49 protein-coding genes are annotated in these 52,791 nt (G+C 49.9%); 39 read left to right on the top strand and 10 right to left on the bottom strand.

Annotated features, from left to right (window positions below; genetic code table 11):
• The 3 genes from ACQY8X_RS09150 to ACQY8X_RS09140 all read right to left on the bottom strand — a co-directional run.
• A partial coding sequence (locus ACQY8X_RS09150) for a carboxyl transferase domain-containing protein (RefSeq protein ID WP_428034840.1) occupies positions 1-636 on the bottom strand: 636 nt, incomplete at its 3' end.
• Positions 637-816: 180 nt separating this feature from the next.
• The gene (locus ACQY8X_RS09145) at positions 817-1,983 is read right to left on the bottom strand and encodes an isovaleryl-CoA dehydrogenase (RefSeq protein ID WP_428034839.1); all 1,167 of its coding nucleotides are present in this window, start codon (positions 1,981-1,983) and stop codon (positions 817-819) included.
• A 137-nt stretch (positions 1,984-2,120) separates the two neighbouring features.
• Positions 2,121-2,516 carry a MerR family transcriptional regulator gene (locus tag ACQY8X_RS09140; protein ID WP_428034838.1) on the bottom strand — a complete coding sequence of 132 codons (396 nt, stop codon included), beginning with the start codon at positions 2,514-2,516 and terminating at the stop codon, positions 2,121-2,123.
• A 286-nt stretch (positions 2,517-2,802) separates the two neighbouring features.
• Between ACQY8X_RS09140 and ACQY8X_RS09135 the strand changes: the two genes are divergently transcribed.
• The 14 genes from ACQY8X_RS09135 to ACQY8X_RS09070 all read left to right on the top strand — a co-directional run bounded on the left by ACQY8X_RS09135 (position 2,803) and on the right by ACQY8X_RS09070 (position 19,131).
• Positions 2,803-3,627, top strand: coding sequence for an ABC transporter ATP-binding protein (locus ACQY8X_RS09135; RefSeq protein ID WP_091353564.1), 825 nt, complete (start codon positions 2,803-2,805; stop codon positions 3,625-3,627).
• Entirely contained in the window at positions 3,624-4,334 is a 711-nt protein-coding gene (locus ACQY8X_RS09130) for an ABC transporter ATP-binding protein (RefSeq protein WP_428034837.1), read from the top strand. The genes ACQY8X_RS09135 and ACQY8X_RS09130 overlap by 4 nt, the downstream gene beginning before the upstream one ends.
• Positions 4,335-4,415: 81 nt before the next feature.
• A complete protein-coding gene (locus tag ACQY8X_RS09125; protein WP_428034836.1) occupies positions 4,416-5,618 on the top strand; it encodes an ABC transporter substrate-binding protein in 1,203 nt (400 codons plus the stop codon).
• A 148-nt stretch (positions 5,619-5,766) separates the two neighbouring features.
• A complete protein-coding gene (locus ACQY8X_RS09120) occupies positions 5,767-6,654 on the top strand; it encodes a branched-chain amino acid ABC transporter permease (protein ID WP_428034835.1) in 888 nt (295 codons plus the stop codon).
• Positions 6,655-6,678: 24 nt separating this feature from the next.
• Positions 6,679-7,608 (top strand): branched-chain amino acid ABC transporter permease, encoded by a 930-nt coding sequence (locus ACQY8X_RS09115; RefSeq protein ID WP_091353576.1) that lies wholly within the window; start codon positions 6,679-6,681, stop codon positions 7,606-7,608.
• A gap of 100 nt (positions 7,609-7,708) precedes the next feature.
• Positions 7,709-8,890, top strand: coding sequence for an acetyl-CoA C-acyltransferase (locus ACQY8X_RS09110; RefSeq protein WP_428034834.1), 1,182 nt, complete (start codon positions 7,709-7,711; stop codon positions 8,888-8,890).
• Positions 8,891-9,399: 509 nt separating this feature from the next.
• Positions 9,400-9,762, top strand: coding sequence for a hypothetical protein (locus ACQY8X_RS09105; protein ID WP_428034833.1), 363 nt, complete (start codon positions 9,400-9,402; stop codon positions 9,760-9,762).
• A gap of 126 nt (positions 9,763-9,888) precedes the next feature.
• On the top strand, positions 9,889-11,019 hold the full coding sequence (locus ACQY8X_RS09100; RefSeq protein ID WP_428034832.1) for a DUF262 domain-containing protein: 1,131 nt from the start codon (positions 9,889-9,891) through the stop codon (positions 11,017-11,019).
• A complete protein-coding gene (locus tag ACQY8X_RS09095) occupies positions 11,012-11,503 on the top strand; it encodes a HEPN domain-containing protein (RefSeq protein WP_428034831.1) in 492 nt (163 codons plus the stop codon). Before ACQY8X_RS09100 ends, ACQY8X_RS09095 begins: the two co-directional genes overlap by 8 nt.
• A 217-nt stretch (positions 11,504-11,720) precedes the next feature.
• Positions 11,721-12,566 (top strand): hypothetical protein, encoded by an 846-nt coding sequence (locus ACQY8X_RS09090; RefSeq protein WP_428034830.1) that lies wholly within the window; start codon positions 11,721-11,723, stop codon positions 12,564-12,566.
• 1,043 nt (positions 12,567-13,609) lie between these two features.
• Entirely contained in the window at positions 13,610-14,647 is a 1,038-nt protein-coding gene (locus ACQY8X_RS09085) for a TauD/TfdA dioxygenase family protein (protein WP_428034829.1), read from the top strand.
• Positions 14,648-14,806: 159 nt separating this feature from the next.
• Positions 14,807-15,829: a radical SAM protein gene (locus tag ACQY8X_RS09080; protein WP_428034828.1), complete on the top strand. Its 1,023-nt coding sequence runs from the start codon at positions 14,807-14,809 to the stop codon at positions 15,827-15,829.
• Positions 15,830-15,961: 132 nt separating this feature from the next.
• Positions 15,962-16,657 carry a hypothetical protein gene (locus ACQY8X_RS09075; RefSeq protein ID WP_428034827.1) on the top strand — a complete coding sequence of 232 codons (696 nt, stop codon included), beginning with the start codon at positions 15,962-15,964 and terminating at the stop codon, positions 16,655-16,657.
• A gap of 212 nt (positions 16,658-16,869) precedes the next feature.
• A complete protein-coding gene (locus tag ACQY8X_RS09070; RefSeq protein ID WP_428034826.1) occupies positions 16,870-19,131 on the top strand; it encodes a glycosyltransferase in 2,262 nt (753 codons plus the stop codon).
• 216 nt (positions 19,132-19,347) lie between these two features.
• On the opposite strand, the gene ACQY8X_RS09065 is transcribed toward ACQY8X_RS09070, so the two are convergent.
• The gene (locus ACQY8X_RS09065) at positions 19,348-19,779 is read right to left on the bottom strand and encodes a hypothetical protein (protein WP_428034825.1); all 432 of its coding nucleotides are present in this window, start codon (positions 19,777-19,779) and stop codon (positions 19,348-19,350) included.
• Positions 19,780-20,041: 262 nt separating this feature from the next.
• On the opposite strand from ACQY8X_RS09065, the gene ACQY8X_RS09060 reads away from it, so the two are divergent.
• Complete coding sequence (locus tag ACQY8X_RS09060; protein ID WP_428034824.1) at positions 20,042-20,440, top strand: hypothetical protein; 399 nt, start codon at positions 20,042-20,044, stop codon at positions 20,438-20,440.
• A 150-nt stretch (positions 20,441-20,590) separates the two neighbouring features.
• On the opposite strand, the gene ACQY8X_RS09055 is transcribed toward ACQY8X_RS09060, so the two are convergent.
• Complete coding sequence (locus ACQY8X_RS09055) at positions 20,591-21,613, bottom strand: alpha/beta hydrolase family protein (protein WP_428034823.1); 1,023 nt, start codon at positions 21,611-21,613, stop codon at positions 20,591-20,593.
• Between the two features lie 368 nt (positions 21,614-21,981).
• Here ACQY8X_RS09055 and ACQY8X_RS09050 point away from each other — a divergent pair, with 368 nt between their 5' ends.
• On the top strand, positions 21,982-22,401 hold the full coding sequence (locus ACQY8X_RS09050; protein ID WP_428034822.1) for a NifB/NifX family molybdenum-iron cluster-binding protein: 420 nt from the start codon (positions 21,982-21,984) through the stop codon (positions 22,399-22,401).
• Positions 22,402-22,559: 158 nt separating this feature from the next.
• On the opposite strand, the gene ACQY8X_RS09045 is transcribed toward ACQY8X_RS09050, so the two are convergent.
• From ACQY8X_RS09045 to ACQY8X_RS09035, 3 genes are read right to left on the bottom strand one after another with little or no spacing between them, the layout of a single operon-like run.
• The gene (locus tag ACQY8X_RS09045; protein ID WP_428034821.1) at positions 22,560-24,290 is read right to left on the bottom strand and encodes a putative bifunctional diguanylate cyclase/phosphodiesterase; all 1,731 of its coding nucleotides are present in this window, start codon (positions 24,288-24,290) and stop codon (positions 22,560-22,562) included.
• Positions 24,287-24,736: a response regulator gene (locus ACQY8X_RS09040; RefSeq protein ID WP_428034820.1), complete on the bottom strand. Its 450-nt coding sequence runs from the start codon at positions 24,734-24,736 to the stop codon at positions 24,287-24,289. The genes ACQY8X_RS09045 and ACQY8X_RS09040 overlap by 4 nt, the downstream gene beginning before the upstream one ends.
• A complete protein-coding gene (locus tag ACQY8X_RS09035; protein WP_428034819.1) occupies positions 24,726-26,201 on the bottom strand; it encodes a PAS domain-containing sensor histidine kinase in 1,476 nt (491 codons plus the stop codon). The genes ACQY8X_RS09040 and ACQY8X_RS09035 overlap by 11 nt, the downstream gene beginning before the upstream one ends.
• Positions 26,202-26,518: 317 nt before the next feature.
• On the opposite strand from ACQY8X_RS09035, the gene ACQY8X_RS09030 reads away from it, so the two are divergent.
• The 4 genes from ACQY8X_RS09030 to ACQY8X_RS09015 all read left to right on the top strand — a co-directional run bounded on the left by ACQY8X_RS09030 (position 26,519) and on the right by ACQY8X_RS09015 (position 28,297).
• Complete coding sequence (locus ACQY8X_RS09030) at positions 26,519-26,869, top strand: putative quinol monooxygenase (RefSeq protein WP_428034818.1); 351 nt, start codon at positions 26,519-26,521, stop codon at positions 26,867-26,869.
• A 5-nt stretch (positions 26,870-26,874) separates the two neighbouring features.
• Complete coding sequence (locus ACQY8X_RS09025; RefSeq protein WP_428034817.1) at positions 26,875-27,459, top strand: hypothetical protein; 585 nt, start codon at positions 26,875-26,877, stop codon at positions 27,457-27,459.
• 10 nt (positions 27,460-27,469) lie between these two features.
• Complete coding sequence (locus ACQY8X_RS09020) at positions 27,470-27,823, top strand: MerR family transcriptional regulator (protein WP_428034816.1); 354 nt, start codon at positions 27,470-27,472, stop codon at positions 27,821-27,823.
• A gap of 75 nt (positions 27,824-27,898) precedes the next feature.
• Positions 27,899-28,297, top strand: a complete 399-nt coding sequence (locus ACQY8X_RS09015) for a carboxymuconolactone decarboxylase family protein (RefSeq protein WP_428034815.1) — start codon at positions 27,899-27,901, stop codon at positions 28,295-28,297.
• A 73-nt stretch (positions 28,298-28,370) separates the two neighbouring features.
• Here the strand turns inward: ACQY8X_RS09015 and ACQY8X_RS09010 are convergent, their stop codons facing one another.
• On the bottom strand, positions 28,371-28,967 hold the full coding sequence (locus ACQY8X_RS09010; protein ID WP_428034814.1) for a helix-turn-helix domain-containing protein: 597 nt from the start codon (positions 28,965-28,967) through the stop codon (positions 28,371-28,373).
• 275 nt (positions 28,968-29,242) lie between these two features.
• Here ACQY8X_RS09010 and glnT point away from each other — a divergent pair, with 275 nt between their 5' ends.
• The 12 genes from glnT to ACQY8X_RS08950 all read left to right on the top strand — a co-directional run bounded on the left by glnT (position 29,243) and on the right by ACQY8X_RS08950 (position 41,919).
• A complete protein-coding gene (gene glnT, locus ACQY8X_RS09005) occupies positions 29,243-30,574 on the top strand; it encodes a type III glutamate--ammonia ligase (protein WP_428034813.1) in 1,332 nt (443 codons plus the stop codon).
• Between the two features lie 40 nt (positions 30,575-30,614).
• The gene (locus tag ACQY8X_RS09000; RefSeq protein WP_428034812.1) at positions 30,615-31,520 is read left to right on the top strand and encodes a class II glutamine amidotransferase; all 906 of its coding nucleotides are present in this window, start codon (positions 30,615-30,617) and stop codon (positions 31,518-31,520) included.
• Between the two features lie 11 nt (positions 31,521-31,531).
• Positions 31,532-32,215 carry a protein glxC gene (locus ACQY8X_RS08995; protein ID WP_428034811.1) on the top strand — a complete coding sequence of 228 codons (684 nt, stop codon included), beginning with the start codon at positions 31,532-31,534 and terminating at the stop codon, positions 32,213-32,215.
• Positions 32,216-32,237: 22 nt separating this feature from the next.
• The gene (locus tag ACQY8X_RS08990; RefSeq protein ID WP_428034810.1) at positions 32,238-33,566 is read left to right on the top strand and encodes an FMN-binding glutamate synthase family protein; all 1,329 of its coding nucleotides are present in this window, start codon (positions 32,238-32,240) and stop codon (positions 33,564-33,566) included.
• A 138-nt stretch (positions 33,567-33,704) separates the two neighbouring features.
• Positions 33,705-34,574, top strand: coding sequence for a formyltetrahydrofolate deformylase (gene purU / locus ACQY8X_RS08985; protein WP_428034809.1), 870 nt, complete (start codon positions 33,705-33,707; stop codon positions 34,572-34,574).
• A gap of 9 nt (positions 34,575-34,583) precedes the next feature.
• A complete protein-coding gene (gene folD, locus ACQY8X_RS08980; RefSeq protein ID WP_428034808.1) occupies positions 34,584-35,474 on the top strand; it encodes a bifunctional methylenetetrahydrofolate dehydrogenase/methenyltetrahydrofolate cyclohydrolase FolD in 891 nt (296 codons plus the stop codon).
• 51 nt (positions 35,475-35,525) lie between these two features.
• Entirely contained in the window at positions 35,526-36,770 is a 1,245-nt protein-coding gene (locus ACQY8X_RS08975) for an FAD-dependent oxidoreductase (protein WP_428034807.1), read from the top strand.
• A gap of 10 nt (positions 36,771-36,780) precedes the next feature.
• On the top strand, positions 36,781-37,098 hold the full coding sequence (locus ACQY8X_RS08970) for a sarcosine oxidase subunit delta (RefSeq protein ID WP_428034806.1): 318 nt from the start codon (positions 36,781-36,783) through the stop codon (positions 37,096-37,098).
• The gene (locus ACQY8X_RS08965) at positions 37,095-39,995 is read left to right on the top strand and encodes a 2Fe-2S iron-sulfur cluster-binding protein (RefSeq protein ID WP_428034805.1); all 2,901 of its coding nucleotides are present in this window, start codon (positions 37,095-37,097) and stop codon (positions 39,993-39,995) included. Before ACQY8X_RS08970 ends, ACQY8X_RS08965 begins: the two co-directional genes overlap by 4 nt.
• Before the next feature lie 2 nt (positions 39,996-39,997).
• The gene (locus ACQY8X_RS08960; protein WP_428034804.1) at positions 39,998-40,672 is read left to right on the top strand and encodes a sarcosine oxidase subunit gamma; all 675 of its coding nucleotides are present in this window, start codon (positions 39,998-40,000) and stop codon (positions 40,670-40,672) included.
• A gap of 166 nt (positions 40,673-40,838) precedes the next feature.
• Positions 40,839-41,633 carry a hypothetical protein gene (locus ACQY8X_RS08955; protein WP_428034803.1) on the top strand — a complete coding sequence of 265 codons (795 nt, stop codon included), beginning with the start codon at positions 40,839-40,841 and terminating at the stop codon, positions 41,631-41,633.
• Between the two features lie 40 nt (positions 41,634-41,673).
• Positions 41,674-41,919, top strand: a complete 246-nt coding sequence (locus ACQY8X_RS08950; RefSeq protein ID WP_428034802.1) for a GlsB/YeaQ/YmgE family stress response membrane protein — start codon at positions 41,674-41,676, stop codon at positions 41,917-41,919.
• A 95-nt stretch (positions 41,920-42,014) separates the two neighbouring features.
• Here the strand turns inward: ACQY8X_RS08950 and ACQY8X_RS08945 are convergent, their stop codons facing one another.
• Positions 42,015-45,533: an ATP-binding protein gene (locus ACQY8X_RS08945; RefSeq protein WP_428034801.1), complete on the bottom strand. Its 3,519-nt coding sequence runs from the start codon at positions 45,531-45,533 to the stop codon at positions 42,015-42,017.
• Positions 45,534-46,005: 472 nt separating this feature from the next.
• Between ACQY8X_RS08945 and ACQY8X_RS08940 the strand changes: the two genes are divergently transcribed.
• The 7 genes from ACQY8X_RS08940 (at position 46,006) to ACQY8X_RS08910 (ending at position 52,666) form a co-directional block, all read left to right on the top strand.
• Positions 46,006-48,480 (top strand): two-component system response regulator, encoded by a 2,475-nt coding sequence (locus ACQY8X_RS08940; RefSeq protein WP_428034800.1) that lies wholly within the window; start codon positions 46,006-46,008, stop codon positions 48,478-48,480.
• A 31-nt stretch (positions 48,481-48,511) separates the two neighbouring features.
• A complete protein-coding gene (locus ACQY8X_RS08935; protein ID WP_428034799.1) occupies positions 48,512-49,456 on the top strand; it encodes a 2-hydroxyacid dehydrogenase in 945 nt (314 codons plus the stop codon).
• A gap of 107 nt (positions 49,457-49,563) precedes the next feature.
• A complete protein-coding gene (locus ACQY8X_RS08930) occupies positions 49,564-50,316 on the top strand; it encodes a DUF1456 family protein (RefSeq protein ID WP_428034798.1) in 753 nt (250 codons plus the stop codon).
• A 5-nt stretch (positions 50,317-50,321) separates the two neighbouring features.
• Positions 50,322-50,951 carry a 3'-5' exonuclease gene (locus ACQY8X_RS08925; RefSeq protein ID WP_428034797.1) on the top strand — a complete coding sequence of 210 codons (630 nt, stop codon included), beginning with the start codon at positions 50,322-50,324 and terminating at the stop codon, positions 50,949-50,951.
• A gap of 39 nt (positions 50,952-50,990) precedes the next feature.
• On the top strand, positions 50,991-51,407 hold the full coding sequence (locus ACQY8X_RS08920) for a hypothetical protein (protein WP_428034796.1): 417 nt from the start codon (positions 50,991-50,993) through the stop codon (positions 51,405-51,407).
• Between the two features lie 314 nt (positions 51,408-51,721).
• Complete coding sequence (locus ACQY8X_RS08915) at positions 51,722-52,237, top strand: hypothetical protein (protein WP_428034795.1); 516 nt, start codon at positions 51,722-51,724, stop codon at positions 52,235-52,237.
• Positions 52,238-52,252: 15 nt separating this feature from the next.
• Positions 52,253-52,666 carry a hypothetical protein gene (locus ACQY8X_RS08910; protein WP_428034794.1) on the top strand — a complete coding sequence of 138 codons (414 nt, stop codon included), beginning with the start codon at positions 52,253-52,255 and terminating at the stop codon, positions 52,664-52,666.
• Positions 52,667-52,791 lie beyond the last annotated feature (125 nt).

Genomic DNA, 52,791 nt, shown 5'->3' with positions numbered 1-52,791 from the left:
GAAGATGGTGCCCTGATTACGCACAATAATGGATTCATCCGCCATCGCCGGGACATAAGCGCCACCCGCAGTACAGAGGCCCATGACGACGGCGATCTGGGGGATCCCTTTGGCAGACATGCGCGCCTGGTTATAGAAGATACGGCCGAAATGATCGCGGTCGGGAAAAACATCATCCTGTTGTGGCAGGTTGGCGCCACCGGAATCCACCAGGTAGATACAGGGCAGGTGATTCTGTTCGGCGATCTCCTGTGCCCGCAGATGTTTTTTCACCGTCAGTGGGAAATAGGTGCCGCCCTTAACGGTGGCATCGTTGGCGATAATCATACACTCAACGCCACTGACACGGCCGATACCGGTAATGATACCCGCAGCGGGTACATCGTCATCGTAGACCTTATAGGCGGCCAGTTGTGATAGCTCTAACAGGGGCGAGCCTTCGTCCAGCAGGGCGTTGATCCGTTCCCTGGGCAGCAGTTTGCCGCGGGAGAGGTGACGTTCCTGATATTTGGCGCCGCCACCCTGGTGAATCTGTGCTGCTTTATCCCGCAGGTCGCCGACAATTGCGTCCATGGCGTCGTAGTTAGCACGAAACTCTTCTGCGCGGGGATTAATTTTTGTTTTTATCGTTGCCATTACATCTCTCCGGCGTCACTGTTAACACTCTCTCAGAGCCGTTGGATAACCTGTTTATCCGTCACGTCTGTCTGATTAATGTTAAAAGACGCCTTGTCCGAATTCGTCATGATTCACAGTGAAAAAAGTGGGGAGGTGCAGAACACCGTTCCCCATAACGTCCACTGATGGAAAATGGGTTTACTTATTCAGGAACAGCTCACGACCGATCAGCATCCGGCGGATCTCCGATGTACCGGCACCGATCTCATAGAGTTTCGCATCGCGCAGCAGGCGACCGGTGGGGAACTCGTTAATATAGCCGTTGCCGCCGAGCAGCTGGATCGCATCCAGGGCAATTTTGGTAGCCATCTCTGCGGTATAGAGGATGACGGCTGCACAGTCCTTACGGGAAGTTTCACCGCGCATCGCGGCATTGGCGACGGTGTAAGCATAGGACTTGGAGGCGTTCATCAGCGTGTACATATCGGCCACTTTGCCCTGTACCATTTCGAACTCGCCAATCGCTTTACCAAACTGAACCCGGTCGCGGGTATAGGGAATGGTGATATCCATGGCTGCCTGCATGATACCCAGTGGGCCACCGGCCAGCACCAGACGCTCATAATCGAGACCGGACATCAGCACCTTAACACCACCGTTCAGTTCGCCAAGAATGTTCTCTTTAGGCACCGGACAATCCTGGAAAACCAGCTCGCAGGTGTTAGAGCCGCGCATCCCCAGTTTGTCCAGTTTCTGATGGCGGGAGAAGCCAGGATAATCACGCTCAACGATAAAGGCGGTGATCCCTTTAGGCCCGGCAGTCAGATCGGTCTTGGCATAGATGACATAGGTGTTGGCATCCGGGCCGTTGGTGATCCACATCTTGTTGCCGTTCAGCAGGTAGTGGTCGCCGTTGTCACGGGCCGTCAGTTTCATGGAAACTACATCGGAACCGGCATTCGGCTCAGACATCGCCAGCGCGCCGATATGTTCGCCGCTGATCAGTTTTGGCAGATACTTGATCTTCTGTTCATGGGTACCGTTACGGTTGATCTGGTTCACACAGAGATTAGAGTGTGCGCCGTAAGAGAGGCCAACAGAGGCTGAAGCCCGGCTGATCTCTTCCATCGCGATCATGTGTGCCAGATACCCCATATCGACGCCGCCGTACTCCTCCTTCACGGTAATGCCCAGCAGACCCATATCGCCGAATTTACGCCACAGATCGTTGGGAAACTCATTGTCATGATCGATCTGCTCGGCGCGTGGAGCGATCTCCGCCGCCGCAAAACTGTTTATATGCTCCCGCAGCATATCCAGAGTTTCGCCGAGTCCGAAATTAAGTGAGCTGTACTGTGCAATCATTTTCTGTCCACCTGGCTTAGTGAGTCGATAGGGCAGGTTTGTTGTCGCTGCCGGTTTCGTCTCCGGTTTATGTTTATTGTTGTTACTTCGTTATTGATAAATCTTTATCCGCTGACCTGTTGAACTGCTTGGACGGTCTAGAGCGTTTTCGCCGTCAGATCAGCCATCGCTTCGCGGCAGCGACTCTCTGCGCTGTCCAGTTCCAGCTGAAGCATGGCGATATCATTTAACTGCTGTTCAAGGGCGGCTTTCTTCTCTTCAATCTTGGCCATCAGCAACTGCAGCTGTTTCATACTGCCGGTTGGGGTTTCATCCCACAGGGCAAACAGCTCCCGGGTTTCTGCCAGCGAAAAGCCCAGCCGCTTGCCTCTGAGAATCAGTTTCAGCCGCACTCTGTCCTGGGCACTGTAGATGCGCGTTTGCCCACGACGGGTGGGAAAGAGCAGCTGCTGGTCTTCATAAAAGCGAATGCTGCGTGTGGTGACATCAAACTCACTTGCCAGCTCACTGATAGAAAAAGTACGTGTATTCATAATCTGCTTCCTGACGCTTATGGGATTTAATGTAGCGGAAGTTTACGTAAACGTAAAGTATGTTTTTTTAACAGGCGTGAATGTTACATTTCGTAGGATTGTTTTTAAGTTATTGAAAGTTATATAAAAATATCTTTATTGTTATGTTTATATGCTGCTTATTATACTAAAGTAGTACTTGTTATCCTGTAGGGGAAATTGCTAACTTGGCTGCAAGGCTGACATGGGCAAGGCGTTATTTTGTCCATCCGATAATAAAAACAAATATATGTGAGGCTGGTTCTGCATGAGTGCCGACTACGTTCTCGAAACCAGGAATCTGGTTAAGGAATTCAAGGGCTTTACCGCCGTTGACGATGTAAATCTTCAGGTTGAGCGGGGAACAATACACGCGCTGATCGGCCCTAATGGTGCCGGTAAGACAACGGTATTTAACCTGCTGACGAAATTTCTGACACCCTCCCGAGGCACTATTCTCTACAACGGTGAAGATATCACCTATATGAAATCCGCGGCGATCGCCCGTAAAGGGATCGTACGTTCATTTCAGATCTCAGCGGTATTCCCGCACCTCTCAGTACTTGAGAATGTGCGCATCGCCCTGCAACGAAAAGAGGGTAACAGCTTTCATTTCTGGAAGTCGGAAAAGGTTTTGCAAAAACTTGATGCCCGGGCTCTTGAACTGCTGGATGAGGTGGGGCTGAAAGGCTATGCCAACACCGTGACTGTTGACCTGCCCTATGGTCGCAAACGCGCGCTGGAGATCGCTACCACTTTAGCGCTGGACCCTGAGATGCTGCTGCTGGATGAACCGACCCAGGGCATGGGCCACGAAGATGTCAGTGTGGTGGCCGATCTGATTAAAAAAGTTTCTGCTAACCGCACCATTCTGATGGTTGAGCATAACCTGCATGTGGTGGCGCAGCTGGCCGACAAGATTACCGTATTACAGCGAGGCGCCATTCTTACCGAGGGTGACTATGCAACCGTGTCTCAGGACCCCCGTGTTCGTGAAGCCTATATGGGGGTTGAAGCAGATGACGAGGTGGCCAATGCCATCGCCGCAGAAACCGCTGCTGCGAATGCTGCGAAGAAGGAGGACGTTGCATGAGCTCAACAGGTGAAAAGCTGCGTATCTGTGATCTGCATGCCTACTACGGTGAATCTCATATTCTCCACGGCATCGATATGACCATCATGCAGGGGGAGCTGGTGACCCTGCTGGGACGTAACGGGGCTGGCCGGTCGACCACTCTGAAAGCGATTATGAACATGGTGGGGCGTCGCACCGGCAAGATCAATATCAATGGTAATGAAACCATCGGTATGGCCGCTCATAAGATCGCCCATCTGGGGGTGGGGTACTGCCCTGAAGAGCGGGGTATCTTCTCCAGTCTGAATGTGGAAGAGAACCTGATGCTGCCGCCCAACGTTCGCTCCGATGGTATGAGCGTTGAAGAGATTTATGACATTTTCCCCAACCTGGCTGAACGTCGTTATAGCCAGGGGACCCGCCTCTCCGGCGGAGAGCAACAGATGCTGGCGATGGCCCGTATTCTGCGAACCGGTGCCAATATTCTGTTACTCGATGAGATTACAGAGGGGTTGGCTCCGGTCATTGTGCAAAAACTGGCTGAGGTTCTGGTGATGCTCAAGGAGCGGGGCCTGACAGTTTTGCTGGTTGAACAGAATTTCCGTTTTGCTGCGCCTATCGCTGATCGTCACTACGTTATGGAACATGGTCATATCGTAGAAGAGGTTCAGAAACATGAGCTGGAAGCAAAAACGGAACTGTTGAATACCTATCTGGGGGTTTAAAACCCGAAAAAGCGTTGTAGTAAAAAAGCTCTAAACATGAAGTTCGATAAAAATAACAAGTTCTCAAGCAGGAGTGACAAAATGAAAGCAATGAAGAAGACCCTACTGGCTGTAGCGATGAGCGTGGCCGCAGCCACCGGTGTTCAGGCCGAAGGCATCTCTAATGATGTGGTTAAAATCGGTGTATTGGCGGATATGGGCGGCGTATATGCTGATATCTGTGGCCAGGGCTGTGTTACCGCCGTCGAGATGGCGGTCGAAGATTTTGGCGGCACTGTGCTCGGTAAACCAATCGAGATTGTCAGCGCTGATGACCAGAACAAGCCGGATGTAGGCTCTGCGAAAGTGCGTCAGTGGATTGAAGATGAGAATGTTGATGTGGTAACCGGCCTGGTGGCCTCATCGGTAACAGGTGCTGTGACTAAAGTGCTGACCGACGCTAAGAAGATCGCACTGATCTCGGCCTCTGCCAGTAATGCTTTCACCACTAAAGCCTGCTCTCCCTACAATGCACACTGGACCTATAACGTCGCGGCGCTGGCAAACGGTACCGTTAAGCCGATGGTTGAATCCGGTAAGAAGAAGTGGTTCTTCATCACAGCAGACTATGCTTTTGGTCACGCGCTGGAAGGGATCGCCACGAAGGTTATCGAATCCAGTGGTGGTGAAGTCGTTGGGGCGGTACGCGCACCGTTGGGCACCACAGACTTCTCCTCGTATGTTCTGCAGGCACAGGCTTCAGGCGCTGATGTGGTTGGTCTGGCAAACGCTGGTACCGACTTCGTTAACTCGCTGAAAACCGCAGCAGAATTTGGTCTGACAGAAACCACAGATGTTGCTGGCTTGCTGGTATTCACCCCTAACGCCCAGGCGCTCGATCCTGCTATCGCTGCCGGTATGAAAGCGACCACTGGTTTCTACTGGGATTTGGATGACCAGACCCGTGAATGGTCTGCCCGGTTTAAAGCACGCCACGGTTCTATCCCGGCCATGCCACACGCCGGTGCTTACTCTATGACCATGCACTACCTCAATGCCGTTAAAGCGGCGGGTACGGATGATTCCGATGCGGTTATGAAGCAGATGAAGGCCACTAAGCCAGATGATTTCTTCGCCCGTAATGCCTACCTGCGTAACGATGGCCGGATGGTTCACGATATGCTGCTGGTGAGCATCAAAGATGCTGCAAGCCGTAAGTCCTCCGATGATATCTACAACATCGAAGCGACTATTCCGGGTGATGTTGCGTTTAATCCGATGCTGCCTGAGTGTGATTTCAAGTAATTCTTAAGCAATAGCCTGAAATCAGGAGGGCGTGCAGCGTCGCTGCATACCCTCTGGTCTTTTCATAAAAGTAAGTCTGAAAGGACTGTATGCAACCGGCTTGAAGGGGACGGTTGCATACACCATCTTTGCTTCTCTGGGTGATGTTATGGCGACGATATTTGGTATAAATCTGTTTGCGCTGTCGGGACAGCTGCTGGTGGGGCTGATCAACGGCTCATTCTATGCGCTGCTGAGTCTCGGTCTGGCGATTATTTTTGGTCTGTTAAAAATTATCAACTTCGCGCAGGGCGCGATGTATATGCTCGGCGCTTTCTTTGCCTGGATGGCTCTCAATTATATGGGCATCAATTACTGGTGGGCGCTGCTGCTGGTGCCGCTGGCGGTTGGTGTTCTGGCGATCCTGATGGAGCGCTTTCTGGTGCGTCCCATCGCCAATGAGGATCACCTCTACAGTCTGTTGCTGACCTTTGGCGTGGCTCTGGTGCTGCAAGGGCTGTTTACCCATTTCTATGGTTCTTCCGGTCTGCCTTATCAGATTCCGGCTGAGCTGAAAGGCGGTACTAAATTGCCGTTTATGTATCTGCCTAACTATAGGGCATGGATTATTGTCAGCTCGCTGGTGGTCTGTCTGGGCACCTGGTGGGTGATTGAAAAAACCAAGCTGGGCGCCTATCTGCGAGCCGGTACGGAAAACCCACAGCTGATGCAGGGCTTCGGTATCAATGTACCGCTGATCACCACGCTGACCTTTGGCTTTGGGGTGGCGCTGGCCGCTTTTGCCGGGGTGCTGGCGGCGCCGGTGTATTCTGTGAGTCCGGAGATGGGTTCCAATATTCTGATCGTGGTGTTTGCCATTGTGGTTATTGGTGGCATGGGCTCGATTGGTGGGGCGATTCTTACCGGTCTGATGATGGGGGTCGTTGAAGGGCTGACGAAGTTTTTCTATCCGGAAGCATCCACTACCGTCATCTTCCTGTTTATGGTGATCGTGCTGTTGGTTAAGCCGGCCGGTCTGTTTGGTAAAGAGGCCTGAGCCATCTGGCAGGGGATAAATGAGATGATAAAAATAAATAAGCTCTATCTGTTTCTGATCGTCATAGCACTGGTGGCACCAAGCCTTGTCTATCCGGTTTTTCTGATGAAACTGCTGTGTTTTGCGCTGTTTGCCTGTGCTTTCAACCTGTTGCTGGGCTTTGTTGGCTTGCTGTCTTTTGGTCATGCGGTGTTTCTCGGGACCGGCGGTTATATCACCGGTTATCTGATGCTGCACACCGGCCTGACGCCGGAACTGGGAATTCTGGCGGGAACCCTGGGGGCCGGGCTGCTGGGGGCTGTTTACGGCAAGCTGGCGGTCAAGCGCGAGGGAATCTACTTTGCTATGGTGACCCTGGCGCTGGCGCAGCTGGCGTTCTTTTTCTACCTGCAGGCGCCCTTTACCGGTGGTGAAGATGGCTTGCAGGGGGTCCCCCGCGGAGCACTGTTTGGCCTGATCGACCTGAACGATAACTTTGCCATGTATTACTTCGTGCTGGCGATCTTTATCTTCGGCTTCTGGCTGGTGCAGCGTACGGTGCATTCACCTTTCGGGCAGATCCTCAAAGCGATCCGGGAAAATGAACCCCGTGCTGTATCGCTGGGCTATAACGTCAATGATTACAAGTGGGTGGCCTTTATTATCTCCTCGGCGCTGGCAGGGCTGGCCGGTTCAACAAAAACACTGGTATTCCAGCTGGCGTCACTGACCGATGTTCACTGGCATATGTCAGGGGAAGTGGTCCTGATGACCCTGTTGGGCGGTATGGGCACCATCTTCGGACCGCTGGTGGGTGCCGGGGTGGTGATCTCGATTCAGAATATGCTCTCGGGTGGTGAGCTGGGCAACTATATTCATATCATCATGGGCCTTATCTTTATCGTCTGTGTGCTGGCATTCCGCAGCGGTATTGTCGGAGAGTTCCAGAAGCTGGTTAAAAAGAACTTTGGTTAACTATTTTTAAGTTAAAAAGGGTGCAGTCCTGTGCCCTTTTTGGCTTATTACCTTTTGAGTAATTGCATTTCGTAACATGGTTGTGGGATTGGAGAGATTTATGAGTCAGGATTCAATTGTAATTGTCAGCGCGGCCCGTACCCCAATGGGTGGCATGATGGGGGCTCTGAGTGAGGTGCGCTCTCCTGATCTGTGCGCCACGGCGATTAAAGCAGCGCTTGAACGTGCTGCTCTTCAGGGCAGTGATATTGATGAAGTGATTATGGGGTGCGTTCTTCCCGCCGGGCTGGGTCAGGCACCCGCCCGTCAGGCGGCCCGCGCGGCGGGTATACACGATGGGGCAGGGGCCACCACGGTCAACAAGATGTGCGGTTCGGGCATGAAAGCGGTGATGCTGGCGCACGATCAAATAAAGGCGGGCCAGGTCGATATTATGGTGGCCGGAGGCATGGAAAACATGAGCCTGTCACCCTATCTGCTGCCTAAGGCCCGTGCCGGTATGCGTATGGGGCACCAGCAGGTAATCGATCATATGTTCTTTGATGGCCTGGAAGACGCCTACGAAGGTGGCCTGATGGGCAGCTTCGCCCAGAAAAGCGCCGATGATTTCAATGTCACCCGCGAGGCGATGGATGATTTCGCTATCGGCTCACTGGACAAAGCGCTGGCGGCCATTGAGAGCGGTGCTTTCAAAGATGAGATTGCTGCGGTGACAGTGAAAACCCGACAGGGTGACACACTGGTTGATACCGATGAACAGCCGGGCAATGCCCGCAAAGATAAGATCCGTCAGCTGAAACCTGCTTTCAAAAAAGACGGTACCATCACCGCAGCGAACTCCAGCTCCATCTCCGATGGTGGTTCGGCGTTGGTGCTGATGCGTGAATCCGAAGCACAGAAACGCGGTTTACAACCGCTGGCACGGATCGTGGCACATTCAACCCATGCCCAACTGCCCGCCGAATTTACCATCGCGCCGATCGGTGCGATTGATAAAGTGCTGACCCGGGCAGGCTGGAGCAAAGACGATGTTGATCTCTATGAAATCAACGAAGCCTTCGCCGTTGTCACCATGCTGGCGATCAGTGAACTGGGGCTGGATGCGTCGAAAGTCAACGTTAACGGCGGTGCCTGTGCACTGGGTCACCCCATCGGCTCATCCGGTTCCCGCATTCTGGTCACGCTGCTCTATGCACTGAAAAACCAGGGTAAGAAAAAGGGTGTCGCTTCGCTCTGTATCGGTGGTGGCGAAGCCACCGCGGTAGCGGTTGAGATGTTATGATTTTTTGAATTAAGTTTGGTTGTTTGAAAAGGCTGATACAGAGATGTGTTGGCCTTTTTTAATAAAGCTGAGAAAGTAGCTAGATCGCGGCTGCGCCGCTGGCTGGTGGCTAGTGGTTAGAATGTCACACAAAGCGTGACTTGCTCGTCGCTCGAGCGTCAAAAACAGGGTGTCGTTAGTGCCCTGGGTTAGGGAAAGTGAAGATCTGTAAAACAATGACTCAATGCGCTTTTCTATGCAAGTATTGATCAATCAAGGGGTAACAACACCTCAGCTCAGGGAGTCAGAGTGAGAATAAATCTTATTAATGGTCATTTTGTCGTATTTCTGCAGATATACGACAAACTGTCGTGTTTTCACACAGTAGAATCTGCGTTCAATTTCTTGAAATTCAGGAGGTTGGGTGGGATTTCTAACCTGATCAGACACTGTGATATACGACAACTTGTCGTATTTCTCCAAATCCACTGTCGTATATTTAGCTGTTAGCCATAAGAAATGGAGAAGAAGTGAAAAACGTACAATTACATGGCATCAACCCAAATCTAATGTTTACGCTGTACTTCTTCGCAAAGATGATACCAGCACTAATTTCTGGGCTTTCAATCTACCTTGGCTATAAATTATTTATTCTTGGTGTTACTGGTCAGGCGAGTTTGAGCATCGAAAGCAAAGAGATTTCTGGGCAGTTATTGAATGCTGCTCCAGGTTTGTTCTTTGCTATTGGCGGCATTGTGTCATTAATAGTAATTTCACTAAAAGGTTTCAAGCTCAACTTTGATAGCTCATCTGATGTGGAAAGTGGTGTTTATAAGGTGAGAGGCAACTCGAATGTTGTAGTTGGCCGTGATATTTCAATATCAGATGAATAATTGGCTAAGAAGGCAAATTAACTCGGACGGCAAAAAGCACCGCTCCTTCGTCGCTCTGCTTTTTTCCTCCGGTTATTTGCGGCGTTAGGGCAACAGAAATAAAGAATACAAATAAATGAGACTCTTATGAAAAAACAGAAAGATGTTGTTCAGCATATAAAGGAAGAAGATGGTGATTCTTACTCAGATGATAGTTTGTTTAGAATTTCATCTTATGGTGCAGATCTCTCATTTAGAGAATTAATAGAACGTTACGAGGATGAGGAACTCCTTAAACCTGAGCTTCAAAGGAATTATGTATGGGATCGAACCGAAGCATCAAGATTTATTGATTCAATTTTGCTAGGTCTACCGGTTCCAAGTATATTTTTGGCGCAGCAGCCTGATGAAAGGCTATTAATTGTAGATGGCTACCAGCGCATAATGACTGTCCATAATTTCGTAAAAGGGATATTTTCTACGGATGGAAAAGTATTTCGCTTGTCTAGATCGGAGAAAATCAATAGCAGGTGGAGAGGCAAGGCATTCACAGAACTAACCGATACAGAACAACGGAAAATACGAAACACAACAATTCACGCAATCATATTTATACAACAAGAACCCCAGAATGACGACACCAGTTTATTTCAGGTGTTCGAGAGAATAAATACTTCAGGAAGGTCTTTGATGCCGCAAGAGATAAGAAATTGCGTAGCACAGGGAAGGCTTAATTCATTGCTTTTTGAGATTAATGAAAATCATCAATGGAGAGAAATCTTCGGATTAGAAAAACCAGACGCTAGAATGAGAGACATGGAATTCATACTCAGATTTTTTGCTCTTAGCTCTAGAAAATTTAAAGAAGATGATAGAGAAAGAATCTCATTAAGAAGATTCCTTGATCTATACATGAAAGAAAACCAAAATCCTACTGACGATCAACTCGAACAATTTTCAGTTAGATTCAACAGCTCTATTGAATTAATACATAATACATTTGGAACAAGTGTCTTCCATAATATTTCACCAACAACACCAGACAAGCTTGTTGAAAAATTCAGTCCCACAATATTTGACTCAATATTAATAGCTACCGATTACGCTATTCAGCATGGAGGCTATGTAATACCGCCCGATCCAGAGGCAGCCAGAAGGGGCCTGCTACAGGATGAGGATTATAGGTTCGCCATTACCAAGGAAACAATGACAAGAGACAACATAATTACAAGAATCTCTAAAGTTTGTGATCGGTTGTATGGTTTAGGTTATGAATAACACGGATGTTGATCAGCAATTAACAATCTGTCAGACCGAGCTAGCCAGCATTCAAGGCATAATAACAGGCCTTGGTTTGACTAGTAATATTGTTCCTTATCTAACCAAATATTCAGTAATCAGGGCCTGTGGAACGATCGAAAACGCATTCAAAACAGTTATAGCTGATTACATAGAGCACAGAAGCAAAAAGCAAGTAAAGCGCTTTATTAGCAAAAGAATCAGAGAAGGATCTGCCAATCCTTCATTTGATATGATTTGCAGGTTTCTAGGAGAATTCGACGAAAACTGGAAAAGTGAATTCAAAACTAAACTAAATATGGAACCAAACAAGCAAAGCTTAACTGATTCTTTACAGTCATTGGTTGATGCGCGAAATGATTTTGCACACGGCGGGAACCCCGGTGCAAGCATAACTGATGTGATTACATATTTTGGTAATGCAAGACGCATAATAGAGATAATGGATGACGTTATTGTCTGATATAGCCCTAACAAAACGCTCGGTCGGACGCTCCTTACGTCTCGCCGTAGGATTGAGAGCCTGTGTTTTACACGGGCAAAGATATTATTGAAGGGCCGGATGCGGTAATTCCGCACGTCCGGATCTGTGTGGGGTCGCCTCGGTAACGGGGCGCTCTACCACGACGGTATTTCAGAGAAAGTTATTTCAGGGCCTGAAGAAAGATGATAAATAGAAAATGTTAAAGAAACTCATTAAGAAATTTTTAACTCTTCCTATATTTACAAGAATCAGTATCTCTTTGTTTGTAAGTGTGATTGCCGGGTTAGGTGTCGGAGTGATAAGCGAATACGCGGCATATAGCTATGCTCTAAATATTGGAGTTCGCCCCCCGTTTGAAGGTATCCCTTACTTAGGTCCAACCGTAAGTGCATTTACTATTTTATTACTTCTAGGCCTTTTCGTGGCGTTTTCCCTCATGTATTTCTTTGTTGGTTTGCCTTTGTATTATATTCGTAAAATGTTTGAAAGAATTGTAGGTCACTCAGAAGAAATGGCTACAAATGATGAAGAGTTTGAAAGAAAGCTAATTAATTCAATAAAATTGGCATTAAAACCACATAGAGTATGGGCGATTTCTATGTATGGAATCAATATTGATCCTGTGAGGGAGTCTATAGATAGGAATGATGATCCTATAACTACAATTGATCTAATGAACAAAGCATTGCTAAGTGCAAAAATACTAAATCCTATGATACCAATATGGATTGCATCAGTGTCTTCGCTAGTTGTAGTTATAACCTTAAGTCTGCTGCTTTTTCTACCAAAAGTTTATAGTAAGTTGCTGTGTTCCATGACGTATGGTGGCAATATACCCGTAACTCTGTATCTTAAAAATGATGGAATATCTCCAGTTGAAAAAGAAGAAGGTAAACTAATTATACGCTCAAATACGGCGATAACTATTCAGACTGACTCAGTTTTTAGAGAGTATCCTGAATTTTCTGTTGGTGCTATAGAGTACGCGCCAGGGTATTCTTGTTTAGATAGGACACGTTTAGATAGGATAAGTAAAAGATAGGACAGGCACTTTATAAAAATGCAAATCATAGGGTCATAGTCATTGATCCAGCTACTTTAACTGAATCAGTTCTTTTCTCAGTGTGCTTTGTGTCCTCTGTGGTAAAAACGCTTTTGAATCGACAGCGCAGAATAAGGGGTTAGAGCCCTTTAATTCTTAGACGTTATGTATGAAGGAGAAATGAGAAAGTGAATCAACATCCCGTACAGCTTCAAATTGAAAAGGCAGACAAAGCTATAGTTGCTGAGAATTTCGATGCCCTCATGGATGTCTATACTGATGACGCAGTATTAGTTATAGAGCCGGGCCAATCATAGGGTCAGAGTCATTGATCCAGCTACCTTAACTGGATCAGTTCTTTTCTCGGTGTGCTCTGTGTCCTCTGTGGTAAAAACGCTTTTGATTCGACAGGGCAGTGTCATTGATCCAGCTACGTTAACCTGAGCTTATTCCCAGAATAAAATCGATATTATGTGCATGTTAGAAATCTGTAATCCTGCACCCGCAATGCACACATTCAACACTCTGATACGTGACCTGGATAGGGATTCAGACGATCTGATAAGGGTTCAGGCTTGGCTTTAATCTCTTTATGAAGCACGGTTTGCCCATCATCGCCTAAGATAAAGTTGTCCGGCAACTGTGTTGAATTTCATCAGATTAACGGTGAATGACCGCTTTGTGGTTTATGGTGCTCATTATGATTTCATCTACAAGCAGTAGTCTGGTTTGATCTCTTACGAATGACTGTATGTGAGGGGGCGCGCTTATTGCTAATCACATGCTCTTTTTGTATTGTGAACGGGCGTTGGAGTGTAAGTGTTTTGTCGTGTGCATCCGTTGTCCTCCCCCGATGCACCAGCCAGCGATGTGACTAAAGAACCATTTCAGCGTAAGGCCCCAGGGAGGGGGCAGATTGAACGCTGCGTTGACGAAAATGAGTACGTCCGGCAAAGCTTTCACATATGGAAAGCTTTATTAACGGAGCACGTTCGCATAATGTTCGACGCCCACTTAGGTAACGATGAAGATTAGAGGTTCCGATGAAAGTTAGCAGCATCAATGGTATGGGGAGTTACGGCGTTTATATAGATGACGTTGACTTTGAAAATCTAACAGATGAAGAATGGAAAGAGATCGGTCACATCCATTTAAAAAACTTAGTTACCATTATCCGTAACTGCAACCTTTCAAGTAAGAAGCAGCTGCAATGGATGAAGAAATTTGGTAATCCCAAGCACGGCATATTCTATAGAATGATGAAGAAATACGGTACATCTTCATTGCGTGAACTTGCCCACCTGAGTCATGATGACAGTAATCTTATGGATCCAGAAGACAAGATTGTCATGAAAGAGCATTCCAGGGTCCGCGCCCGTGTGAGTGCCATAAAAGATGATAAAGGAAGGCCGATGGGCTTATTCGATGAAGGTGAGCTGCTCTGGCACTCGAATGAAGGCGGAACTTTAGCTTTCACTCCTGGTGTGGCTTTGCTCGGCGAGAAGTGTATGGTTGGTTCGTCAACGGGTTTCTTGCAAACCGCGGATTACTATGAATCAGTCAGTGATTCGTTTCGTTCAGAGTTGGACGAGATGGTCTTGACTCACAGGTACATGCCGGGCCTGATAAATCCTCGTCTAGACGACGAACTCGGGCGCTCTAATATGTGTCCAGTTGATGATGTTGAAATCCCCATGGTCATCACGAGCCCTGGAGGTATCAAGGGGTTACATTATCCACTAAATACGGCGTATGGTATTTGTGGAATGACTAAGGCTGAAGCAGATAAAGTATTCGAAGAAGTCAACAAGTACTTGTTAACTGATCAATATATCTTTGATCATAAGTACCAGAGTGACAATGACCTTATGCTGTTTGACAACTCAATCACCTTACATCGCCGGCTAGACTCGGTACCGGGGCGGTTGGCCTATCGCATACAGCATGATTATAGCGAAATACAGGATGGTTTCTGGCAGCCCTATTCTCAAGAGTTGTTCGCTGAGAAATACAGAGAGGAATCTGAGGATATGGCGAAAACGCTTGGCCTTAGTAGCTTGAACTTGTATCAAGCGAGTTAGATACTCCTTACACCCCCATGAGCCAACGATCTGCAGGTACAGGCGTAGCATTGTGCCTGGACTTTATATTGGTCAGATTTTTCCAAACAATGCTTGGATGTTAGATATTCAATAATAAAAAAAAGTCGACTCGATTACTATTTTCAGGCTGACCCATCGTTGCAGTTGCGATATCAGAAAATCAAAAATCATGCGAATAGGCTGGTTATTTCCGGCTATGATATTACTAACCGCTGCAATCTTCGTTGTAAAGGCTGCTACTTTTTTGAGGGTGATCGTTCATCAAGCTTTAGCGATGATCAAACTCTTGAGGAATTTGATGCGTTGTTTGCCAGTGAGGTCAAGCGTGGGGTGACTATGCCTCACTTTGCGGGGGCTGAACCTGCAAAGGTGCCGGAGAGGCTTGCGATCGCCGCAAAGCATTGGAATCGTGGCATTATTTATACCAACGGAACCCTGCCCATTGCAGAAGACTTGCCCTTTATGCTGCACATTTCTCTTTGGGGGGTTGATGAAACGGATGCCCGCTTGCGTGGCAGGCATGCTTTTAGGAAAGGGCTGGAGAATTTTGCTCAGGATCCGCGGGCAATTTTTATTTTCACGATTAATCATCAGAATATCAGTGAAATGGTGGAAGCCACTGAGATCTGCCATCAGCATGGCGCCAGGATTTCGTTCAATCACTACAGCCCTACTCGTTGGTACGGTAAGGCTGGCTCGGATATGCCCAATGAAATCCTCTTGAAAGGAAAAGGACGCTTCAGTAAACCTGATGACGATTACGCCCTGACCCTGGAAGACCTGGATACTATAAAAAGTACGATCAGCGAGCTTCTTGTTCGCTTTCCGGATACATTAATTTATTCGTCCTACTACAACGAGATAATTAATAGCCCCACAATTCAATTTGCGCTCGACCCTGAAACCGGTGTTGCGACGAACTGCACTATTCTCAAAACTCCTCACCATCGTCAATACAGAACTGATCTGTCGTGGGATGACGACGATTGTTGTATTCCCAATACTGATTGCGCCACATGTCGACATTATGTTTCTAATTATAGTAAGGTCATGGGCGATTTTCGTCATCATACGTCTGACATTGCCAGCTTTGAGAAATGGCTGGAGGTTTACGAAACCTGGTGCCGGTTAAATATAAGAGACTGGGATCAACTGAGTTAAACAGCAAAACCGGAAACTCCATCCGTATGGAACTTGTTCCAGTAAAATTATAATTTTAACAGATGCAGGGAGATGGTGAGGGTTCTCGCTTGGATAGAAGCCTTACCCGTCTAGCTCTCAATAGGAAAACGCATGATCAACTCTGGACCGAAAGAGGTCGTCATCTTCGGCGCTGGCGCACTCGGCGCGATCTTGTATGACTGTCTTGCGGGAGACGACCGGTGGGTCTGTACTGCTTTTCATGATGATGGTAAAGCAGGGCAGACTTTATACGGACTGCCGATTCTGGGTACCGGCCCGGATCAACTTAAGGCGGGGCAATCCGTATTCATGGCGCTCGGCGATCCAAGCGTTCGTCGTGCCGTCGTCGAACGTCTGCGACCTCGTGATCTCGTCTGGGAGATCTTTGTAGACCGGCGCAGCATGGTTGGGCCAAATGCCAAGATCGGTGAGGGCTCCATCGTTCTCTGTCAAGCAGTGATCGCGTCAAGTGTGGTGATCGATCCATTCACCTGGTGCGGCACAGGTAGTCAAATCGGTGGTGGTTCTACAATTGGCGCCTTTAGCTCGGTGCTGTCGGGGGCCTTCGTTACTGGCTCAGTGATCGGGGAAGAATGTATTCTTGGTCTCCGAAGTCTATGCTCTACCGGGGCCCGTTTGGGAAACCGTGTTACAGTGGGGCCCGCCACCGTGTTGCATCGTCCTATTCCAGAAGGTGCTTTTGTCATTGGCAATCCGGCCAGAGTTTTCGCGCGGGGAGCTCCGGGCTTCGCGTCTCGTACTACGAGAGGCCTGTCGGCTGTGCCCAATGAGATTCCTGACGAATGATACAAAGCCGGACGGATTGAAAGCCACGTTGCTAATAGTCTGAGAAGCTTGTTCGCGCGATAAGGGCCCGCGGTCTGCAACCGTGCCAGTGCGATCGTGAGAGCCCGCCTTGAAATCGAGAGCGACCGCACTGTTGAGATGTATATGGAAAAATTCAGGTTTTTAAAGGTGTTCAGTTTTCACACCCCAGCCAATTCAGAGGGGAACGCGACATGATTCTTATCCAAACCTACGGAAAAGTCTGTAGTACTTCGTTGCATCTAATGCTTGAGAGACAATTTCCGGGAGAAGCGTTTCACAGTCATGGATTGACGTCATGGACACTTGACCCCATTTCGGCATTTTCCTCGACAGTAGGGGCCGATACCTATAATTACTCCAATTTTCTCGACGAAGCTCCGCTGATCCAAAAGCGTATCGACGATGCGCAGCAAAATGGTGAGGTGATAACCATTTTGACCGGGGTTCGTGATCCCATTTCGCACTCTCTGTCTGTCATCATGCAGAATCTCGAAATTGCCCTAAAAGATTGTATACGGCCGTCAGCAGAAGAAACGGCCCGGGTTCTTGCTGATCGGGCGACAGATCTTTGGTTAAATGACCCGAGAGATGACGTTTCTTCCGATGTTTTTCTTCATTGGGGGATCCGAACTCCATTTGAATGGCTGTACCGGGAAATTGAAGAGCCTTTTGGTTTTTCGCTTCAGGAAACACCGATCGATAGGGAGACCGGATACTCAATCTTTGAGAACGACAATTTCCGGCTTATGATCTACCGCTATGAGGATGCTCCTTTTTCGATTGAAAAAGGATTGGCGGAGCTTTTCCCTGACATAGATACGTCGCTACCTTATGAGAATGTAGGTAGTGAAAAACCAACAGCCGACATCTATCAGGCCTTGCTAGAGTGTTTCCGACTGCCTCGTCAAGCTCTTGAAAAAATCTACGCTCACCCTGGTGTCCGGCACTATTATGACGATGATGAGATTGCTGCGGCCATATCACGTTGGTCTGAGCCTGAGGAGCACTCGCCATTGGCGGAGAATCCACCGACCACGCAACTTCCAGACCAGCAAGCGGGGGACGCTGCTAACCCCAATGGCGATCTATTAGCCACGGTTTTCATTCCACTGCACAACCATGCTCAATGGATTGGTGAGCAGATCGACAGTCTTCTGGAGCAGTGGCGGCCCGATGTTGAGCTTCTGTTGATCGACGATGGTTCGACTGATGGTGGACTCGATGTTGCACTTGAGAGGCTGGCTAGCCGCCCCGACGTTGCGGCAACTGTGATACGTAATGGTCATCCCAGAGGTCACGCTATGGTGCCCGACATTGTTCGCTATGCGCGGGGGGAGATCATCATTCAAGCTGATAGTGATGACATCACGTTGCCAGGGCGCCTTGATGCAATTCTTAACCAGTTTGCATTGGACCCTGATTGTCGGATGGTGACGAGTAACGCTGTTTTGCTAACCGACAGCGGTATTCCCTGCGGATTGTACGAGCACTCAAGAGCAGATACTGTGCTCTCGGATCCAACAACGATACCCGATCACTGGGGTTGGCCGACCAGCCTCGGAGCAACCTCCGCTTTTCATCGGTCAGTGATCGAGGCATTCGAGCCCCTTGATCCGGAATTATGCCCATATGGTATGGATCTATTGACCAGCCCCAGGGCATTGATGCTCGGAACGCACCACTATCTGATAAGACCATTGGTCGGTTGGCGGCAGCATGCAGCGAATAGCCATCGAAAAGCGGGAAGTCGAGACCAGCGTAAAGCCTCGCGGGAGCGCTATGGCGCGCTTGAGTTGATGGTGCTTGCGCAGCGTGTGCGAGACGTTCAATGGCTTCGTCAAAAAGGGGAAGGTGATCCGCAAGTGCTGATGTCCACACTTGATCGCTGCCGGGACCATTTCATGACGCAATTCGATCAGTGGAGTCGGCTGAGTAATCGAGATGATATCCACGGAGTCAGAACGACCAGCAACGATGAGGCATCGCGTGATGAAGTCAGCCGGCTTCCATCGCTGCCCCCTGTTTTTACTCTCATTCGCCACGGACAATACGGCCTTGACCGTCGTCCAGATCTCACTCAAGTGCTGTCTCAGTGGCCTGGTTTTGACTCGGTAGAGGAAGGCTTTATCTGGACAAACCGACAAGCGCTTGTGGTTTTTCGTGTTTCTGATCCTGATGCAGAGGAGCTTGTGCTGACGGTCGCAGGCATGGACTACATTACGCCGCTCAAGACATTTCTTTCAGTCAATTTCCAGTCACCTGTTGAATTCGTTATTGATAAGAAACCGCAGAGGATCGTCCTTCCACTTTCAAGGCATCAGCAGGCATTCGGAGATGGTCTCGTGACTGTTCATATCTTAACACCGCAAGCTGCAGCTCCTGCTGACTTTAACCCTGAGAACTCAGATCAAAGAGTGCTGGGCTTTTTCATATCGGCTCTGGAAGTAAGCTGAGTCCAGACGGTTGTCTGGGCGGGTTTCCGGACAACTGCAATCTGGATGAGGAAGAAGGGGAGGCAGACTCTCCCTGATGTCTCGAATAAAATGACGGGGAGGATGTTCGGTCGGGAAATATTTGCCATCGACGGCTGTAAGATGCGATTTAATGCCGCCAAAGGGCAAATTGAGTTCCGTGAGGCGCTGGTTCGAATGTCTGAATATGCAGCGGTATTAAAGCGTCTGCCAAACCTGAATCAGGCCGAATAAATGCAGCAAACCGATTGCCAGGCTAATCAGTGAGCTGAGGTACCAGAACTGATCACTGTTACCCGGGATTACCCGTTTTAGCAGAGGGAACGCAACAGACCTCAGTAGATATACTGCAGTGATAGCAACTAACACGACATTAACAAATGGCAGCCTGGGGATCGCGCCGGCACCTGATAGGGCATAGAGCGACCAGATAACGAGCATTATCCCGATCAGAACAGCGACGATAAAAGGGTAACTGTTGCCCCGTGTGGCCATGCGAACCAATCGCTCTCCTGCGCCAAGTATCCGGAAACCGGGGGCACCCAGAAAAACGCAGGCAAAATGTAATAATGCCGCGCAACCGCTTGATATTGCCGCTACCATTAGCAGAACATTCGGTGAACTTTGCATCGAGAGAAATCCTTGTTGTATTTAACGTCTGCAATCCGTACAGGCCGCCAGTGTAAATGAATATTCAACTGGTCAACATGGTGCCGTATATTTTATGAGACTGAAACGAGTTATCAAATGGCTTGGCCAGTTTTTTCGTTGTTTGGCAAAAAGGGATGAAAGGATAGAAGAGCAGGTTACCCATAGGCACAACAGAGGCGCTACTCTCTTATGTTGGTTGGGACTCTATCTTAGCATCGCGTTGGTTGCCGGTTGTGATGTTGTGCAAGTGGAGAGCCAGGGCAGTCAGCTTGAAAGCCTTCAGCTTGTCGCGCTGCCCGATGCCAACGATCAATCATCCACAGCGGTAGACCTGGTTTTTATCTACAGCAGCCGTGCGGCAACATTGTTACCCAGCGATGCTGGAGAGTGGTTTGCTGCACGGGATGCTCTGAAACCGATACTCGGCCTTCAGGCTGATCTGATCTCCCTTGAGATACCTCCAGGTGACATTGTCGAGGCGGTTGTTTTACCCGGGAGGCATCGGTCTGCAATCGATGTTGTGGTGTACGCGAACTACCTGAGTAAGAGAGGGCCGCAGCGGGTATCTGTCTCGGGGTTTCATAACCTCAGGCTGGTTTTGAAAAGCGATCATATTGAGTATTTTGAGATGATGGAGTGAGTGACGCTCTTTGAGTTACAGGGCAGGCTGGTGGGGTCAGCTTCTTTTCTGCCTACGGTTAAAAATGCCCCTGACTCAATGAACGCCAAAGGGGTATGAAGGTTTTAAACCGGTTGTTAGCACTGTTATGCAGCACCCGGTCGGGAGAGATTAAGCGTCCGTTTTCTGTTGCCCAAACACACGCGCAAAAAAGTGCCCAATCGTTTCATTCAGCTTCTGGTGAACCGATAGCCGATCAACATTTTTGTTGTCTTCACATAAAAGCGGAATAGCGTGTTTCAGGGCATCCGGGCAGGGGGCCATAAAGACAAAGTGACCCGCATCTTTGATCACCTCGTTGGCTGAGGTGTTGCCAAGAAACTTCTCAAAATGCTGAGCGTTGTAGCGGTTATCCAGCTCCTGGTCTTTTTCTGCACTAAACAAGCGAACCGGAATATCGAGTTTTGCCAGCGATTGTTCAGAGAATAGCGGCCCATACGCGGGTGCAAGCAGCACGATAGCTGCTAGCTGATCAATCTTTTGCTGTGGCAGTTGGTCGGCGATAGTGGCGAAACGCTGGGTTGCTTCAGGTGAACATAACAGAGCGTCGTTAATCTCAACGCTACAGTAAGCGGCTAAACCTGATAGGTCGGGCTGCACACCGCTGGCTGCCAATGCGGTGTAACCCCCTAAAGAATAGCCAATAACGCCGACACGAGGTTGCAGAAAGCCCGCTTTAAACTGCGGATGATTCAAGAGCCGGTTGCTGACCAACCGGAGATGACGTGGCCGTACCACTAACGGATCGAATGCTGGTTTACCTGACTTCAGGCCGGGTAAGTCAGGATGGGTTGGCGTGGCCACCACAAAACCCTGGCGTGCAAGAAACTGCGCCGTATCATTGTGACCGAGAAAACTGCCGGAAAAGCCATGGGAGATCAGTATCAGCCCATGAGTCCTGGCGATTGGCTTGGCGCCGCGGGCTACATACAGGGTTGCCGGCCCCACCGTCTCAGCTTTCGCGCTCTCCTGGGTGGGGTACCATACTGCAACGTCAATGTCGTAATCCAGCTCTGGGTCTGACACCTGAAGTGTGTTGAAGCCCACATTCCACTCATCGGCCTGGGCGATTCTTCCTGCGAGTGAATAAGAAAAAGTAGTGAATATAATTAAAATTCGGGCAAGTAAGCTCATGGTATTCGTTTAGTCAGCAGCGGGAAGGTTGATCACTTGAAGCAAGGAGAGACCCTGGATAGGGTAAACGCTCACCATCCATAGCGATTGATAGCGTTATTAGAGGCGAACTGGCTAAAAATAACAATAACAAATAACCAGGGGTTAATTTGTCAATGCACATCAGTGCTGTTGAGCCCTGATCTGGACATTAAATCAACTTACCTAATGCAGTGACCCACAGGCAATTAAGGGTGAATGTCAGCAGTTTTTTAATGCGCTAACCGACCTGGATCAATTTCTGATCAATAGCTGGAAAAGAGGCTATTGATGTCGCCATATTAAAGGGTTATTAACGTTGTACAGGATTGAAAGCAGGGGGAGGATCTATGCGAATTGCTGTAGCCAGTCAGGATGGGTTAACCGTGGCAGGCGATATAGGAAGATGGCGTAAGTGGGTTGTCTTTGAGATTGAAGCCATAGAGGGCTGTGATGACCGGGTCAAAAGCGTGCCGCAACGGCTTAAACCGTCACGAACGCTGATTCTGCCTAAGGCGATGGTGTTGCATCACTACAGGGAAGATCAGCCTCATCCGTTGGCGGACTGTGATGCGGTTATTGGTGCCATCAGCAGTGAAAGTGTTGTCAGACGCATGGCCCGCAGAGGTGTAGACGCTGTTGCGACCGCTGAAACCGATCTTTATAAGGCGATCTCTGATTATATTAAACGGCAGATTACGCCGCCTCAACAGAGGTTTATTGATGCTTTGATTTACCGGGTCAGGGCATTTTTTTCAGCTGGGTTATAGGGCATCAGAGTTTGTTGACTGAGCTTCAAAGCAGTGAGTATACAGCGCTTTCGGCCATCCCTGCTGGATATTGCTGATGAGGGACCGTCCTGGTTAGTCCCTCCCGTCACCTTACCTGCTTAAAGATCTACCGGAGCGGGGGAGCTAGATTTATCTGCTTAGCTTGAAAAGAAGGTTGCTTCAAACTGGTCTGCAGGCAATGGCCGCGCAAAGTAGTATCCTTGCAGCAGATCGCAAGAGTATTCAGTGCAGATTTCCGCTTGTTCTACGGTTTCTACGCCTTCGGCAACAACGCACATCTCCAGCGCTTTAGCAAAGGCGATAATGGCGATTAGCAGGCGCTTATTTTTATCATCATTTTCAATGGATGAGACAAACCCTTTGTCGATTTTGAGTACGCTGATGGGGAACTGTTTCAGATGAACAAGTGAAGAGTATCCGGTACCAAAATCGTCTAATGAAAAAGTAATACCGTGGTGAGAAATTGCAGACAGAATCTCTGCGGTTGCTGTGGTGTCTTCGATCATCGCGCTTTCGGTGATCTCAAGCTCAAGGCAGTTTGCATCAAGAGCATGTTTGTCCAGAGCATTATGTACTGCTGTAGACAACGAATGCTGCTTTATCTGTACGGGTGACAGGTTAATGGCGATGGTCATGTTGCCCGCTAGTTCAGGATAGTTGAGTTGCCACTCTTTGAGTTGCCTGCAGCCTTCGTGTAATACCCAGTTCCCTATGCTGACAATAAGTCCGGTCTCTTCGGCGATGGGCATAAACACGTCGGGAGATAACAGACCCAGTTCAGGATGTTGCCATCTTAACAGCGCCTCGGCACCACCGAGGCTTCGGTCTGAAGCGTTGAATTGGGCTTGATAAAAGACTCTGAACTCATTTCGGTCCAGCGCAACACTTAAATCGTTTTTGATGCGAATTCTCGACTGTACCAGTTGCTGAAGAGCAGAAGAGTAGTACTGACACTGGTTACGGCCGGTTTTCTTGGCATGGTACATCGCGATATCAGCACACTTCAGCAGGTCTTCAGTGTGGTCGTCACTGCCATCAAGCATAGCAATACCGATACTGGCAGTGACACTCTGATCTGCCGTTGTAGTGCCGATTTTAAACGGCTGTTGCAGTATCGAAAAAATACGATTTGCAAGCTCGACGGCTTGTTCTTCATGTTCGAGAAGGGTCATTACGATGACAAACTCATCGCCACCCAGGCGACAAAGATAGTCATTATCACGGATGACAGTATTTAATCGCTGCGCCACTTCAATCAGCAAGAGATCGCCTGTGGCGTGCCCGTGAATATCGTTAATATTTTTAAAATCGTCCAGATCAAGCAACAACAGTGCAAGTTCATTGCTGTCGCTACGCTGTGCACGGGCGAACTCCTTTTTCATGGCGTTATCAAAACCGCGACGATTAAGTAAGCCTGTCAGAGGGTCATGTACAGATAACTCCAATAGCTGTTCCCGGCTGCGGTTTAGGGCATCCTGTATCTGATAGCGTTGTCGTGCCTGCCGTACCGCTCTATACAGTCGGCGACCATTGACTTCGTCTTTAAGCAGAAAATCCTGCGCGCCTGCTTCGAGACATCGTTCAGCAAGGGTCTCATCTTCGTGGCGGGAGAGCATCACTACGGTGCCGCTTTCAAAGTTTCCACTGCGCAGGGTTTGCAAAACGGCGAGGCCATCCTGATCCGGCAGGCGGTAGTCTAACAGGATTGCATCAAAGTGCTCTCTGGACGCCAGTTCCAAACCTTCAGATGCTGTGGCTGCGGTGATAACCTCACTGACATTGGTCGTGCTTTTTTTCAACGACCGAATCACAGCCATACGATCAACTTCATCATCATCAATGAGCAACAGCCGCATTGGCGAGTTCATTCTTTTGATCCAGACATTTGTGTTGGAAATTCGACCACACGCCAGTAGCGATCCAGCATCTGGATTAAGTCCATGAAGCCTTCACCCACGTTGCTTTTTACGATATAGCCAGCGACATTCTGCTGATAGGCTTCGACTTTGTCCTCGTCCGCTTTTGATGTTGTCAGTACAAATACGACAGAGCTGGCAAGCGACTTATCCTGACGCAGTTCTGTCAGCATTTCGAATCCGTTCATACGAGGCATGTTGAGGTCGAGAAGGATGATATAGGGGCGTTTTACGGCGTTTGAGTTGCGTAATAGTTCCAGCGCTTCAATACCGTCATGAGCCCTGACGACCGGGTTGAGTATCTTTAATTTTCTCAGCGCTCGCTGTACGCCCATGACGTCCACATCATCGTCATCGACAAGGAGGATAGTCACTTCGTCGTAAGTGTCAGTTGTCATAGCTATTCTTCCTGGAAATCGTGGTTGGCCAGATAAATTTAAAACGACAGCCGTGTTTGCCCTCGGATTCTACGCGGATGCTGCCGCCGACATGTTCAACCGCTTTCTTAACCAGTGCCAGGCCCATACCACTGCCTTCAACCGAATCTCTGGGTTTAAGTGTTTGGAACATGCCGAACACGCGCTCCTGACTTTCAATCGGAATGCCGGGGCCGTCGTCTTTAACTTCAAACTCGAAAGCATTGCTAAGCGGGCGCGCTGAGACGGTTATATTGCCCTGGTCTTTGTCGTGATGTTTGATGGCGTTACTGATGAGGTTGCGAAAAATAAGTTCCAGCGGCGCTCTTTGGGTCATCAGCGTCGGCATATCCGCTGCAATATTGAGCGATATCTGTTTGTCACTCGTTGCGACCAGTTCAAACATATTCTCGACCAGCCTGGCTGTACTGACCTGAGTAACTTCGTCATTGGTTCGGCCAACGCGGGAGTAGGTGAGCAGATCGTCAAGTAGTGACTCCATCCGGCTGACCCGGCTGCGCATCAGTCTCAGATGAGATTGGGTTTCACTATCAATGTTGTCTCCCAGATCTTCAGTGATCCAGGTCGCCAACTGATCGATACCCCGTAACGGTGACTTAAGGTCGTGTGAGGCAATGTAGGCAAAATTGTTCAGGTCATCGTTGGTGCGTTTGAGTTCATCAATCAATCGAATCTGACGCTGTTCAGCACGTTTTTCATTGGTGATCTCACGGGCAACACCGAATAAGCCGATAATGTTGCCGTTGTCATCATGTATGGGGTATTTGCGGTTATCAACCCAGCCTGCAGAGCCATCCTCTTTGATAAACTCCTGAACTTCGTGTACCAGCTCAGCCCCTGCAAATATCTGTTTTTCGAGGCGATAGTACTCATCAGCATACTCTTCGGGAAACACCTCATAGTCTGTCAGACCAATCAGATCGGTCCAGGACTCAGCTTCACCTTCACATACGTCAACCAGGGTCTGGCTTATGTCGGTAAATGTATGATTACGGTCTTTAAAAAAGATGAAATCATCGGTGTTCTTCATCAGTGTTCGGAAGTTTAAGTTTCTGATGTTATTTTCTAATGACCGGGACAGGCTTGTGACATCTTGCAATAACAGCTCTAGTTCAATATTCGATCCACTGGCTGAGGGTTTTTTACTGAACTCACCTCTGGTAATACGAATTTTTCCATTTGCCTGTCTGAGGCGAATGTTGAAACCATCGCTGTCATGGGTTAAATCAGGCTCAAACAGTCTGGTCGCGATATCCTGATCGTTGTTATGTATCAGCTCTTTGAGGGAAATTTTTCCAGAGATAAAATCTTGGGGCTGATAGCCCAGCAGAGATTCGATTTCGTCACTGACTGACAACACCTGTGGGGGGGCGGAGGTTATCAGCAGGATGACAAAGTGGGCCTCAGTTACAGTATGCTTAACCAATTTATGAATTCCTTTTTCAATCTCTTTTCAGTGCCTGGGTGTTCTATGCACTTCCCTACTGGTTAATGGGAACCTGGGCTTCAATATTGAGAAAACAGTGATACAACTACTGCTTATGACAGCGCTATCGGTTGGGAAAATTTTTAAAATGTAACCCTGAGTATGGATACGATTAAGATGTCAGTCTAGTTTAAGTCTCTCTGATATTACAAAAAAACTGACGCTTTTTAGCGAGGGGCTATCTCCCTTGTGAGTTCCTGTTCATCCCGTTTTCAACTACTATCTATTAACTTATTCAAAAATACAAAGAGAAATCGATGACCCGCCGCGTATATGTATTAGCTCAATTTAAGCCGAAACAGGGAAAAGAGACGGAACTCTTTGAGGTGTTAAAGAGGCTGGAGCCGGACTCTTATCGGGAGGAGGGTTGTATTCAATATATGCTGACGCGTCAGATCGATCATCCCAGTGCCAGCCGTAACGAATATCCGATCGTGTTTAATGAGATCTGGGAAGATGCCGATGCCTGGTCTGCCCACGGTCGCAGACAGCAGATTCAGAACTTTTTTCAGACTCAGGTTGAGGACGAAACAGGGTTGGTTGAGGATGTGATCGTTACCGCCTATAGCGATGAGAGTGTCGACTTCGACGCGCCTGTTTTCGAGTAACAATAATGAAGCTGAACTCACTTCTGTTTACCGCGTTGTTCACCAATGGTGTGGTTGCTTTTGCTAGCGCTGAAGACTCAGTAATGATGCACCATGATCATTCAATGGGGGCCTCTGCAACCGTTTTGACCGAAGCGGGCAATGATGCCTTCGGCACTATTCAGGAGGTGATTGCAAGGCTGAATAGCGATCCGGATACCGACTGGAGCAAGGTGAATATTGAGGCGTTGAGGCAACATTTAGTGGATATGAATGAGATGACCCTGAATGTTGAGGTGATCTCTCAATCGCCTGTTCAACACGGGCTTGAGGCTATTATTAAACCGAACACCGCCCGGTCTGCTGAGGCGTTGGATAGGATTTTCAAAGCGCATCCGGCGCAATTACAGCGTGAATCCGGATGGCTGATGCAGGTGGTGAAAAGTGGTGACCGCTATACTCTGACAACCACCACAGAAAATCCTGATGAGATCAGTAAGATCCGGGGTTTAGGCTACATCGGTTTGATGGCGTATGGCGCTCACCATCAGCAGCATCACTGGGCGATGGCCAGCGGTGACAATCCACATGCCCGGCATCAGCTGCAGTAGAAAACATAGCGTGAATATTTCAACGTTTTCAGCGTTAACCCAACTCTCTTCTCACACCCTGAGGTATTACGAAAAGATTGGCTTGCTGTCCAATATATCCAGAAATGCCAGTGGGCATCGTAGCTATTCGGCGAAAGATGTCGAATGGGTTCGGTTCATTAATCGCCTGAGAGACACTGGCATGCCGCTGGCGAAGATCCGGCACTATGCCGATCTGCGTGCCGTTGGAGATACCACCTTCGATACGCGCTGCACACTGTTAGAACAGCATCGCGATGCGCTCAGACTGCGTTTGGAGAAAGAGCTTGAACATCTGCAAGCGCTGGACGCGAAAATCGAGTATTACCAGTCACATAAGCCCTGAGCTTAAAAGTCCTTGACTTAGAGTTTACTCTAACCTCTAGCATTGCTTCGTTAACTCACGTAGGAGCAATGGAAAATGGTATCAACACGATATGAATCAGGGTTAAAAAAACTCACCGAGATTGATGGTGACGCCGGGCAACAGGTGATTGATAGCCTGCAGGCTATCTGTCCCGATCTGGCTCGCTACACCATTGAATTTCCGTTTGGCGATATCTATCAGCGCCCGGGACTGAATCTTAAATCACGGGAGATTGGCACGGTTGCTGCGCTGACGGCGCTGGCTAACTGTGCTCCACAGTTAGCCGTTCATATAAATGGGGCACTGAATGTCGGTTGTTCACCTGAGGAGGTTATTGAGGTGATACTGCAGATGGCGGTGTACGCGGGATTCCCTGCGGCCTTAAACGGCATGTTTGTCGCCAAAGAGGTGTTTCTGAGTCGGGGCCTGATACAGGAACCCGCGGCCAAATAGAGTGACAGGCCCCGCGGTATTGCCGGGACCTCTCTTATCTGTGTTCGGGCAGACGCTCAGTCATCTGAGCCTCTCAGCTTTTATCATCATAATGAATAATTGAGAGAAGCTTGATCGGCACCTCCAGCAACTCTTCAGGGCCATGGGGGATCTCGGCATCAAAGGTGAGGCTGTCGCCGGCTTCCATATTATAGAGATGATTTCCGTGGCGGTAGACGATCTTGCCGCTGAGGATATGGATAAACTCTTCACCCGGATGGGAAAAGGTAGGGAACACCTCGGCCAGGTCATCCATGGTGATCAGAAAAGGTTCGAAGGATTTTTTCCCGCCGCGCTGGTAGGTGAGCAGCTGGTAGGTGTGGCCTTTCTCCGTTCCGCGTCGGACCACTTCCAGCCCGGTACCGGATTTGGTGAACTGAGCACCTCCGTCGGGCCGGTCAAAATCATTAAACAGTTTGGATATCGGCATTCCCAGAGCAGAACAGAGTCGGCTCAGGGTTTCCAGGCTGGTAGATACCTGAGCATTCTCAATCTTACTGACCATCCCCTGGCTGATGCCTGAGATGCGTGCCACATCGGTTATTTTCAGACCCTCTTCCATACGGGCTTTTTTCACTTTCATGCCGATGTAGTGATCCAGCTCGAATTTCTGACCTCTGTTTTCTGCCATCTGATTGCCCTTTCTTGGGGCGCGGTGAACCAGCTTTGTGCGCCTGTCCATGCTGCCTGTGATTATTTCTGACACCCCGTATATTCCCACAAAGAATTTTTTTTTACCAGATTCATATAAATCAATAAGTTATCCTGTCAGGAAATAAATATTCATAAAAAGAGGTTTTCTGGCATAAGGGTTGCTTTCTTATTAATCATAAAAAATTACTGTTGAGAAATATTATGGATCTGCTCCTTCTCAGAGCAGGCCTCAGCATCAAACGGAGGGCTACCATGCCACAGGATTCAGAAAAGTTTATTGCGGATAACGACATTAAATATGTACTGGCTCAGTTTGTTGATATCCACGGTGTAGCCAAAACTAAATCAGTGCCGGCGAACTGCCTGATGGATGTTGTTGAAACCGGTGCAGGTTTTGCGGGTTTTGCTGTATGGGGTATGGGAATGGAGCCACATGGCCCGGATTTCATGGCCCGGGGTGATCTCAGTACGTTGTCGGCGGTGCCCTGGCAGCCGGGTTATGCGCGTATTGTCTGTGAAGGTTATGTTAACGGCGCACCTCATCCCTATGACAGTCGGGTGGTGCTGAAACGTCAGCTGAAACTGCTGGAAGATAAAGGCTGGACGCTGAATACCGGGCTTGAGCCGGAATTTTATCTCTTCGAGCGGGACAGCAATGGCGGCCTGAAAACCGTCGATGATACCGATACGCTGGCTAAGCCATGTTATGACTACAAAGGCTTGTCCCGTTCACGGGCGTTCCTGGAAACCCTGGTTGAATCATTACAGGCGGTCGACTTCGATGTTTATCAGATCGACCATGAAGATGCCAATGGTCAGTTTGAGATCAATTACACCTACGGTAACGCGCTGGAATCTGCTGACCGTTTCACCTTTGTACGGATGGCAGCAGGAGAGATCGCCAACGATATGGGGATGGTCTGTTCCTTTATGCCAAAGCCTGCCTCCAACCGCACCGGTAATGGTATGCACTTTCACCTGTCGATCTGCGATGACAGCGGAAAAAACCTGTTCAACGATGACAGCGATGTCAATGGTATGGGCCTCTCGAAAATGGCCTATCACTTCACTGCCGGTCTGTTGCATCACGCTAAGGCGTTGTGTGCGTTTGCTGCGCCAACGGTTAACTCTTACAAACGTCTGGTGGTGGGCGGGTCCGCATCCGGCGCGACCTGGGCGCCAGCCTATATCGCCTATGGTGACAACAACCGATCGGCGATGGTACGGGTGCCCTATGGCCGTCTTGAGTTCCGTCTGCCGGATTCCGGCTGTAACCCTTATCTGGTTCATGCCGCCATTATCGCCGCAGGCCTGGATGGTATTGAGCGCGAACTGGACCCGGGTAAGCCTGAGAACATCAACCTCTATGCCCTGACAGAAGCGCAACGCCAGGAGAAGGGGATTGAAATCCTGCCGCAGAATCTGAATGACGCCATCAGCGCCCTTGAAGCTGACACGGTTTTGACAGAGCGGATGGGTAAAGAGATTGTCAGTGAATTTATCAAAGTTAAACGCGATGAGTGGATCGATTACAGCCGGCATGTATCCGACTGGGAGATCAACCGTTACGCAGAATTCTTCTAAGCCCGGAAGGCTTACATTGTCGATTTAAGAGGACATAACTATGTGTGGAATTGTTGGCCTTTACCTGAAGAACAAGGCTCTGGAAAGTCAGCTGGGTGCGCTGTTTGAACCGATGCTGATCGCCATGACGGATCGTGGCCCGGACAGTGCCGGTTTCGCGATTTATGGTGATGAAGTGGCAGATGACAGCATCAAGCTGACCCTGCGTCATGCGGACGAAAACTATGACTGGGCTGCGCTGGCTGACAGCGCCAGGGCCGAGCTGAATACCGCTGTTGAATGGTTTAAAAACAGCAAAGTGGCGGTCTTTAAAATCCAGGCCAGTGCGGCGGTGGCTGAAGCCTTTATCGCTAAAGCCGCACCTGAGGTGTTGATCCTCAGTGCCGGTCAGTCGATTGAGATTCTTAAAGAGGTCGGTCTGCCGGTGAATATCGCTGAGACCTTTAATCTGAAAGGGATGAAGGGCAGCCACATTATAGGCCATACCCGCATGGCGACCGAATCTGCAGTCACCATGGAGGGCAGCCACCCGTTCTCAACCGGGATGGATCTCTGTCTGGTACACAACGGCTCACTGTCGAACCATAACCGTCTGCGGGAAAACCTCAAGCGCGAAGGGATTGTCTTTGAAACCGAAAACGATTCAGAAGTGGCGGCCGGTTACCTGACCTGGCGTCTGCAGCAGGGCGATAGTCTCAATGAAGCCCTGACTAACTCACTGAAAGATCTGGATGGTTTCTTCACCTTTACTATCGGCACCCGCGATGGTTTTGCGGTACTGCGTGATCCGATCGCCTGCAAACCTGCGGTAATGGCTGAAACCGACGATTATGTTGCCATGGCCTCCGAGTATCAGGCCCTGACAACCCTGCCGGGCATTGAAAACGCCAGAATCTGGGAACCAGAGCCCGCCACTATCTACGTTTGGGAACGCAGCAGCCATTAAGGAGCAGAATGATGAAAACGATTAATTTATCCGAACAGACAGTACGCGATCTTAACCAGGCGCTGCACGACCAGGCGATTGAGTGTACCGAGCGGGAGTGGGAAGTACTGGAACCTAAAGGTCAGCACAATATTGCCTGCGGTCTGGATCAGAATATCTCCGTCGATATTAAAGGCCCGACCGGCTATTACTGCGCCGGTATGAACAAAAAAGCGCACATCACCATTCACGGCAATGCCGGTCAGGGTGTGGCGGAAAACATGATGTCCGGCAGTGTACGGGTGAAAGGCGATGCTTCTCAGGCTGCCGGTGCAACGGCGCATGGTGGCTTGCTGGTGATCGAAGGCAATGCGGCGGCGCGCTGTGGTATCTCCATGAAAGGGGTGGATATCGTGGTGAAGGGTAACGTCGGCCACATGAGTTGTTTTATGGGGCAGGCCGGATCACTGGTTGTGTGTGGTGATGCGGGCGATGCACTGGGTGACTCTTTGTATGAAACCCATATCTACGTTAAAGGCACCGTGAAATCACTGGGTGCAGACTGCATCGCCAAAGAGATGCGCGCGGAGCATATCGAAGAGCTGACCGAGCTGCTCAACCGTGCTGGCGTTGACGAAGATCCAACGGCGTTCAAACGCTATGGCTCTGCCCGCCAGTTATACAACTTTAAAGTGGATAACACTTCCGCTTACTAAGGCTGATTTCGAGGACAAGACGATGAGTGAAGATATTAAAGTTAAAGATGGTCTGCGCGAGTCAGCAACATTTGACCGCATCACGATGACCGAGATCCGCCGTGCGGCTGCGACCGGTATCTACGATATCCGTGGTTTCGGTGCTAAGCGTAAGCTGCCCCATTTTGATGACCTGCTGTTTCTGGGCGCGAGTATGTCCCGCTACCCGCTGGAAGGCTACCGTGAAAAATGTAATACCTCAGTAACCCTGGGTGACCGTTTTGCCAAAAAACCGATTGTGCTGGATATTCCGGTCACTATCGCCGGTATGAGTTTCGGTGCGCTGTCGGCCAATGCCAAAGAAGCGCTGGGTCGTGGCGCATCGCTGATGGGCACCTCAACCACCACCGGTGATGGCGGTATGACCCCTGAAGAGCGTGGTCAGTCGAGCAAACTGGTGTATCAGTACCTGCCATCCCGTTACGGTATGAACCCGGATGACCTGCGTAAAGCCGATGCTATCGAAGTGGTGCTGGGGCAGGGTGCTAAGCCCGGCGGTGGCGGTATGTTGCTGGGGCAGAAGATTACTGACCGGGTGGCAAAAATGCGCACTCTGCCGATGGGGGTGGATCAGCGTTCCGCCTGTCGTCATCCGGACTGGACCGGTCCTGATGATCTGGCGATCAAGATTCAGGAACTGCGCGAAATTACCGACTGGCAGGTGCCAATCTATATCAAAGTGGGCGCTACCCGTACCTACTACGATGTCAAGCTGGCGGTCAAAGCTGGCGCTGATGTGATCGTGGTTGACGGGATGCAGGGCGGTACGGCGGCAACCCAGGATGTGTTTATCGAACACGTGGGTATTCCGACACTGGCGGCTATTCCTCAGGCGGTGCGTGCACTGCAGGAGATGGGCATGCACCGCAAAGTCCAGCTGATCGTCTCTGGCGGCATTCGCAACGGTGCCGATGTTGCCAAGTGTATGGCGCTGGGCGCGGATGCGGTGGCTATTGGTACTGCAGCGCTGGTGGCGCTGGGTTGTAACCACCCGATGTACGAGGAGGAGTACAACAAGATCGGTTCAGCGGCAGGTTTCTATGATGATTACCATGAGGGTAAAGACCCTGCCGGTATCTCTACTCAGGACCCAGAGCTGATGAAGCGTCTTGACCCGGTTGAAGGGGGTCGTCGTCTGGCGAACTATCTCAACGTACTGACCCTGGAAGCACAGACTCTGGCCCGGGCCTGCGGTAAAAACGATCTGCGTAACCTGGAACCGGAAGACCTGGTCGCACTGACTGTTGAGTCTGCCGCAATGGCGAATGTGCCGTTGGCTGGCACCAGCTGGATTCCAGGCAAAGGGTACTAAAAGCCGCTATGTAAAACGCGAGCGCTCTGAGCACCCACAAACATTTTAAACGGAGTCTCACAGGACGTTAAACGCCCTGTGCGGCCCCTGTTTACCTGACTATATGAATAACCATCGGAGACTATGGAGTCTGCCATCATGAGTAAGCACGAAGCAGATAATGAGATTGTATTAAGAGCCAGCTGTGTTGCCGGTAGCGGTATTGTTGCCAAGGTGACGACTTTTCTCGCCGAGCGCGGCTGCTATATCAGCGAACTGGCGCAGTTTGATGATGAGGACAGCGGTAATTTTTTTATGCGGGCGCGTTTCCATGTTGAAAGTGGCGGTTATCAGATAAGCGATCTGCAGAAGGAGTTTCCTGACGTCGCGGCCAGTTTCGACATGAAATGGGAGATGGTGTCGTTTAAAGCACCGATGAAAACCCTGATCATGGTGAGCAAGTTTGACCACTGTCTTGATGATCTTCTGTATCGCGTGCACAAGGGCGAGATCAATATGGAGATCACCGCGATCGTGTCCAACCATAAAGATCTGCGGCCGATGGCTGAGCGCGAAGGGATCCGCTTTATCCATCTGCCAGTGACCAAAGAGAACAAGCTTGAGCAGGAAACTGCGCTGATGGAGATTGTCGAAGAGACCGGCTCTGAGCTGATTGTGCTGGCGCGCTACATGCAGATTCTCAGTGATGGCCTGTGTCAGCAACTGAGTGGCCGGGCGATCAATATTCACCATTCCTTCCTGCCCGGTTTTAAAGGGGCCAAACCCTACCATCAGGCGCATGCCCGCGGCGTTAAGCTGATCGGAGCAACGGCTCACTATGTGACTTCCGATCTGGATGAAGGCCCGATTATCGAGCAATCGGTACAGCTGGTAGACCATACCTTTACGGCAGATGCGCTGGTTGCTGTTGGCCGGGATACCGAAACCGTGGCGCTGGCCCGGGCGGTGAAGCTGCATACCGAGCGTCGCGTATTTCTGGATGGTAATAAGACCGTTGTTTTTAAATAGGTACTGAATATGGCCCGTTTAATCGATGGAAAAAAAATCTCCGCCTCGGTGGTCGAACAGCTGGCACTAGATACCCGTCAGTTTATCGCTGAATGCGGTGTGATCCCGGGTCTGGCGGTGGTGCTGGTGGGGGATGATCCGGCCAGTCATGTGTATGTGCGCAATAAAGTGAAACAGGCAACGGCAGCAGGGTTTAAATCCAGCGAACACCGGCTGCCAGCCGACACCTCTCAGGCCGAGCTTAATGCGTTGGTTGAGCAGCTGAATAACGATCCCTCTGTTCATGGCATCCTGGTGCAGCTGCCGTTGCCACAACACCTCAGCGAGCCGGAGATCATCCGCCTGATCGCAGCAGAGAAAGACGTTGATGGCTTTCACCCGCTCAACGTCGGTGCACTGGCTTCTGGCGGTGCTGCGCTGATCCCCTGTACGCCGATGGGTTGCATGATTATGTTGGAAAAGACGCTGGGGGATCTGTCAGGAAAACATGCGGTGGTGGTAGGGCGCTCCAATATTGTTGGTAAGCCGATGGCGGCGCTGCTGCTGCAAGCCAACTGCACGGTGACTATTGTTCACTCCCGTTCTCAGGATATCGAAGCGATCTGTCGGCAGGGGGATATTCTCGTGGCTGCGGTAGGGCGTCCGGAGATGATTAAAGGTAGCTGGGTTAAACCGGGTGCAACGGTGATCGATGTGGGTATCAATGCCGTCGAGAAAGATGGAAAACGGCGCCTGGTGGGTGACGTGGCATTCAGCGAAGCGGCAGAGATTGCTGCTGCGATCTCTCCGGTACCGGGCGGCGTCGGGCCGATGACGATCGCCTGTCTGATGAAAAACACCCTCACTGCAGCACGAAAACAGGTTTCTGAACAAGCGTCTATTGAACCGGCAGATGTGTAATAGCCCCGTGAATAAATTCAGAAGATGCGACATTGAATGGAGGAGAGGTTAATGCCTTTCTCATTACTGAAATACGGTCTGAATAAAGACTACCCGTTTGAAAAGAATGCGGATCTGCCGGCACCGTCGGCGCTGAAGCCTCACTACGATGTAGTGATTATCGGCGGTGGCGGTCACGGTATAGCGACGGCGTATTATCTGGCCAAATACCACGGTATTACCAATGTCGCGGTGTTGGAAAAAGGTTATCTGGGCGGTGGCAACACCGCCCGGAATACCGCAGTAATCCGTTCCAACTATCTGACCTCTGAAGGGGTTAAGTTTTACAGTGAGTCGGTAAAACTGTTCCAGGAACTGTCCAACGAGTTCGACTTCAACATCATGTACTCCCGCCGGGGGCAGCTGACCCTGGCACATTCTGATGCGGCGGTGCGGGGCTTTCGCCAGCGCACCGAAGTGAACAAACATTTTGGTGGCAAAACCGAACTGATCGATCCACAGCAGATCCGCGAACTGGTGCCTACCCTGAATATGAACCCTGCAGATCAGCCTGTATTGGCAGGTCTGTGGCATATCGATGGCGCTACGGCGCGTCATGATGCGGTGGCCTGGGGCTATGCTAAAGGCGCTACACAGCGCGGTGTTGAACTACATCAGCTCACCGAAGTGACCGGTGTCAATGTCGAGCATGGCAAGGTGACCTCGGTAGACACCAACCGCGGCAAAGTCAGCTGTGGTTGTGTGGTGCAGGCGGTGGCCGGTATGAGTTCGGTGGTGGCCGCGATGGCGGGTATCCGTATGCCGGTCACTACCTATCCGCTGCAGGCGATGGTGACTCAGCCGGTTAAGCCGTTCCTTGATCCGCTGGTGAGTTCACCGGCCCTGCACTGTTATGTGCAGCAGACGGGGCGTGGCGAACTGGTGTTTGGTGGTGGCTCTGACCCTTACCCGTTGTATAGCACCCGTTCCACGATGGATCTGAAAGAGAGCCTGCTGGCCCATGCGGTCGAGCTTTTCCCTTTTATGGCGAATATGCGACTGATGCGCCAGTGGGCGGGCCTGACCGATATGACGTCGGATTACAGTCCAATCATGGGACTCAGTCCGGTCGATAACTACTATCTGGATGCGGGGTGGGGCACCTGGGGCTTTAAATCAACGCCTATTTGCGGCAAAACCATGGCCGAGCTGGTGGCCACCGGCAAGGTTCCGGAGCTGATCGAACCGTTCTCTATGGCGCGGTTTGATAGCTTCCGTCAGGTTAATGAGATGGGCGCGACAGCGGCCAGTCACTGAGGAATCTGCAATGAAAATTATTAATTGTCCGCTGAACGGACCCCGAAATAGTAATGAGTTTGTCCATGGTGGCGAGCTGCGTCAGATGCCCGACCCGAACAACTGTACTGATAAAGAGTGGGCCGATTACGTGTTTTATAGCGATAACCAGATCGGTGTCGTTACTGAGTGGTGGCTGCATGCGCCGTCCGGCTATTGGTTTATTGCCGAGCGTCATACCGGCAGCGATGAGATTTTGCGTACCTATGACCCCTCTGAAATTTTCACCCACCGGGTCGACTTTGCCGAAAAAGCTGAGAGTGGTCAGCCTGAGGAGATACAAGCATGAGCAGCGAGAAGCGCCTTAACGCCCCGATGGGGTTGCTGATCGATCGGGAAAAACCGCTGTCGTTCAGCTTTGAAGGTAAGCAATACCGAGGTTTTGAAGGCGATAGTATAGCCAGTGCGTTGCTGGCAAACCAACAGTGGCTGATGTCGCGTTCATTTAAATACCACCGTCCCCGGGCACCGCTGACAATGGCGGGTCAGGATGCTAATACCTTAGTGCAGCTGGGCGGAGAGCCCAATGTGCTGGCTGACCGTGAGATGATCCGTGAAGGGATCAGTGTCGAGGGGCAGAACTATAATGGCACCCTGGAAGGGGACAAAGATGCCTATCTGGGACACTTTGGCCGTTTTATGCCGGTCGGTTTTTATTACCGCAGCTTCTTCAAACCGATGGGGGTGTGGGACAAGTGGGAAAGCTTTATCCGCGAGAAAGCGGGTCTGGGAAAGCTGGACCTTGAGTTTAAGCCGGAATACTACGACAAAAAATACCTGTTCACCGATGTAGTTGTCATTGGCTCTGGCCCGGCGGGGATGAGTGCTGCACTAAAAGCCGCTGATGCCGGTGCCAAAGTGTTATTAGTTGAAGAGATGCCGCTGCTGGGTGGTGCGCTGACCTATAACCGCTTCGATATTGAGGGCCTGCGGGCGGATAACCTGCGTCAGCAACTGATCGAAAAAGTCACCGCCCACAGCAATATTGAGGTGATGACCGACGCCGTCTGTAACGCCTGGTTTACCGAGAACTATCTGCCGCTGATTAAGGGCAAACGGATGTATAAGCTGCGGGCTAAGGAGTGCATCGTTGCCTCCGGTTCCTATGAGCAGCATGTGGTGTTCCGTAATAATGACTTGCCCGGCATTATGCTCTGTAGCGCGGCGACGCGGCTGATGAAACTCTATGGGGTGAAACCCGGTAGCACCGCGGTGGTGCTGACCGGTAATGATGATGGCTATCTCACCGCTCTGGAGCTGTTGGCCAACGGTGTTTCGGTGGCTGCGATTGTTGATCTGCGTAAAGAGCACCCCTGGCCGGAACTGTTGGGTGCGGTGAAGCAGAAAGGGGTGCAGGTTATTCAGAACAGCACCGTCTATGAAGCGTTACCCACCAAAGGCAATAAACATATTCGCGGCGTCGATATCCGCAGCATCGTTGCTGAGGGTGAAGTAAGTGAAATGGCGACCCTGCTGGAGTGTGATCTGCTGTGTATGTCTGCGGGTTATATGCCAGCGTATCAACTGCTGTGCCAGGCCGGTGCACAGCTTTCCTATAATGATGATACTGCAGAATTTACGCTGTCTGGTCTTCCTCAGGGCGTGCATATTGCGGGTTCTGTGAATGGTCTGCATAGTCTCGATGCGGTACTTGCGGATGGCAGTAATGCCGCAATACGGGCACTGCGTAATCTTCAACTCAGTGATGAGGCTGAACAGCCTGTTAGTTGTCAGGCTAAACCTAACTTCAGCTGGCCGATCTTCTGCCACCCTAAAGGCAAAGAGTTTGTCGATTACGATGAGGATTTGCAGGCTAAAGATATCGTCAACGCGACCCGGTTGGGCTATCGCGATGTGCAGCTGGTGAAGCGTTTTTCGACGGTGGGTATGGGGCCATCACAGGGCCGTCACTCGGCGCTGCCGACCGCCCGGCTGGTGGCAAAATCAACCGACCGCACGGTAACGCAAACCGGTGTGACCACCGCACGTCCACCTTTTGCCCCGGAAAAACTGGCGCATCTGGCGGGGCGGATCTTTGATCCCCGGCGGCACACGGCGATGCATCATCGTCATCTGGAGCTGGGGGCGAAGATGATCCCTGCCGGTAACTGGCGGCGTCCTGCCTATTATGGCGATGCGGCGCAACGGGATCGCTGGATTCGCGAAGAGGCAGAGCATGTCCGTTCTAAGGTGGGGCTGATCGATGTCAGCACCTTGGGTGGAATCGAAGTGCGTGGCCCGGATGCCGCCGAGTTTATGAACCGTATCTACACCTTTGCCTTCCTGAAACAGCCGGTTGGCAGAACCCGTTATGCGGTGATGACCAATGAACATGGTGTGGTGATCGACGATGGTGTTGCCTGTCGTATCACTGACGATCACTTCTATGTCACGGCCACCACCAGTGGTGTCGAGCGGGTCTATCGGGAGATGACGAAATGGAACGCCCAGTGGCGTCTGCAGGTGGATATTCTTCATGTTACCTCGGCCTTTGCTGCGGTCAACCTGGCGGGCCCTGATTCCCGTAAAGTATTGGAAACGCTGGTGGACGATGTTGATCTGAGCCCGAAAGCGTTCCCCTATCTGGCCTATCGCGAAGGCACGGTGGCCGGTATTCCTGCACGCTTGCTGCGGGTTGGTTTTGTTGGCGAACTGGGCTATGAGATCCATGTGCCTACCCGTTACGGTGAGGCGCTCTGGGATGCACTGATGGCGGCGGGTAAAGCCTTTGATATCCGGCCGTTCGGGGTCGAAACCCAGCGTCTGTTGCGCCTGGAAAAGGGTCATCTGATTGTCAGCCAGGATACCGATGGTATGAGCCATCCCGGAGAGCTGGATCTGACCTGGGCGGTGAACCGCAAGAAGCCGTTCTTTGTTGGCTGTCGTTCGGTGGATATCGTGATGGCGCAGCCGCAAACGAGAAAACTGGTGGGCTTTAAACTGCCGTTTAACAGCACTAAACCGGAAGAGGGCCATCTGGTGCTGAAAGGGGATAAGATTGCTGGTAACGTGACCTCCTGTGAGTACTCATCGGTCAGTCAGTCCATTATTGGCCTGGCGTTCGCGGATATTGCGGACAGTGAGCCCGGCTCGAAAATCAGTATTCGGGTTGATGGTGAAGAGATTCTGGCGGATGTCGTTAAGCTGCCGTTCTACGATCCTGACAACCTGAGACAGGAGATGTGACCATGACTGTGATTAAACCTGAACTGTTTAACAGCCGTAGCTTTATCTATCGTACTCATCAACAAGCCGAGTTTGCCGAAGTGGCAGGTGCTGCCCAGGTGCTCAGCTATGCGCAACAGGGTGATCCGGCCACCGGCCTGATCGATCTGTCGGTGCGCCCGCGTATCGGTCTGCGTGGCCCTAATGCGGGTGAGGCGCTGCTGGCCGCAGGACTGTTGCACCCGCAACAGCCAAACACCCTGACCGTCTCCGACGAGGGCGTCATGGTGTTGCGCTTAGGACGTACCGAGTACTGGGTGCTGGCATTGCCAGGAGCCTCCGCGGACCTCGATCTGGACGCCCTGCAGCAACAGCTGAGCGGCCCCGGTATCTATCCGGTTTACTGCCACGACAGCTATACCTGGCTGGCGCTGGCGGGTGAGCATCTGGCGGATATTATGGCTAAAGTCTGCGCTGTCGACCTGCGAGAGGAAAGCTTTACCCCCGGCGATCTGGTGATGACCTCGCTGGCCAGAGTCGGCGGCATTATCTGTCATCATCAGATGGCCGGGAAAACCGTCTATTCAATTTTCAGTGACAGTGCGTCTGCCGGCTATTTGTGGGACGCCCTGCTGGATGCCATGGCTGAGTTTGAGGGCGCTCCCGCAGGCCAGAATATGCTGCTGAACAGTCAATAACCAGAGCAACCTTTACCGTTTCCATCACCCAAAAACCGGCTGGCATCTCCTCCGATGCCACTGGTTTTTTTATTTTCCGTCAATTTGTTATACACCCCTTCCTATTGCCAGACTTTGCAGTAAAGTGAGTGCTTTCGATGAGTTCATAACCAGGCTTGGACAACATATGCAGCAAACTGATATCCGGGCAGCGGCTCAGGCTTTGCTTACCCGCCGCCTTAATCAACAGATCAGCGGACCTTTGCCCCCGGAACAGCACCCTGCAACAGCAGAAGAAGCGCTGGCGATTCAGCAGTCACTGATTGCACAGATGGAATTAGCCGGGCAGGGGGTTGGCGGCTGGAAATGTGCACTGCCTATCGCTATTGATGGGCTGGAAAATGTCCCGGTAATCGCGCCGATTTTTAGCCGCACTATCTGCACCGATTCACCCTGTCCGATTCAGCTGGATCAGGGGGTGTGCAAAATTGAGCCAGAGATCGCCTTTCGTTTCGGGTGTGATCTGCCGCATCGACGGGAACCCTACAGTGAAGGAGAGATACTGGACGCCCTGTCCGGGGCACATCTGGCACTGGAATTGATTCTGAGTCGTTATGCTGAACCCGACTCAGTTAGTTATCTCGACCATCTGGCCGACTGTCTGTTTAATCAGGGGCTTTTTGTTGGCCCGTCAATCACTGTTGAACAGGCCTGTGCTGCATCAGACATTCGCTTTGTTCTTACGGATCCTTCGCTGCAAGGTGGATGCCGACAAATAGAGGGCAAACATCCCTCAGGCTATCCTCAAAAGCCACTCTTCTGGATGGTTAATTTTCTAAGCCAGCGGGGTATCGATATAAAGGCGGGTCAGCTGGTGATCACCAGTTCCTATGCCGGGGTAATTGAGGTTGATCCTGAGGCAGATTTCACCTTAGAGTATGAAAAATATGGAGAAATTTCGTTGCGGTTTGAGCTAAACTGATCTTTTATAACAGTTTAGGAAATATAAAAGGGGTGTGGTTATGGGGATTTTGTCCTGGATTATCTTAGGTTTAATCGCAGGTGTACTGGCAAAGTGGATTATGCCAGGGAAGGATGGTGGCGGTTTTATCATCACCACTCTGCTGGGTATTGCCGGTGCATTTGTTGGGGGTTATCTTGGTAACCTGATCGGTTTTGGTACGCTCAATGGTCTGAGCCTTGGCAGCATTGCAACCGCAACCGTTGGTGCCTTTATTCTGCTGTTTGTTTATAAGAAACTGAAGTAAAAGCTTCACAACTTCCCTGAGTCGGTTAAAGCTTCAACCTCTGGAGCCAGATGTGATCTGTTGAGGCTTTAGTGACCAGTACATTTGTCACCAGCTCATTTGTCCGCAGTGTTTTTATCATCATTGCTTTTAACGTCTGTCGCCTGCATGAATTTCAGCAGTTCCGGTAAACCGCTGAACTGCTGAATATCCTCAGTCAGATGTGACACTTCTGTTGCAATCTCATGGCCGCTCATCTGCGCTGCCTCCAGCTCCAGCAGACGGGCTCGTTCCACGATACGGGTTGCTCCGACATTAGCGGAGGTGCCCTTTAAGCTGTGCGCTGCACTGATCAGCGCGGCGGTATCGCCAGATTGTGCCGCATCCTGAAGAGTCTTCAGAATCTGAGGGGCGGATTTAAGATAGATCTCAATAATACGTTGTAACAGCGCTTGTTTCTGATTCAGTTGTTGCAATGCCTTGTGTTTATTCCAGAGCGGCGAGGGGGCTTGTGAAGCGTCACTCTGCGTGAGCAGTTCTGCACGGTTAACCGGGGCCGGGGCTTCAATAACGTGGGGCAGCCACTGACACAGCAGCTGTTTTAGTGTCTCCGGTTCAAAGGGCTTACTCAGATAGTCATTCATACCCGCTTGCAGGCACTTCTCTTTCTCGCCCTGCAGGGCCGCGGCGGTTAAGGCGATGATCGGGACATTCTTATAGATTGGGCCCGCCTCCCCGGCACGGATTTTCCGGGTCGCCTCATAGCCATCCAGCACTGGCATCTGACAATCCATGATAATGGCGAGCACGGTATCATCGGTTTGCTGGCGGAGGATCTCAATGGCCTCCTGGCCGTTCTGTGCATGCAGTATATGGGCCTGATAGTCTTCCAGCAGTCCCTGAAGTACTTCACGATTGATCCGGTGGTCATCGACAACCAGCAGGTTACGGTTATGGAAGTTTAGCTGTGGTGTATCTGAAACGGGCGGCTCCCCTTCGGTATGTCTGCGGTCGAGCTTTAATGCTTCAAGGGCTGCTGACAGGTTGACCAGCGTCACCGGTGAGTCAATTAACACGGTGTCTGAATCCAGAACCGCCGGATCAATCAGGTCCGGGGCGTGCCAGTTATCGATGATCATCACCTGCGCTGATGGGTTGCTCTGCTGCAGGTAATGCTCAATACCGGGCTTCAGCCGGATGTAATTGACTGAATCAACAACCAGCAGGTCGTAGGAGGGCGATGGGTATATATTATGAAACTGGTTTGCATCTGACAGCGTCACACGTGCTCCCCAGCTATGAAAAATTTTCGTCAGATTGGCTGATGTGCTGGGTTGTGTTGCATCTATCCAGACCCCCTGGCCGCCCAGGTCCGGTTTAAATGCTGAGGCTGCTTTGGTGGTCGCTGGATTGAGGGGGATGCTGAAGGAAAAGGTGCTGCCATACCCTTTTTCGCTGACCACACTGATCGAACCACCCATGAGTTGACAGAGTTGTTTGCAGATCGTCAGCCCCAGGCCGCTGCCCCCATATTGTCGCGATGTTCCGCTCTCTTCCTGGGAAAAGGAGGTAAAGATCCCGGATAGTTTCTCTGAGCTGATGCCGATGCCGGTATCTTGTACTGAACAGCTCAGCCAGAGCGTTTTGTCATCCTTCATATAGGTGGCTGCTTTGAGGCAGATCTGTCCTGTCATGGTAAACTTGACGGCGTTACTGAGCAGATTATTGACAACCTGGCGAATCCGGTTTGAATCTCCATTGACCCAGGGGATGTCTACATCCACCAAATGAGCGATCATCTCAATATCTTTGCTGTAGGCGACAGACGAAATCGACTGGACACAGGCGTGCAGCAGTCTGTGAAGATCAAAGTCAATAAACTCAAGCTCCAGCTTATCGGCCTCAATTTTAGAAAAGTCCAGAATATCGTTGATCAGCAGGGTCAGCGATTTAACACTGCTCTCTGCCAGCTCTAACTGTTGTTGCTGGCGGCGGCTGAGCGGCCCTTTACGGAGTAATCCCAGCATACCGAATATGCCGTTCATCGGTGTTCTGATCTCATGGCTCATATTGGCCAGGAAGCGGCTTTTTAATTCGGTGGCTGCCCGGGCTTCACTGACGGCGTCCTGCAGTTCACGGGTGCGTGCTTCAACCTGTTGCTCCAGTGCCTCATTGTGCTTAAGCTGCAGCGCCTGCGCCTGTTTAAGCGCCGTAATATCGTGAATGATCACTGCGGCTGTGGCAGTGTGCTGGGAATCACTATTATCCTTAATTGCCGAGAGCGTCATCTCCACATGACGGATCTGCCCTTCACGGTTTTTTATCTCAACCTCATTCGTGCGTATCCTGCCATCAGCAATGACGTCCTGTACCGATAGCAGGCACTGGTTGCTCGCATCGGTATCCGCTATGGCGTGACATATATTGAGGTTGAGCAGTGTCTCAGCGTTGTAGCCCAACAGCCGCTCGGCTGCTGGGTTCCAGTCTTTCACGCAGGCGTCCTGGTCAACGGTAATGATCGCGTCTGAAGACCCCAGCACAATTGCGCGGAAATTGCTTTGGGCTTTCAGTAACTCTCTGCGGGTCGAGAGGGCTTTCTGGTAGAGAACAATCACGCTAAGTGCAATCGTGAAGACGATCAACAAGCCGGCGAATGTTGCCAGGAAATGTTTATATATCTGCGCCTGTATAGCGTTTTCTGTCAGTGTCTTAATAACGGTGAACGGTCTTGGCTGGCTATTGCTTCCCAGATTAATCTGGCTGGCGATGTAGTTCAGCATATCACCTTCAGGCGTTCTTATCTGTTGCCAGTGTTGTGATCCGCTAAGCAGTTCTGTCTGGTTGGAATAGTCTTGCCAGGTGAATGGGTTGCCCCGCTCAAAAGCAAAAGCGACCTCCGGATCGGGATGTAACACAAAATCACCACGGTTATTGAGCAAAAATACACCACCTGAATGGTTCATGTTGTTCAATCTCTGCAGTAATGGCCCGGCGTTGTAATTAATAATGACAAAGCCGAATAGTGTATGGTCGGCATCATATACTCTGACCGCCAGGCGGTAGGTGGGCCATTCCGGCAATTCGATCTTGCCAGACTCTCGATTAAACTCAATATCACTTAAATAGACCGACTCATCGGCTGAGTGTGTTATCTCCTTAAAATAGGCTGAATCACCTTTAGACTGGAGTTTCTGCTCGGAAATGACACTGAGTTGGCCCTCACGGCTATCAACTCGCACCAGCTCACGTCCGTTATTGGCGATACCAATGAAGCGGAGTTGGCGAATGTCGGGGGTTGTCCTCACAAATGCCAGAAACGTTTGTTGCAGATGCTGCTTCCATTGATTCAGGCTGGGCGCTTCGTGAGAGTCAGAGGTGCCGGCATCAGTCAGTTTATAGACAATCGCCTCAATGGCCGGGAGCTGGGAAATAAACAGAATTTGCTTGCGCTGAGTGTCTAGCTGATCATTCAAATAGTGTTCAATCTGTTTCAGAGACTGGTTCTGATTGGCGAACAGATCTCCTCTGATACTGGTTTGTGCCTGCAGATAAATGGCTGCTGAGAGCGTTAGGAATAATATAACGGCAATGGCCACTCCCAGATGAAACTGACGTAATTTTAATGCTGATTGCATATAACTCTCCCTGAGTCTGTCTGCCCGGTAGTGCAGGGAGGCAGATAGATAACAAAATAGTTAATAAAAGCAGCAAGCCTTAATGTCGCTACCGGTCGCGGCTGACATAACATGAATAAACTCATAGCTTTATCAGTTTTTGCCGCTGACTATCTGCATTCGCAACCTCTTTAGTGAGACTGTTTAATTACGTCCTTTTTGTTACTAATTTTGGGTTATGTCTGTCGGGGCGTCAATTTCACTTTGTTAAAAATTTAATAATATCAATATATTACTTACATTCTTTGTGGTTTTTTAGATGGTTTTTTTATCTCCAGAATAGAATTTATATAGTAGTAGAATGTTAAAGATTGTCTATAATTGGTTCATAACCTACATATCCGACAGGCTTGGTTAGTTGCAACAGAGTGTTTCAGTAATACCTCTAAAGACTGGGTTAGTCCTAACGCATATGAGTATGGGAATAATGAGAATGGATACCCAAGCTCCACTAACAGTTCTATTAGTCGATGATGATGAAACTACCCGCCTTTTGTTAGCAGACACTGTCAGTGGTATGGCTGAGATCATCGAAGCGGATTGTGGTAAAACTGCGTTGCAGCAGGCTCGGTTATATCGACCTGATCTTATCCTGCTTGATATCAGTATGCCGGATTTCAGCGGTATCGAGGTGTGCGAAATTCTCAAGGCAGATCCTGATTTTGAACATCCGGTTGTCATCTTTATTACGGCAAATGAAAGCGAAGTGATCGAAACTCAGGCGCTGGGGTCTGGAGGTGTCGATTATCTGACTAAACCGATCAATGTTGAAAACTGTCGCCTGAAAGTGAAAAATCACCTGCAGCAATCTGCTCAGATGAAACAGGTTAAACAGGAACATCAGCAATTAAAATCAATGATTTCCCGCTTGCCGGTACAGGTCACTTACTGGACCAGCGACTGGGTAAATAGATATAGTAATGATTTCGATGGTAGCTGGTTTGGTCTCTCTGCTGATGAGATGCTCGGTCGTTCGGTTGATGATCTTTTACCTCTCAGGCTGGCCCGTATGTTCAGACGTTTTGCTACGCAAAGACCAGGATCAGCCCCCGAGATAAGCTATCTGCATAACGGTATTGAACGCTACCTTCAGGTGAGCTTCCTGGCACCAAACCCGGTAAATGGTGATGAGGGATATTTACTGACTCTTCTGGATATCACCTCTTTGAAAAAAGCTGAGCGCGATCTGCAACTTAAAAATGACAAATATAATGTCATTCTTAACGTGATGGGGGATGGGGTTATCTCCATCGATACCGAAGGTTGCGTCACCTATATCAACCCGTTCGCTGAACGTTTAACAGGGGTGTCACCCTCAGCGGCATACGGCGTGCCTGTTGAAAGGGTATTTATCTTACGTAACGGACTGAGTGGCGGCACAGCGGATGGCTCAATACGGCATGTACTGGTAAACCAGTCGGTTCACTCTCTTCCCCCTAATAGCCAGTTGATCAGTCAGGATGGCCGGGTCTATCCCATCGATGGGAGTGTTGCTTCAGTGGTTGGTCCTGATGGTATCATCAACGGTGCGGTTATGGTGTTCCGCGATCTTAGTGAGACAGTAGCGATCTCGGATAAAATGGATTATCTGACTCACTATGATCAGTTGACCGGTCTGCCTAACCGGATTCAGTTACAGCAAAGGCTTGAGGATGCTATTGCCTTAACTGATGCGTCTAATCTGAAAACAGCTGTAATTCTGATCGACCTGGATAACTTCAAATACATCAATGATTCGTTAGGCCATAGTCAGGGGAACAGCCTGATAAAACAGGTTGCAGACCGGCTCAGGAGACTGAGAGGGCCCCGTTCGATACTGTCCAGAATTGGTGGTGACGAATTTGCGATGGTGATTCCCTATATTGATGATGTCAGCCAGGTCGAATGTATGGCGATCAATATTCATCGTCAGATGGATGCGCCATTCAAGCTGAATGTGGGGGAGTGCAGTCTGTCGGTGAGCATGGGCATCAGTATTGCGGCCGACGATGCCACCGATGAAGAAGATCTGATGCGTCTGGCCGATGTGGCGATGTATCGGGCTAAGTACGAAGGGCGTGGGCGTCACTGCTTTTTTTCCAATCATCTGGAAGAAGCTTTACTATCGAGACATGCCGTTGAGCAACTCATCCGTACAACCATCAAGAATCAGAGCTTTGAGGTGCATTATCAGCCTAAGTTCTCCCTGTGGGAGTATCGGATTGTTGGTGTTGAAGCTCTTGTCAGAATGCGCGACTCAAGTGGACGACTGGTCTCACCCTGTGATTTTATTCCGATAGCTGAGGAGCTGAACCTGATTGACGAGCTGGGCGCGCAGGTGTTGGCGATCGCTTGTGCTGATGCCGACGGATGGCTTCCGGATCATCCGGAAGTGCCGGTTGCGGTGAATGTTTCGGCTTCGCAATTGAAGCAGACTGATTTTGTTGACAGGGTTATGACGATCCTTGGGCAGAGTAGTTTGCCGCCGGAAATGCTGGAACTTGAAGTAACAGAAAGTGCGTTGATGCAAAGCATTGAGGTCGCCCAACAGAATATAGAAGCGCTACATAATCAGGGGGTTGTTATCGCGCTGGACGATTTTGGAACGGGTTATTCCAGCCTGACCTATCTACAGCAGTTCAATATTGATGTCCTGAAAATTGACCAGTCCTTTATACAGGATATGGCTAATAATGTTGACAGCCTGGCGATCGTAAAAAATGTTATTGCGCTGGGGAAATCACTCAACTTACGTGTATGCCCCGAAGGAATAGAAACTCAGGATCAACTGAATGAGTTGATGCGACTGGGTTGTGAGATAGGGCAGGGATATCTCTTCTGTCGGCCGCTCCCTATTGATGAATTTATACGCTTTATGGATGATGTAAAAAATCATAGTGAAAGTGCTGGCAACCTCTATTTTATATAGTCGTTTGCGAACACGGTAATACGAGATCTGCATGCGCTCCTTAATCCCTTTTATACATCAGCTCAGTCGTCAGGAAACCTGTGACTGGATAGATACAATACAAACGCAGTTACCCGGTTGTGATATCCGTGAGTTTTCTCAACTCTCTGAGGTAGATAAGGGGCAGATAGAGATCGCTATCGTGGCGAATCCTGATCCGGCAGAGGTTGCACAACTCTCCCGGCTGAAGTGGGTCCATTCGGTGTGGGCTGGTGTCGAGGGGATGATGGCTAATCTGTCACATCTGCCGTTTGAAATTGTCCGTCTGACCGATCCGCAACTGGCACAGACTATGTCTGAAGCGGTGCTGGCCTGGGTGCTATATCTGCATCGTGATATGCCTCAATACCGGCAGCAGCAGTCTTTTAGTGAATGGCGGCAACTCGCCTATACCGATGCAGCTGACCGGCACATTGCTGTGCTGGGACTGGGTGCTCTGGGCGAGAAGTGCGCTGTACGGTTGGTGGATAATGGCTTTCGTGTTTCAGGCTGGAGCCGGTCAGCTAAGCATATTGAGTCTGTTGCCTGCTACGCTGGGGAGCAGCAGTTACCAGAACTACTCGCTGAGGTGGATATTATTGTTAATCTTCTGCCTCTTACACCTGATACCCAGGGTTTAATGGACCGGGCGTTCTTTCAACAGGTTAAAAGCGGGGCAGCACTGATCAATTTTGGCCGCGGCGCAACGGTGGTTGAGTCGGATCTGCTGGAGGCTCTGGGGCAGGGACAGCTCAGTCATGCGGTGCTGGATGTGTTCACACAGGAACCGCTACAACCGCAATCGCCGTTGTGGGGACATCCTAATATTACCCTGTTGCCGCATATCTCAGCGCCCACCAGCGTCACCACAGCAAGCCGCATTGTCGCCGACAATATCAGTCGTTATCTGGCCGAAGGCAGCATTCCTCAGTCTGTCGATAAAGCGCGCGGCTATTAAGCCTCAAACGACTGTTTTGACTGCCATCAGGTTTTAAAGAATACGGGCTGAACAGGGCGTATCGTGTTAAAGTGACGGCCTGATTCTCTACTGTCCGGACTCTTTTTGTGACCAATAACGATATTCTGCGCCGCCTGCGCTATACCTTTGATTTCAGTGATACCAAAATGATTGGGGTATTTCGTCATGCCGAACTGGCGGTAACCCGGGTGCAGCTCACCAGCTGGCTGAAAAAAGAGGAAGAGAGCGGTTATGTCCGTATGCCCGATGTTGAGATGGCCAGCTTCCTCAATGGTCTGATTATCGAAAAGCGGGGCCGGCAGGAGGGGGACCAGCCGGTGGCGGAGAAGCGGCTGAATAACAACATTATCTTTCGCAAACTGAAGATCGCCCTTAATCTGACCGCTGACGATATTCTGGCAATTCTAAAACTGGCTGGCGTCAGACTGAGTAAACATGAGCTGAGTGCACTGTTTCGTAAGCAGGGTCACCAGAACTATCGTGAATGTCAGGATCAGGTGCTACGCAATTTTCTCAGTGGATTGCAGAGCCAGATGCGTGATAAAACCCCTTCCGTTAAAGCAGATAAACCTCAGCGAATCACCGCCACTGCTGTCGCTACATCGGCTAAACCGGTTCGTAAACCCTCTGCTGAAAAACGTCAGGCAGCGGATGTTCAGTTTGTCGTTGATAAGCCCGCAGGTGAAAAACGCGATGTGAAAAAGCCCGGCCAGAGAAAACATAGCACGGCTAAGCCCGCGATTAAAAAGGTGGCGGCTGATACGGCTGCTAAAGAAACGGTGATTGACACTAACTCTGTCTGGGCCAAGGCGTTGGCAAAAAGCACGAAGAAGAGCTGAGCTGAATGAAAGAGAAACTGTTGCCTCCTACGCGGGAAGAGATCGCTCTGCTGCCCCCGTTTTCGGGCATGGTGCTGGAACAGATACAGCAACCCCGTGGCGCTGAGGCGCTGAGATCCGCTCTTCAGGATCTGCTGAGTTGCGATTTAGTTGGCTTTGACACCGAATCAAAACCGGTGTTTCGTAAAGATCAGGCTTCTGATGGCCCCCATGTGGTGCAGTTGTCGACAGCTTCGACCGGCTATATTTTTCAGTTGCATGATCAGGAGGCTTACCCGCTTATCCGTCAGGTGCTGGAAGCGAAACAGGTTGTTAAAGCGGGTTTTGGTTTGCAGTCAGACCGCAGCCATATCCGGCGTAAATTTGGTGTCGAGATTCAGAGCATTCTCGATCTCGATACGGTCTACAGAGAACTGGGTTACCGGCGTCAGCTGGGGGTAAAAGCCGCTGTCGCGGTTCAGTTTCAGCAGAAGTTTAACAAATCAAAACGAGTCTCAACCTCTAACTGGGCGTTGCCAAAACTGAGTGATGCGCAGTTACTTTATGCGGCCAATGATGCCTATGCTGCATTACGAATTGTGCAGGGGTTGCAGGACAGTGGACATGGGCAAAAAGTCGCTCAGCTGGTACGCTGAAAGCGCTGCGTCATAATCGTTTACAGGATATTTTTTAGCATGATTTTAAAGAAATTTTCAGAACTTCCCGCACTGGAAACTGAGCCTGGCACCGACTGCTCCTTTATTAGTCACAGTCCGAAGGGTGAGTCACTGTTGACGGTTGTCTATGCCACTAAACGGGATTTTCTCTCTGTGCCTAAAACCTATACTGCGGTGCAGTTTAAAGGCAATGATACCATTCCACTGGAGTTTCACTCAGTCTCCCGTAAAGACTATCTGGAACAGCTGGAACTGGCCAACAGCTGGTTTAAATCCGGTGCCTATGAGATCGAAAAAACCAAAGACTATACCATCGTGTTGTTGTTGACCAACGACCGGGCGCTGGAGATTATCTTCACCGGGTTTGAGTTGTTAGAGGACGCCTACCACGCCGTTGATTCTCAGACAGCGATGTTAGAGCGTATCAGAGGCTAGGCAAGACCCACAGGGCTTGAACATCGTAGCGATACTTGCCGATGCCAGATTATTAGTGGGTGTCTCATTGTGGGTAGTGATTGATGCTCATCTGTTTGTAACTCTTCTGTTTTTTTGTCAATATCCCCGTTCTATGGAAACACGCTGGCTCCGATCTGTGAAGTGGGCCGCGTAACTGATCAATGAGTTTTACTCATTTTCAGCGGACGAGAATGCAGTAGCTGTCACTAGGCTTTTCTCTGAGTTAATTGAAGTTTTGACCGGCTGGTTTTGCAAACCAGTAACATTATCGGTTTTATATATCAAGGATAGGTATGTTGAAAAAGAATATTTCAGCCCTTTCGTGTCTTCTGGTTCTGACTGGCTGTGCTTCAGTGCAGGATTATGTGCCTCCGCAAAATACTGATACTGCAAACGTAGTGGTAACCAGAAATATCACAGCTCCTTTGTTAGGCTACACTTCAACATTGTTTAAATTGGAGACTTTCAAAACCTGTCACGAAGAGATTGGGAAGAATAAAGCTACCCGCTTTATGGTACTCGATAAAGGCAACCCTTTGATCGCTGAGGTTAATGCCGAGGGCGTTGATGTCGCTGTAAACGAGCCAGTGAACTTGTTTATGGTTACCGTGGCTGGGCCATTTAATGGTAGCTGTTCATCGATTGTAAAATTCACGCCGGAATCAGGCAAAGACTATGAAATCAGGCTGCTGGGCGATATAACTCAGAGCCCAGGACGTTGTACTGCTGAGCTATGGAGTACTCAGGCTGGGTCAAATATCGCACAGCAAGATAGTTTTGAGGAGTATGACGATTGTAATCCTCAATAATTTCAAGGAACGCCTATGAAATTTTTATTAGTACCGTTTCTACTTGCTCTTTTAGCTGGTTGCGCTAGTAATTCAACAAATGAGTTTGATCAGCAAAGGAGTTTTGTTAAAACGATTCGCCCAGGGTTGTATTTCATAAGAGAAGCTGATTCGGCGATACTCTGGAGGGAGGAAGGAGCAACCCAACGAAACTGGCAGAAACGGGCAGAGAGTCTGTGTGCTGGTAGCGCATATAAATCCTTACTGCTGGTGGACGGCGAGTCGAGCTCTACCGGAATTGCTATCTCCTTCGTGGGTGGCATCGGATATGCCTATGGTGACATTACTTCAGTTCCTATTACCGATGGCATTATTCTCTGTGACTCTGCAAATATGAGTGAGGAGGAGGCGATAAGTGTCCTGAAGGATGAGTATTACATCATACCTTAGTGAATGAAGCGGTCTTAATAATATCGAATCTGCTTAGATATTTTCTAATGCTAATATAGAAATATGTTTCAATTATTTATCATTATTTCTGCCGTGCTTTGACGCTGCAGCGATGTCGCCGATAT

The sequence above is a fragment of the Amphritea sp. genome (genome assembly GCF_050300915.1).
In the GTDB taxonomy this organism is placed as follows: domain Bacteria; phylum Pseudomonadota; class Gammaproteobacteria; order Pseudomonadales; family Balneatricaceae; genus Amphritea.
Note: the sequence above shows the minus strand (reverse complement) of the source record. Positions and strands in the feature narration are given on the sequence as shown.

Bases quoted from the DNA above. Each gene is read 5' to 3' on its own strand.
- ACQY8X_RS09145 (WP_428034839.1), bottom strand. From the start codon at position 1,983: ATGATTGCACAGTACAGCTCACTTAATTTCGGACTCGGCGAAACTCTG.
- ACQY8X_RS09140 (WP_428034838.1), bottom strand. From the start codon at position 2,516: ATGAATACACGTACTTTTTCTATCAGTGAGCTGGCAAGTGAGTTTGAT.
- ACQY8X_RS09135 (WP_091353564.1), top strand. From the start codon at position 2,803: ATGAGTGCCGACTACGTTCTCGAAACCAGGAATCTGGTTAAGGAATTC.
- ACQY8X_RS09130 (WP_428034837.1), top strand. From the start codon at position 3,624: ATGAGCTCAACAGGTGAAAAGCTGCGTATCTGTGATCTGCATGCCTAC.
- ACQY8X_RS09125 (WP_428034836.1), top strand. From the start codon at position 4,416: ATGAAAGCAATGAAGAAGACCCTACTGGCTGTAGCGATGAGCGTGGCC.
- ACQY8X_RS09120 (WP_428034835.1), top strand. From the start codon at position 5,767: ATGGCGACGATATTTGGTATAAATCTGTTTGCGCTGTCGGGACAGCTG.
- ACQY8X_RS09115 (WP_091353576.1), top strand. From the start codon at position 6,679: ATGATAAAAATAAATAAGCTCTATCTGTTTCTGATCGTCATAGCACTG.
- ACQY8X_RS09110 (WP_428034834.1), top strand. From the start codon at position 7,709: ATGAGTCAGGATTCAATTGTAATTGTCAGCGCGGCCCGTACCCCAATG.
- ACQY8X_RS09100 (WP_428034832.1), top strand. From the start codon at position 9,889: ATGAAAAAACAGAAAGATGTTGTTCAGCATATAAAGGAAGAAGATGGT.
- ACQY8X_RS09095 (WP_428034831.1), top strand. From the start codon at position 11,012: ATGAATAACACGGATGTTGATCAGCAATTAACAATCTGTCAGACCGAG.
- ACQY8X_RS09090 (WP_428034830.1), top strand. From the start codon at position 11,721: ATGTTAAAGAAACTCATTAAGAAATTTTTAACTCTTCCTATATTTACA.
- ACQY8X_RS09085 (WP_428034829.1), top strand. From the start codon at position 13,610: ATGAAAGTTAGCAGCATCAATGGTATGGGGAGTTACGGCGTTTATATA.
- ACQY8X_RS09075 (WP_428034827.1), top strand. From the start codon at position 15,962: ATGATCAACTCTGGACCGAAAGAGGTCGTCATCTTCGGCGCTGGCGCA.
- ACQY8X_RS09070 (WP_428034826.1), top strand. From the start codon at position 16,870: ATGATTCTTATCCAAACCTACGGAAAAGTCTGTAGTACTTCGTTGCAT.
- ACQY8X_RS09065 (WP_428034825.1), bottom strand. From the start codon at position 19,779: ATGCAAAGTTCACCGAATGTTCTGCTAATGGTAGCGGCAATATCAAGC.
- ACQY8X_RS09055 (WP_428034823.1), bottom strand. From the start codon at position 21,613: ATGAGCTTACTTGCCCGAATTTTAATTATATTCACTACTTTTTCTTAT.
- ACQY8X_RS09050 (WP_428034822.1), top strand. From the start codon at position 21,982: ATGCGAATTGCTGTAGCCAGTCAGGATGGGTTAACCGTGGCAGGCGAT.
- ACQY8X_RS09045 (WP_428034821.1), bottom strand. From the start codon at position 24,290: ATGAACTCGCCAATGCGGCTGTTGCTCATTGATGATGATGAAGTTGAT.
- ACQY8X_RS09040 (WP_428034820.1), bottom strand. From the start codon at position 24,736: ATGACAACTGACACTTACGACGAAGTGACTATCCTCCTTGTCGATGAC.
- ACQY8X_RS09030 (WP_428034818.1), top strand. From the start codon at position 26,519: ATGACCCGCCGCGTATATGTATTAGCTCAATTTAAGCCGAAACAGGGA.
- ACQY8X_RS09025 (WP_428034817.1), top strand. From the start codon at position 26,875: ATGAAGCTGAACTCACTTCTGTTTACCGCGTTGTTCACCAATGGTGTG.
- ACQY8X_RS09015 (WP_428034815.1), top strand. From the start codon at position 27,899: ATGGTATCAACACGATATGAATCAGGGTTAAAAAAACTCACCGAGATT.
- ACQY8X_RS09010 (WP_428034814.1), bottom strand. From the start codon at position 28,967: ATGGCAGAAAACAGAGGTCAGAAATTCGAGCTGGATCACTACATCGGC.
- glnT (WP_428034813.1), top strand. From the start codon at position 29,243: ATGCCACAGGATTCAGAAAAGTTTATTGCGGATAACGACATTAAATAT.
- ACQY8X_RS09000 (WP_428034812.1), top strand. From the start codon at position 30,615: ATGTGTGGAATTGTTGGCCTTTACCTGAAGAACAAGGCTCTGGAAAGT.
- ACQY8X_RS08995 (WP_428034811.1), top strand. From the start codon at position 31,532: ATGAAAACGATTAATTTATCCGAACAGACAGTACGCGATCTTAACCAG.
- ACQY8X_RS08990 (WP_428034810.1), top strand. From the start codon at position 32,238: ATGAGTGAAGATATTAAAGTTAAAGATGGTCTGCGCGAGTCAGCAACA.
- purU (WP_428034809.1), top strand. From the start codon at position 33,705: ATGAGTAAGCACGAAGCAGATAATGAGATTGTATTAAGAGCCAGCTGT.
- folD (WP_428034808.1), top strand. From the start codon at position 34,584: ATGGCCCGTTTAATCGATGGAAAAAAAATCTCCGCCTCGGTGGTCGAA.
- ACQY8X_RS08975 (WP_428034807.1), top strand. From the start codon at position 35,526: ATGCCTTTCTCATTACTGAAATACGGTCTGAATAAAGACTACCCGTTT.
- ACQY8X_RS08970 (WP_428034806.1), top strand. From the start codon at position 36,781: ATGAAAATTATTAATTGTCCGCTGAACGGACCCCGAAATAGTAATGAG.
- ACQY8X_RS08965 (WP_428034805.1), top strand. From the start codon at position 37,095: ATGAGCAGCGAGAAGCGCCTTAACGCCCCGATGGGGTTGCTGATCGAT.
- ACQY8X_RS08960 (WP_428034804.1), top strand. From the start codon at position 39,998: ATGACTGTGATTAAACCTGAACTGTTTAACAGCCGTAGCTTTATCTAT.
- ACQY8X_RS08955 (WP_428034803.1), top strand. From the start codon at position 40,839: ATGCAGCAAACTGATATCCGGGCAGCGGCTCAGGCTTTGCTTACCCGC.
- ACQY8X_RS08950 (WP_428034802.1), top strand. From the start codon at position 41,674: ATGGGGATTTTGTCCTGGATTATCTTAGGTTTAATCGCAGGTGTACTG.
- ACQY8X_RS08945 (WP_428034801.1), bottom strand. From the start codon at position 45,533: ATGCAATCAGCATTAAAATTACGTCAGTTTCATCTGGGAGTGGCCATT.
- ACQY8X_RS08940 (WP_428034800.1), top strand. From the start codon at position 46,006: ATGGATACCCAAGCTCCACTAACAGTTCTATTAGTCGATGATGATGAA.
- ACQY8X_RS08935 (WP_428034799.1), top strand. From the start codon at position 48,512: ATGCGCTCCTTAATCCCTTTTATACATCAGCTCAGTCGTCAGGAAACC.
- ACQY8X_RS08925 (WP_428034797.1), top strand. From the start codon at position 50,322: ATGAAAGAGAAACTGTTGCCTCCTACGCGGGAAGAGATCGCTCTGCTG.
- ACQY8X_RS08920 (WP_428034796.1), top strand. From the start codon at position 50,991: ATGATTTTAAAGAAATTTTCAGAACTTCCCGCACTGGAAACTGAGCCT.
- ACQY8X_RS08915 (WP_428034795.1), top strand. From the start codon at position 51,722: ATGTTGAAAAAGAATATTTCAGCCCTTTCGTGTCTTCTGGTTCTGACT.
- ACQY8X_RS08910 (WP_428034794.1), top strand. From the start codon at position 52,253: ATGAAATTTTTATTAGTACCGTTTCTACTTGCTCTTTTAGCTGGTTGC.